Annotated in this window: 50 protein-coding genes (2 of these 50 cut by a window edge); 23 read left to right on the top strand and 27 right to left on the bottom strand. The window is 74.5% G+C overall.

Annotated features, from left to right (window positions below; all coding sequences use genetic code 11):
- The 3 genes from IEW90_RS12785 to IEW90_RS12795 all read left to right on the top strand — a co-directional run.
- Positions 1-51, top strand: the end of a protein-coding gene (locus tag IEW90_RS12785) for an IclR family transcriptional regulator (protein ID WP_188718655.1). 741 nt of this gene lie to the left of the window's left edge; 51 of the gene's 792 nt are visible here — the last part of the coding sequence; its start codon lies beyond the left edge, outside the window; it ends in the stop codon at positions 49-51.
- Positions 52-319: 268 nt separating this feature from the next.
- Entirely contained in the window at positions 320-814 is a 495-nt protein-coding gene (locus tag IEW90_RS12790) for an FBP domain-containing protein (RefSeq protein ID WP_188718656.1), read from the top strand.
- A 133-nt stretch (positions 815-947) separates the two neighbouring features.
- Positions 948-2,183 (top strand): Nramp family divalent metal transporter, encoded by a 1,236-nt coding sequence (locus IEW90_RS12795; RefSeq protein ID WP_188718657.1) that lies wholly within the window; start codon positions 948-950, stop codon positions 2,181-2,183.
- 84 nt (positions 2,184-2,267) lie between these two features.
- Here IEW90_RS12795 and IEW90_RS12800 read toward each other — a convergent pair whose 3' ends face one another.
- From IEW90_RS12800 to IEW90_RS12815, 4 genes are all read right to left on the bottom strand, one after another.
- A complete protein-coding gene (locus IEW90_RS12800; protein WP_373284779.1) occupies positions 2,268-3,239 on the bottom strand; it encodes a trypsin-like serine peptidase in 972 nt (323 codons plus the stop codon).
- Positions 3,240-3,377: 138 nt separating this feature from the next.
- Positions 3,378-4,706: a TIGR01777 family oxidoreductase gene (locus IEW90_RS12805; protein ID WP_188718658.1), complete on the bottom strand. Its 1,329-nt coding sequence runs from the start codon at positions 4,704-4,706 to the stop codon at positions 3,378-3,380.
- A gap of 44 nt (positions 4,707-4,750) precedes the next feature.
- Entirely contained in the window at positions 4,751-5,233 is a 483-nt protein-coding gene (locus IEW90_RS12810; protein ID WP_188718659.1) for an SRPBCC family protein, read from the bottom strand.
- 56 nt (positions 5,234-5,289) lie between these two features.
- Entirely contained in the window at positions 5,290-5,742 is a 453-nt protein-coding gene (locus IEW90_RS12815) for an SRPBCC family protein (protein ID WP_188718660.1), read from the bottom strand.
- A 126-nt stretch (positions 5,743-5,868) separates the two neighbouring features.
- On the opposite strand from IEW90_RS12815, the gene argG reads away from it, so the two are divergent.
- From argG to IEW90_RS12835, 4 genes are all read left to right on the top strand, one after another.
- Positions 5,869-7,290 carry an argininosuccinate synthase gene (argG, locus tag IEW90_RS12820; protein WP_188718661.1) on the top strand — a complete coding sequence of 474 codons (1,422 nt, stop codon included), beginning with the start codon at positions 5,869-5,871 and terminating at the stop codon, positions 7,288-7,290.
- Between the two features lie 278 nt (positions 7,291-7,568).
- The gene (locus IEW90_RS12825; protein ID WP_188718662.1) at positions 7,569-7,898 is read left to right on the top strand and encodes a YciI family protein; all 330 of its coding nucleotides are present in this window, start codon (positions 7,569-7,571) and stop codon (positions 7,896-7,898) included.
- 4 nt (positions 7,899-7,902) lie between these two features.
- Positions 7,903-9,180 carry an RNA polymerase sigma factor gene (locus tag IEW90_RS12830; RefSeq protein WP_188718663.1) on the top strand — a complete coding sequence of 426 codons (1,278 nt, stop codon included), beginning with the start codon at positions 7,903-7,905 and terminating at the stop codon, positions 9,178-9,180.
- The gene (locus IEW90_RS12835; RefSeq protein WP_188718664.1) at positions 9,177-10,001 is read left to right on the top strand and encodes an alpha/beta fold hydrolase; all 825 of its coding nucleotides are present in this window, start codon (positions 9,177-9,179) and stop codon (positions 9,999-10,001) included. Before IEW90_RS12830 ends, IEW90_RS12835 begins: the two co-directional genes overlap by 4 nt.
- Here the strand turns inward: IEW90_RS12835 and IEW90_RS12840 are convergent.
- From IEW90_RS12840 to IEW90_RS12850, 3 genes are read right to left on the bottom strand one after another with little or no spacing between them, the layout of a single operon-like run.
- Positions 9,989-10,690: a glycosyltransferase family 2 protein gene (locus IEW90_RS12840; protein ID WP_188718665.1), complete on the bottom strand. Its 702-nt coding sequence runs from the start codon at positions 10,688-10,690 to the stop codon at positions 9,989-9,991. The genes IEW90_RS12835 and IEW90_RS12840 overlap by 13 nt on opposite strands.
- A complete protein-coding gene (locus tag IEW90_RS12845) occupies positions 10,687-11,988 on the bottom strand; it encodes a bifunctional PIG-L family deacetylase/class I SAM-dependent methyltransferase (protein WP_229679670.1) in 1,302 nt (433 codons plus the stop codon). Before IEW90_RS12845 ends, IEW90_RS12840 begins: the two co-directional genes overlap by 4 nt.
- Complete coding sequence (locus tag IEW90_RS12850) at positions 11,985-12,974, bottom strand: acyl-CoA dehydrogenase family protein (RefSeq protein WP_188718667.1); 990 nt, start codon at positions 12,972-12,974, stop codon at positions 11,985-11,987. The genes IEW90_RS12845 and IEW90_RS12850 overlap by 4 nt, the downstream gene beginning before the upstream one ends.
- Before the next feature lie 53 nt (positions 12,975-13,027).
- Between IEW90_RS12850 and IEW90_RS12855 the strand changes: the two genes are divergently transcribed.
- Together IEW90_RS12855 and IEW90_RS12860 are read left to right on the top strand one after the other, a co-directional pair.
- Complete coding sequence (locus tag IEW90_RS12855; RefSeq protein WP_188718668.1) at positions 13,028-17,776, top strand: Lhr family helicase; 4,749 nt, start codon at positions 13,028-13,030, stop codon at positions 17,774-17,776.
- Positions 17,777-17,831: 55 nt separating this feature from the next.
- Positions 17,832-18,635 carry a DNA-formamidopyrimidine glycosylase family protein gene (locus IEW90_RS12860; protein WP_188718669.1) on the top strand — a complete coding sequence of 268 codons (804 nt, stop codon included), beginning with the start codon at positions 17,832-17,834 and terminating at the stop codon, positions 18,633-18,635.
- Positions 18,636-18,891: 256 nt separating this feature from the next.
- Here the strand turns inward: IEW90_RS12860 and IEW90_RS12865 are convergent, their stop codons facing one another.
- The 6 genes from IEW90_RS12865 to IEW90_RS12890 form a co-directional block, all read right to left on the bottom strand.
- Positions 18,892-19,539, bottom strand: a complete 648-nt coding sequence (locus IEW90_RS12865) for a TrmH family RNA methyltransferase (protein ID WP_188718670.1) — start codon at positions 19,537-19,539, stop codon at positions 18,892-18,894.
- A 23-nt stretch (positions 19,540-19,562) separates the two neighbouring features.
- Entirely contained in the window at positions 19,563-20,453 is an 891-nt protein-coding gene (locus IEW90_RS12870; protein WP_188718671.1) for a class C sortase, read from the bottom strand.
- Positions 20,454-20,533: 80 nt separating this feature from the next.
- A complete protein-coding gene (locus IEW90_RS12875; RefSeq protein ID WP_188718672.1) occupies positions 20,534-21,961 on the bottom strand; it encodes a SpaH/EbpB family LPXTG-anchored major pilin in 1,428 nt (475 codons plus the stop codon).
- 65 nt (positions 21,962-22,026) lie between these two features.
- Positions 22,027-25,176 (bottom strand): hypothetical protein, encoded by a 3,150-nt coding sequence (locus IEW90_RS12880; RefSeq protein ID WP_188718673.1) that lies wholly within the window; start codon positions 25,174-25,176, stop codon positions 22,027-22,029.
- A gap of 261 nt (positions 25,177-25,437) precedes the next feature.
- Entirely contained in the window at positions 25,438-26,370 is a 933-nt protein-coding gene (locus IEW90_RS12885; protein WP_188718674.1) for a class C sortase, read from the bottom strand.
- A 92-nt stretch (positions 26,371-26,462) separates the two neighbouring features.
- Entirely contained in the window at positions 26,463-30,839 is a 4,377-nt protein-coding gene (locus IEW90_RS12890) for a SpaH/EbpB family LPXTG-anchored major pilin (RefSeq protein ID WP_188718675.1), read from the bottom strand.
- A 244-nt stretch (positions 30,840-31,083) separates the two neighbouring features.
- Between IEW90_RS12890 and IEW90_RS12895 the strand changes: the two genes are divergently transcribed.
- Entirely contained in the window at positions 31,084-31,902 is an 819-nt protein-coding gene (locus IEW90_RS12895) for an HAD-IIA family hydrolase (protein WP_188718676.1), read from the top strand.
- Positions 31,903-32,049: 147 nt separating this feature from the next.
- Here the strand turns inward: IEW90_RS12895 and IEW90_RS12900 are convergent, their stop codons facing one another.
- Both IEW90_RS12900 and IEW90_RS12905 read right to left on the bottom strand, forming a co-directional pair.
- The gene (locus IEW90_RS12900) at positions 32,050-32,646 is read right to left on the bottom strand and encodes a hypothetical protein (RefSeq protein ID WP_188718677.1); all 597 of its coding nucleotides are present in this window, start codon (positions 32,644-32,646) and stop codon (positions 32,050-32,052) included.
- A gap of 22 nt (positions 32,647-32,668) precedes the next feature.
- The gene (locus IEW90_RS12905) at positions 32,669-33,067 is read right to left on the bottom strand and encodes a hypothetical protein (protein ID WP_188718678.1); all 399 of its coding nucleotides are present in this window, start codon (positions 33,065-33,067) and stop codon (positions 32,669-32,671) included.
- A gap of 59 nt (positions 33,068-33,126) precedes the next feature.
- Between IEW90_RS12905 and IEW90_RS12910 the strand changes: the two genes are divergently transcribed.
- Positions 33,127-33,507 carry a hypothetical protein gene (locus IEW90_RS12910; RefSeq protein WP_188718679.1) on the top strand — a complete coding sequence of 127 codons (381 nt, stop codon included), beginning with the start codon at positions 33,127-33,129 and terminating at the stop codon, positions 33,505-33,507.
- Here the strand turns inward: IEW90_RS12910 and IEW90_RS12915 are convergent.
- From IEW90_RS12915 to IEW90_RS12925, 3 genes are all read right to left on the bottom strand, one after another.
- Positions 33,504-34,427 (bottom strand): AEC family transporter, encoded by a 924-nt coding sequence (locus IEW90_RS12915; protein ID WP_188718680.1) that lies wholly within the window; start codon positions 34,425-34,427, stop codon positions 33,504-33,506. The genes IEW90_RS12910 and IEW90_RS12915 overlap by 4 nt on opposite strands.
- A gap of 155 nt (positions 34,428-34,582) precedes the next feature.
- On the bottom strand, positions 34,583-35,134 hold the full coding sequence (gene pyrE / locus IEW90_RS12920; RefSeq protein WP_188718681.1) for an orotate phosphoribosyltransferase: 552 nt from the start codon (positions 35,132-35,134) through the stop codon (positions 34,583-34,585).
- Positions 35,135-35,340: 206 nt separating this feature from the next.
- Positions 35,341-35,910, bottom strand: coding sequence for a DinB family protein (locus IEW90_RS12925; protein WP_188718682.1), 570 nt, complete (start codon positions 35,908-35,910; stop codon positions 35,341-35,343).
- Between the two features lie 82 nt (positions 35,911-35,992).
- On the opposite strand from IEW90_RS12925, the gene IEW90_RS12930 reads away from it, so the two are divergent.
- Positions 35,993-36,805, top strand: a complete 813-nt coding sequence (locus IEW90_RS12930) for an exodeoxyribonuclease III (protein WP_188718683.1) — start codon at positions 35,993-35,995, stop codon at positions 36,803-36,805.
- 43 nt (positions 36,806-36,848) lie between these two features.
- Complete coding sequence (locus tag IEW90_RS12935; RefSeq protein ID WP_188718684.1) at positions 36,849-37,187, top strand: hypothetical protein; 339 nt, start codon at positions 36,849-36,851, stop codon at positions 37,185-37,187.
- Here the strand turns inward: IEW90_RS12935 and IEW90_RS12940 are convergent.
- Positions 37,184-37,696 carry a hypothetical protein gene (locus IEW90_RS12940; RefSeq protein ID WP_188718685.1) on the bottom strand — a complete coding sequence of 171 codons (513 nt, stop codon included), beginning with the start codon at positions 37,694-37,696 and terminating at the stop codon, positions 37,184-37,186. The two genes, IEW90_RS12935 and IEW90_RS12940, sit on opposite strands and share 4 nt — an antisense overlap.
- A 284-nt stretch (positions 37,697-37,980) precedes the next feature.
- Here IEW90_RS12940 and IEW90_RS12945 point away from each other — a divergent pair, with 284 nt between their 5' ends.
- Positions 37,981-39,354 (top strand): DUF6421 family protein, encoded by a 1,374-nt coding sequence (locus tag IEW90_RS12945; protein WP_188718686.1) that lies wholly within the window; start codon positions 37,981-37,983, stop codon positions 39,352-39,354.
- A gap of 93 nt (positions 39,355-39,447) precedes the next feature.
- On the opposite strand, the gene IEW90_RS12950 is transcribed toward IEW90_RS12945, so the two are convergent.
- The gene (locus IEW90_RS12950) at positions 39,448-40,329 is read right to left on the bottom strand and encodes a manganese catalase (protein WP_188718687.1); all 882 of its coding nucleotides are present in this window, start codon (positions 40,327-40,329) and stop codon (positions 39,448-39,450) included.
- Positions 40,330-40,557: 228 nt separating this feature from the next.
- Between IEW90_RS12950 and IEW90_RS12955 the strand changes: the two genes are divergently transcribed.
- The 3 genes from IEW90_RS12955 (at position 40,558) to IEW90_RS12965 (ending at position 42,930) form a co-directional block, all read left to right on the top strand.
- Positions 40,558-41,829 carry a glycosyltransferase gene (locus tag IEW90_RS12955; RefSeq protein ID WP_188718688.1) on the top strand — a complete coding sequence of 424 codons (1,272 nt, stop codon included), beginning with the start codon at positions 40,558-40,560 and terminating at the stop codon, positions 41,827-41,829.
- 112 nt (positions 41,830-41,941) lie between these two features.
- Positions 41,942-42,583 carry an NAD(P)-dependent oxidoreductase gene (locus IEW90_RS12960; protein WP_188718689.1) on the top strand — a complete coding sequence of 214 codons (642 nt, stop codon included), beginning with the start codon at positions 41,942-41,944 and terminating at the stop codon, positions 42,581-42,583.
- Positions 42,584-42,726: 143 nt separating this feature from the next.
- Positions 42,727-42,930 (top strand): hypothetical protein, encoded by a 204-nt coding sequence (locus IEW90_RS12965; protein WP_188718690.1) that lies wholly within the window; start codon positions 42,727-42,729, stop codon positions 42,928-42,930.
- Between the two features lie 51 nt (positions 42,931-42,981).
- On the opposite strand, the gene IEW90_RS12970 is transcribed toward IEW90_RS12965, so the two are convergent.
- Entirely contained in the window at positions 42,982-43,656 is a 675-nt protein-coding gene (locus tag IEW90_RS12970) for a DNA alkylation repair protein (protein ID WP_268236837.1), read from the bottom strand.
- Between the two features lie 141 nt (positions 43,657-43,797).
- Between IEW90_RS12970 and IEW90_RS12975 the strand changes: the two genes are divergently transcribed.
- Both IEW90_RS12975 and IEW90_RS12980 read left to right on the top strand, forming a co-directional pair.
- Complete coding sequence (locus IEW90_RS12975; RefSeq protein ID WP_188718691.1) at positions 43,798-44,418, top strand: SDR family NAD(P)-dependent oxidoreductase; 621 nt, start codon at positions 43,798-43,800, stop codon at positions 44,416-44,418.
- Complete coding sequence (locus IEW90_RS12980) at positions 44,415-44,618, top strand: hypothetical protein (RefSeq protein WP_188718692.1); 204 nt, start codon at positions 44,415-44,417, stop codon at positions 44,616-44,618. Before IEW90_RS12975 ends, IEW90_RS12980 begins: the two co-directional genes overlap by 4 nt.
- Before the next feature lie 112 nt (positions 44,619-44,730).
- On the opposite strand, the gene IEW90_RS12985 is transcribed toward IEW90_RS12980, so the two are convergent.
- Positions 44,731-45,171, bottom strand: coding sequence for a nitroreductase family deazaflavin-dependent oxidoreductase (locus IEW90_RS12985; RefSeq protein ID WP_188718693.1), 441 nt, complete (start codon positions 45,169-45,171; stop codon positions 44,731-44,733).
- Positions 45,172-45,302: 131 nt separating this feature from the next.
- Positions 45,303-45,497 (bottom strand): hypothetical protein, encoded by a 195-nt coding sequence (locus IEW90_RS12990; RefSeq protein ID WP_188718694.1) that lies wholly within the window; start codon positions 45,495-45,497, stop codon positions 45,303-45,305.
- Positions 45,498-45,670: 173 nt separating this feature from the next.
- Between IEW90_RS12990 and IEW90_RS12995 the strand changes: the two genes are divergently transcribed.
- Positions 45,671-46,339: a VOC family protein gene (locus tag IEW90_RS12995; protein WP_188718695.1), complete on the top strand. Its 669-nt coding sequence runs from the start codon at positions 45,671-45,673 to the stop codon at positions 46,337-46,339.
- A gap of 187 nt (positions 46,340-46,526) precedes the next feature.
- On the opposite strand, the gene IEW90_RS13000 is transcribed toward IEW90_RS12995, so the two are convergent.
- Both IEW90_RS13000 and IEW90_RS13005 read right to left on the bottom strand, forming a co-directional pair.
- A complete protein-coding gene (locus IEW90_RS13000; protein ID WP_188718696.1) occupies positions 46,527-47,864 on the bottom strand; it encodes an MFS transporter in 1,338 nt (445 codons plus the stop codon).
- 212 nt (positions 47,865-48,076) lie between these two features.
- Entirely contained in the window at positions 48,077-49,291 is a 1,215-nt protein-coding gene (locus tag IEW90_RS13005; protein WP_188718697.1) for a helix-turn-helix domain-containing protein, read from the bottom strand.
- Positions 49,292-49,424: 133 nt separating this feature from the next.
- Here IEW90_RS13005 and IEW90_RS13010 point away from each other — a divergent pair, with 133 nt between their 5' ends.
- Positions 49,425-51,059, top strand: a complete 1,635-nt coding sequence (locus tag IEW90_RS13010) for an amidohydrolase (RefSeq protein ID WP_188718698.1) — start codon at positions 49,425-49,427, stop codon at positions 51,057-51,059.
- Between the two features lie 73 nt (positions 51,060-51,132).
- Entirely contained in the window at positions 51,133-52,389 is a 1,257-nt protein-coding gene (locus IEW90_RS13015) for a M20 family metallo-hydrolase (RefSeq protein WP_188718699.1), read from the top strand.
- Between the two features lie 113 nt (positions 52,390-52,502).
- Here IEW90_RS13015 and IEW90_RS13020 read toward each other — a convergent pair whose 3' ends face one another.
- Positions 52,503-54,992 carry a DEAD/DEAH box helicase gene (locus IEW90_RS13020; protein ID WP_188718700.1) on the bottom strand — a complete coding sequence of 830 codons (2,490 nt, stop codon included), beginning with the start codon at positions 54,990-54,992 and terminating at the stop codon, positions 52,503-52,505.
- A gap of 156 nt (positions 54,993-55,148) precedes the next feature.
- Positions 55,149-55,658 carry an HNH endonuclease gene (locus IEW90_RS13025; protein ID WP_188718701.1) on the bottom strand — a complete coding sequence of 170 codons (510 nt, stop codon included), beginning with the start codon at positions 55,656-55,658 and terminating at the stop codon, positions 55,149-55,151.
- 183 nt (positions 55,659-55,841) lie between these two features.
- Between IEW90_RS13025 and IEW90_RS13030 the strand changes: the two genes are divergently transcribed.
- Positions 55,842-56,178, top strand: partial view of a MerR family transcriptional regulator gene (locus tag IEW90_RS13030; RefSeq protein WP_188718702.1) — the beginning only. Its footprint extends 446 nt past the window's final position; only the first 337 of its 783 coding nucleotides appear in the window; it begins with the start codon at positions 55,842-55,844; its stop codon lies off the right edge, out of view.

Raw genomic sequence — 56,178 nt, forward strand, 5'->3', positions numbered from 1 at the left:
GCCGCCGACGCGATCTCGCGCGCGCTCGGCGCCCCGGAGCCGCGCCGCTGACACGCTCCTCGCCGCCCGCCGTACGCCCGGCCGCCCCCTCGAGGGCGGCCGGGCGTACGCTGTCGGGGTGAGCATCGGGATGAGGCCCTCGGGGCGCGAGGAGGTCGTCGGCGTCGTCGCCGACGGCAGGGCCTAGCCGCTCCCGGCACGCGCGCTCCGCGCCCCGCCGGCCAGCGGCACCGCGGTCGACCCCGACGAGGGTCCGCGCCGCCGTGCCTCCACCCATCCCTGCCGGGCGACCGCCCGGCATGACGAGAGGCGATCCCGCATGCTCCCCATCGACGAGAAGGCCCTCCGCGGCGCGTTCGTGAACGCCAGCCGCAAGGAGGTCGCCGACATGACCCTGCCCGCCTGGTTCGACCGCGCCGACTGGGACGCGCTCGACCTCCTCGGCTGGCGCGATCCCAGGATCGCGCGCCGCGGCTACGCGATCCTGCCCGACCTCGACGGCGAGCCCGTCGGCGTGCTGCTGCGCCAGGCGGAGGCGTCGCCGCGCAGCCGCGCGCAGTGCAACTGGTGCCAGGATGTGCGCCTGCCGAACGACGTCGTCTTCTGGAGCGCGAAGCGCGCCGGAGCCGCGGGCAGGAAGGGCGACACGGTCGGCACGCTCGTGTGCGAGTCGTTCCAGTGCTCCGCGAACGCGCGGAAGCCGCCGACGGCGCCGTACGACGGCTACGACGTGCTCGCCGCGCGCGACCGGCGCGTCGACGAGCTGCGGCTGCGCGTCGCCGGCTTCGCCGACGTGCTGCGGCACGGCCGCTGACCGGGCGCATCCGGTCGAGGGCCCGCGTCCTCCGTGCTCGCGCGGAGGACCGGGCCCTCCTCGCGTCCGATGTCTTTCGGGAACCCTCGACCGTAGGTTTCGGGATGCCGAAACCTGCCTGTATCGTCATCGCATGGCCACCGCCCCGACCGTCCTCGCCCGACCGCGCGCGGGCCTGCTCCTGCTCGGCCCCGCGCTCGTCGCGGGCGTCGCGTACCTCGACCCGGGCAACGTCGCCGCGAACGTCACCTCGGGCGCCCGCTACGGCTACCTCCTCGTGTGGGTGGTCGTCTGCGCCAACCTCGTGGCCTGGCTCATCCAGTACCTCTCGGCGAAGCTCGGCGTCGTCACCGGCAAGAGCCTCCCCGAGCTGCTCGGCGAGCGCTTCGGCTCGCGCGCCGGCCGCATCGCCTACTGGATCCAGGCCGAGGGCGTCGCGATGGCGACCGACCTCGCCGAGGTGATCGGCGGCGCCGTCGCCCTCTGGCTGCTGTTCGACATCCCGCTGCTCGCGGGCGGCCTCATCACGGGTGCGGTGTCGATGGTGCTGCTCTCGGTGCAGTCGCGGCGCGGGCCGCGCGCGTTCGAGCTCGTCATCATCGCGCTGCTCGCGGTCATCGTGCTCGGGTTCACCTGGGGCGTCGTGGTCGCGCCGCCCGACCCCGAGGGCCTCGTCGCCGGGCTCGTGCCGCGCTTCGAGGGCACCGACTCCGTGCTGCTGGCGGTGAGCGTGCTCGGCGCGACGATCATGCCGCACGCGATCTACGCCCACTCGAGCCTCGCGCGCGACCGCTTCCGCTCGCGCGAGGGCCTCTCGACCCCGACGCTGCTGCGCGCGACGCGCATCGACGTCTCGGTCGCGATGGTCATCGCGGGCGGCGTGAACCTCGCGATGATGCTGCTCGCTGCGGCGAACCTCGCGGGCGTCGAGGGCACCGACACGCTCGAGGGCGCGCACGCCGCTCTCGGCGAGGCGCTCGGCCCGATCGTCGCCACGATGTTCGCAGTCGGTCTGCTCGCCTCGGGCCTCGCGTCGACCTCGGTGGGCGCCTACGCCGGCGCCGAGATCATGCAGGGCCTCATCCACCGCCGCATCCCGCTGCTCGCCCGGCGCCTCGTCACGCTCGTGCCCGCGCTCGTCATCCTCGGCCTCGGCGTCGACCCGACGCTCGCGCTCGTGCTCAGCCAGGTGGTGCTGTCGTTCGGGATCCCCTTCGCGCTCATCCCGCTCGTGCGCCTCACCGCCGACCGCACGCTCATGGGCGAGCACGTGAACCGGCGGTGGACGACGATCGCGGGCGCCGCGGCGGCCGTCGCGCTCAGCGCGCTGAACGGGGTGCTGCTGTGGCTCGTGCTCACGGGCGCCTGAGAGCCGGAGTCCCGGCCGCCCGGCCGCCCGCGCACGGCACGGGGCCCGGCGCATCGCGCCGGGCCCCGCTCCGATCGGATGGGATCAGCTCTGTGCGGCCTGGTAGGCCGACTGGATGACCGAGCCCCAGTACGGGCCGAACATCGTGTTGCGCACGGTCGAGTAGCCGAAGCTGTTCACCGAGTTCTGGACGCCCGCCGCGCCCGAGCCGATGAACCAGGGGCCGCCCGACGAGCCGCCGGTCATGTCGCAGGGGATCCCCTGCGACTGCGTGCCGTAGGCGTCGTTGCGCGCCGTGCCCGAGCAGGTCTCGAGCGTCTGGCCGTCGAACGGGCGCGCCGCCGGGTAGCCGTATGCGGTGTACGAGAGCCCGCGCGCCTGGTTGAAGGCGACGCCCGAGGCGCCCACCGTGTCGCTGAGGGTCGCGCTCGAGCCGGCCGGGCTCGCGACCACGGCGAAGCCGGTGTCGTAGTCGATGTCGCCTCCGCTCACCCACTGGCTGGGCGCGTGGAGCTCGGTCGCGGTCCACACGCCGAACGGCGTGCTGCCGTTCTCGTAGGCGGGCGCGAAGACGAAGTTCGTCGCGAAGGCGCCGGGGCCCTCGTTGAGGCAGTGGCCCGCGGTCGAGACGGTGCGCTCGTTCGCCGAGACGACGGAGTTGCCGGAGCAGACGTAGTCGACGCCGCCGAGGGTGAAGAAGACCTTGCCGATGTGCGCGACGGGGGCCACGGAGACGGGCTGCGGCTTGGCGCTCGTCTGCGGCGCGCGGCCCGGCACGGTCGCGGGCGCGCCGGCGGCGACGTCCTGCGAGGCGCCGCGCGACTGGCCGGCGACGAGCCGGTCGGCGTCGACCGCCGCCTCCATGCGGTCGGAGGTCCAATAGGCGCTCGTGGCCGAGGCGGAGGCGCCGACCGTGTGCGTGACGGTCGACGACGCGGGCGCCGCGGTGGCCGCCTGCGCGCCGCCGAGCGCGAGCGCGCTCGCGGCGAGCGTCGCGGTCAGCCAGGCGAGGGGGCGGCGGGAGCGGCGGGCGCCCGGGGTCATGCTCTGGTGCATGGGTTCCTCATTCTCTCGAGTCGCATCGAACCTCAGGATCGGCTCAATGCGTGCTCAGAGTGAACCAAAGCGCACCGACATCGCGCGGTCGTTCTCCACAGCCGCGTGCGGCGGCCGCACGGGCTCCGGGCGGATCGGCTAGCGGCGCCCGAGCTGGTGCCGGAGCGACGCCTCGAGCGTCGGCCGGCGGAACCGGTGCCCCGCTCCCTCGAGCACGGCGGGCACGACGCGCTGGTCGGCGAGCGCCACCTCCCGCGTCCCCTCCTCGCCGAGCAGCAGCCGCGGCGCGAGCTCGGGCGTGGGGATGATCGCGGGGCGATGGAGCACGGCGCCGAGCGTGCCTGCGTACTCGCGCTGGCGCACAGGGGCCGGCGCGACGGCGTTGACGGGGCCGCGCATCGCCTCGTCGACGATCGCGCGGTGGTAGACGTCGACGAGGTCGTCGAGGTCGATCCACGACTGCCACTGCTCGCCGCCCGCGAGCGGTCCGCCGACCCCCGCCGCCCACAGCGGCCGGAAGAGCTGCAGGGTGCCGCCGCGCGGCGTCTGCACGATGCCGGTGCGCACCTGCACGGTGCGGACGCCGCCGGCCTCGGCCGGCCGGGTGGCGGCCTCCCAGTCGACGACCACCTCGGCGAGGAAGCCGTCGCCGGGCGCGGCGTCCTCGTCGAGGCGCTCGTCGCCGCGCGACGGCCCGTAGTAGCCGATCGCGGAGGCGCTCACGAGCGCGCGGACGCCGGAGGCAGCCGCGAGCTCGGCGAGCCTGCGGGTGGGCTCGACGCGGCTGCCGCGCACCTCGGCGCGGTGCTGCTCGTCGAAGCGGCCGAGGATCGAGGCGCCCGCGAGGTGCACGAGCACGTCGACGCCCTCGAGGAGCGCGGGGTCCGGCGACTCAGGGTCCCAGCGGCGCTCGCCCTCCCCCGGCTCGTGCCGCACGAGCCGCACGACCTCGTGGCCGCCGGTCGTGAGGAACGCCGACAGGGCGGTGCCGATCAGGCCCGACGCGCCGGTCATCGCGATGCGCAGCGGTCCGACGCCCGCGGCGAGGTGGCGGGACAGGTCGTCGGCGAGCTGGCGGTGCCGGTAGGTGAACATGGGCCGCAGCGCGCGGGAGCCGATGGGCGTGTCGACGCTGTCGATCGCGCGCGTCCGCTCGCCGTCGGCGACGAAGCGGTGCTCGTGGTGCCAGCGGACCGGCGCGAGCGCGAGCGAGGCGAGCCCCTCGGTGACGCGCTCGTCGACGAACGCCTCGCCCGGCCGGTAGCCGTCGGGGTCGTGCTGCGCGATCCAGCGCTGCCCGGCCGGCAGCGCGAGCTCGGCGCGGCCGTCGCGCAGCGACTCCGCCTCGCGCACGATGCGGCCCGGCAGCCACGGCGCCTGCAGGCGCGCGAAGGCTCCGGGCCGCTCGTGCCAGGCCCACACCTCCTCGACGGGGGCGGGGACGGTGCTCCAGTGCTCGATGCCCATGTGCCGACGCTACGCGCGGCGCCTGGGCGTCGACCCGGCTCCGCTCAGTGGCCGGTCGCGTCGGGCGAGCGGTCGATGTCGCCCTCCCAGCCCGAGCTCGCGGCCTGGTTCGACGGCGCCTCCTCGGCGATCTCCTTGAAGCGCTTGAGGTCGTTGCCGATCTGCAGGTCGTCGATCTGCAGGAGCGCGCCGAGCTTCTCGACGATGCCCTGCGGCTTCCAGTCGAGCTGCAGGTTGACGCGCGTCTCGTCGTCGCTCAGGCGGTGGAAGGTGACGACGCCCGCGTGGGTCTCGCCGTCGGTGCTCGCCCAGGCGACGCGCTCGTCCTGGTGCTGCTCGGTGATCGTCGCGTCGAACGAGCGGTCGACGCCGGCGATCGAGACCTCCCAGTGGAGGTCCTTGTCGTTCTGCTGCGTGATCGAGTCGACGCCGCTCATGAACTTCGGGAAGTCCTCGAACCGGGTCCAGAGCGCGTAGACGGCGCTGATGGGGGCCTTGACGTCGATGCTGTCGGTGAGCTGGGGCATGGGTGTGCTCCTTCGGTCTCGTGATCGGCGTGCTGGGCCGGTGCTGGTCGTGGACGCTACGCGGCGACCGGGGTCGCATCCTGGGTGACAGGTGCGTGCGCGCTCTCGATGAGCCGCTTGAGCCGCTGCAGGTCGCAGCGGACGGTGAGCTCGTCGAGCTCGACGCCCGCCGGCTCGTCGGGGCGGAGCGGGCGCGGCATCCACGACAGGCGCACGGTCATCCGCGTGCCGCCGTCGTCGGTCTCCTCGAGGTCGACGAGGCCGTGGTGGGTGATCGCGTCGCAGCTCGTCCAGAGCAGGCGGCGGTCGGGGATGCGCTCGAGCAGCACCGCGTAGAACACGGGATCGATGCCCGCGATGTCGACGCGCCAGCGCATCCGCTCGAGCGTCTCGGCGTGCACCGAGCGCACGCCGGTGAGGAACTCCGAGATGCGCGCGACGTCGTCCCAGCGGCGGAACACCTCGCACGGCGGGGCTGCGATCTCGATCGTCTCGTCGACCTGCAGCATCGCTCTTCCTCCGCATCCACGGGGTCAGGGCGCCCCGTCCTTGCACTCTCGCATGGGGATCTTTGGGGGACAACCGGCGCGCTCCCAGGTTCGGCTGGGATCGCGCGCGCTCGTAGGATTGAGGCCATGCCCAAGGTCCTCTCCTCCCTGCCCGTCGGCGAGCGCGTCGGCATCGCCTTCTCGGGCGGCCTCGACACGTCGTGCGCCGTCGCCTGGATGCGCCACAACGGCGCCGTGCCCTTCACCTACACGGCCGACATCGGGCAGTACGACGAGCCGGACATCGACGCCGTGCCCGGCCGCGCCTCCGAGTACGGCGCCGAGGCCGCGCGCCTCGTCGACGCGAAGGCCGCCCTCGTCGAGGAGGGCCTCGTCGCCCTCGCGACCGGCGCGTTCCACATCCGCTCCGGCGGCCGCACCTACTTCAACACGACGCCGCTCGGCCGCGCTGTCACGGGCATGATGCTCGTGCGCGCCATGAAGGAGGACGGCGTCGAGATCTGGGGCGACGGCTCCACCTACAAGGGCAACGACATCGAGCGGTTCTACCGCTACGGCCTCATGGCGAACCCCTCGCTGCGCATCTACAAGCCGTGGCTCGACGCGCGCTTCGTCGAGGAGCTCGGCGGCCGCAAGGAGATGTCGGAGTGGCTGGTCGCCCACGGCTACCCGTACCGCGACGCGACCGAGAAGGCCTACTCGACCGACGCGAACATCTGGGGCGCGACGCACGAGGCGAAGACGCTCGAGCACCTCGACGAGTCGATGGAGATCGTGCAGCCCATCATGGGCGTCGCCCACTGGGACCAGTCGGTCGAGATCCCCACCGAGGACGTCGCGATCCGCTTCGAGGCCGGCCGGCCCGTCGCGATCGACGGCGAGGAGTTCGCCGACGCCGTGACGCTCGTGCAGACCGCGAACGCCATCGGCGGCCGCCACGGCCTCGGCATGAGCGACCAGATCGAGAACCGCATCATCGAGGCGAAGAGCCGCGGCATCTACGAGGCGCCGGGCATGGCACTGCTGCACATCGCGTACGAGCGACTGCTCAACGCGATCCACAACGAGGACACGGTGGCGACGTACCACGAGCAGGGCCGCCGCCTCGGCCGCCTCATGTACGAGGGCCGCTGGCTCGACCCGCAGTCGCTCATGCTGCGCGAGTCGATCCAGCGCTGGGTGGGCTCGGCCGTCACCGGCGAGGTCGTGCTGCGCCTGCGCCGCGGCGAGGACTACACGATCGTCGACACGCGCGGCGAGGGCTTCTCGTACCACCCCGACAAGCTGTCGATGGAGCGCGTCGGCGACGCCGCCTTCGGCCCCGAGGACCGCATCGGCCAGCTCACGATGCGCAACCTCGACATCGCCGACTCGCGCTCGCGCCTCGAGTCGTACGCCGCCGCAGGCCTCATCGAGGGCGAGACGAAGGCGCTGCTCGGCGCGCTCGAGCAGGGCGAGGCGAACGCCATCGTCGCCGCTCCCGTCGACGACCCCGAGGCGCTCGAGCAGTGGAACGACCGCGCCGCGATGGACCTCGGCACCGACTGATCGGCGCCGCGCTCTGCAGCGCTCGAGGGCCCGGCCGCGCTGTGCGCCCGGGCCCTCGCCGCTCTTGCGCCGGTCGAGCCGCTCCGCCGCCGAAGGCGGCTGAGCGAGTCGAGACCACAGCGTGGCGGGCGCTCCGCCGCGCGAGTGGTCTCGAGACGCGCGCGGCCTGCGGCCGCCCGTTCCTCGATCAGCGGGGATGGAACCAGGGCAGAGGTGTCCTCCCCCGCCTCCCCCATCCGTCATGGGGTTGACTGCATGACACCGATCGAGGAGGACCCATGCGCTACGTGCTGTTCATCTGCACCGATCCGGAGGGCGAGCCGTACGACGCCGCGACCGACGACCCGCAGGCCTGGTGGGAGCCGCTGCAGGCATCCGGCCAGTACGTGATCGGCGACCGGCTGCGGCCGGTCGAGGACGCGACGACCGTGCGGGTGCGCGCCGGTGAGCGGATCATCACCGACGGGCCGTTCACCGAGAGCCGCGAGTGGATCGCGGGCTTCGACGTGGTCGAGGCCGACGACCTGGATGCGGCGATCGAGATCGCGGCCGGCCACCCGATGGCCCGCTTCGGCCGCATCGAGGTGCGGCCGGTGTGGCCGCTCTGACCGGATGACCGCGCCGACCGAGCGGGGCGCGGCGGCGGCCGTGGCCGCCGTCGTCGCCGACGACCACCCCCGCGTCATGGCCGCCGTCGTCGGCACGCTCGGCGACTGGTCGATCGCCGAGGACGCCGTGCAGGACGCGCTCGAGCGCGCGCTGGCGCGCTGGCCCGCCGACGGCGTCCCCGACAGCCCCGCGGCGTGGATCACGACGGTCGCGCGCCGCCGCGGCATCGACCTGCTGCGCAGCCGCGCCGCCGCGGACCGCGCCGCCGAGCGGCTGGCGCACGAGCCCGCCGCGGAGCCGGACGACGCATCCGGAGCCTCCGGCTTCCCCCACGACGACGAGCGGCTCGCCCTGCTCCACACCGCCTGCCACCCCGCGATCGCGGCGGACGCGCGGGCGGCGCTCGCGCTGCGCGCCGTGCTCGGCGTGCCGGTGGAGCGCATCGCGCGGCTGTTCGGCGTGGGCGAGGACGCGATGCAGAAGCGGCTCGTGCGGGCGCGCGCGAAGATCCGCAACGCGGGCATCCCCTATCGGGTGCCCGGGCCGGCGGAGCTGCCGGGGCGCAGCGAGGGCGTGCGGCAGGTGCTCTACGGCCTCTTCGCGATCGGCTACGCGGCGCCCGCCGACGCGGATGCGCGGGCCGCGGCCTCCGAGGCGATCCGGCTCGCGCGGCTGCTCCGCGAGCTCACGCCCGAGCGCACGCACGAACGGGTGGAGGCAGACGGGCTGCTCGCGCTGATGCTGCTCCAGCACGCGCGCCGCGACGCGCGCGTGCGCGCCGACGGGTCGGCGGTGCCGCTGCCCGAGCAGGACCGCGACCGCTGGGACCGTGCGCTCGCCCGCGAGGGGCTGGCGCTCGTCGATGCGGCGCTCGCGCTCGCCGCATCCTCGGGGCTCGCCGGTGGGCGGCACCTCGTGCACGCCGCGATCGCCGCTGAGCACGTGCGCCCCGAGCTCGCGGCGCGCATCGACCACGGCCGCGTCGTCGAGCTCTACCGGGTGCTCGAGCGCCTCGACGGCTCGCCGTTCGTCGTGCTGAACCGCGCGATCGCGCAGGCGAACGACGGCGATGCCGAGGGCGGGCTCGCGGCGCTCGACGAGGTGGCGGATGCGCTGGAGCGCCACCACCTGCTGCACGCGGCGCGCGGCGACCTGCTGCGGCGGGTCGGGCGCGACGCGGAGGCGGCCGAGGCGCTGCGCCGCGGGGCGGGGCTCGCGCCGACGGACGCGGAGCGGCGCGCGCTCGTCGAGGCCGCTGCCGCGGCGGAGGCGGGGCGATGAGGATCCTGGAGACGGCGCTGCCCGAGGTCGTCGTGCACGCATCCGCGCCCGCCGAGGCGCTCGACCGGGTGGTGCTCTGGCATCCGGGATCGCCGCACACGGGCGCCGTGCTCGAGCCGGTGCGGGAGGCCGCCGCGGCGGTCGGCCGCGACGTCGTGTCGGTCGCGCGGCCGGGCTACGGCGGCGCGGCGCGGCAGCGCGGTCGCAGCGTCGCCGACGGCGCCACCGGTGCGGTGCGGGTGCTCGAGCTGCTCGGCCTGCGCGACGTCGTGGTGGCCGGGTACTCGGGCGGCGGGCCGCACGCGCTCGCGACGGCGGCGGCGGCGCCGGAGCGGACCGCCGCGCTGCTGCTCCTCGCCTCGGTCGCGCCGCACGGCGATGCGGGCTGGTTCGACGGCATGGTCGATCCGTCGTCGCTGCGCGCCGCGAAGGCCGGCGCGGCTGCGCGCGAGGCGCACCCCGAGCGCTTCGACCCGGACACGTTCGTCGCCCGCGACTGGGCGGCGCTCGACGGCGCGTGGCGCGCGCTCGGCGCGGATGCGCAGGCGGGCGGCGAGACAGGCCCGCTCGGGCTGGTGGACGACGACCTGGCGTTCGTGCAGCCGTGGGGGGTCCGCACGCCGACGGCGGTGCGCGCACGCATCGCGCACGGCAGCGATGACCGCGTTGTCCCGCCCCGGCACGCGCGGCTGCTCGCCGCGATGCTCCCCGGCGCGGAGGTCGTCGAGCACGGCGGCGACGGGCATGTCTCGGTGCTCGAGCACCTTGCCGAGCACCTCGCCGCCCTCGAGCGGCCGCCGCTCGGGCTTCAGCCGGCCTGACGGTCCGCGAGCGCCGCGAGGTAGCCCGCGAAGCCGCCCGCGGTGCGACCGCGGAGGCGGCCCGAGGTGCGCACCCTGGGGCGCGGGACCGCATCCACGCGGGCGCCGGACGCCCGCAGGCGTGCCACGAGGTCGACGTCCTCGTGCAGCTGGAGGGGCGCGAAGCCGCCGGCGCGGGCGAGCGCGTCGGCCCGCACGCCGAGGTTCGCCCCGTGGACGGACGACCCGGGAGCGAGGTGGTCGTGCTGCGCGTGCCATGCGGCGAGCACGGGCGGCGCCAGGTGCGCCGGGTCGGGCTCGACGGCGCCGACGACGAGCGCGGCGTCATCCTCGGCGGCCGCGAGGTGGTCGAGCAGCCAGGTGACGGGCACGGCGCTGTCGCCGTCGGTCGTCGCGATCCAGGTGGTGGCGGCGTCGCGCGGATCGGTCCCGTGGTCGACGCCCGCCTGCCTCGCGGCGCCGACCGCCGCGGCGGCGATCTCGACGACCTCCGCGCCGGCGGCCCCCGCGATGCGCGCGGTCGCGTCGGTGCAGGCGTCCGCCACGACGACCACTCGCACGAGGACGTCCCGACGCTCGGCGCGGAGCGCGGCGCGGGCGGCGCGGATGCTCTCGACGCACGCGCCGATGGTGGCCTCCTCGTCGCGGGCCGGGACGACGACGAGGATCCGGCCGATCCTGCTCGTCACGCGGGCACCAGCACGTCGAGCAGGAAGCGCTCGTCCTCGTGCGCGACGACGCGGCGGAGACCCGGCACGGCCGCGGCGGCGGCATGCACCTCGGCGGCGGACGCGCGGAGATCGGCGCCCTCGCCGCGCCAGTGGCAGAGCACGAGGTGCGCGCCTCGGTCGCGGGCCTGGACGACGAGCCCGCGGAGCTCCGCGGGCTCGAGGTAGGAGCCGAGCTCGCTGAGCACGACGAGGTCGGGATCGCCCACGGGCAGGCCGTCGGCCGCGGCGCGGTGCTCGACCCAGGCATTCGGCAGCCCCGCGAGCGTGCGGCGCGCCTCGGCGAGCCCCGGCAGCGACGCGTCGACGCCGAGCGCCCGCTCGCAGCGCTCCGCGAGCTGCGCCGTGAGGGCGGCGGTCCCGCAGCCGACCTCGACCGCGAAGCGGTAGCGCTCCTGCGGCAACGCGGCCAGCACCGCGGCGCGCTTGCGGCGCTCGTACCAGGACGTGCGCGTGGCCCACGGGTCGCCCTCGGCGAGGTAGCGGTCGTCGAACGGCATCGCCGCGGCAGCCGGCGCGAGCAGCACGTGCTCGTCGCCGGCGAAGCGCTCGAGCATCGTGGGGCTGAGCACCGCGCGGTCGGCGGGATGCGGCGAGAGCGGCGCGACCTGCGAAGCGTGGGCCGCGAGCGCCGCCGCCTTCTCGGCGCGCGCGGCCTCGTCGAGCGGCACGCGCCGCACCGGCAGGCCGTCGAGCAGCCCGGGCGCGCCCCACAGCCACGCCCAGATGGGCGTCCAGGCGCACGGCACACCGCGCTCGCGCGCGAGCCCGGCGGCGACGTCGCCGACCGCCTCGTGGTCCGGATGGCCGTCGCGCGCCCACGGCGCCACGACGAGCGCGTCGTCGGGCAGCGCCGCCACGTGCGGCGCGATCGCGTCGACGAGCGCGCGCCGCCGCGCCACGAGGTCGCCGTCGGGCAGGCCCAGGCGGTGGATGCGCGCACCGACGCCGGCGAGCGCCGCGGCGTGCTCCGCCCGGCGCACCGCCGCGAGCCGCTCCGGCGGCAGGGTCGGGGATCCGGGGTGCGAGCCCTCCCCGTCGGTCGCGACGACGACGTCGATCGGGATGCCCGCATCCCGCGCGCGCAGCATCGAGCCGAACGCGCCGAGCACCTCGTCGTCGGGATGCGCGGCGACGACGAGCAGCGCGGTGGGCCGCAGCTCGAGCTCGGGCGCGGCGCGGATCGCGTCGCTGGCGAGCCAGTCTGCGTGCGCGGTGCCGGGGTCGGCGCCGTCGAAGCGCGGCGGGCGGCCGGTCACCACGCGCGGCCGCCGGCCGCGGCGACGAGCGCGCCGAGCGAGGCCTGGTCGCGCTCGGCGTGATGCTGCCGGACGTAGAGCTGCAGGTCGGCCACGCGGCGAGCGTGCTCGGCCTCGAGCGCGAGCGGGGCGGGCCCGAGCGCGCGGCCGACGCGCGAGACGACCTCCTCGACCGCGCGCGCGACGATGCCGCGCGTGCGGAGCGCGAGCAGGCCCGGGTCGTCGACGATGCCCGCGTCGATGCGCCTCGCGGCGTCGGCGAGCGCGAGGCGCGACGCGGTGAGCGCCTCGTCGACCGCGCCGAGGTGCGCGAGCCGCAGGGGCGCGTCGCCCGCGTGCGTCGCCAGGCGACGGGCCACTCCGACCGCGCCGCCGTGCCAGCACGCGGCGACCCCGATGCCGCCCCACGCGAAGCCCGGCCGTCGCAGGTACCAGCCTGGCTCGCGCACCGCTCGGGCGGCGGCGCCGGCGAAGCGCACCGGCCCGGAGGGGATGCCGGCGAGCCCCCGCGCGTGCCAGGCGTCGTCGGCCGGCTCGACGCCCGGCTGCCGCAGGTCGACGTCCACGAGCACCCGCTCCTCGCCCTGCCATGCGGAGACGAGCGCCCGGTCGAGGCTGCCCGCGAGCGAGCACCAGGGCTTCTCCCCCTCGAGCCGCCCCTCCCGCAGCTCGAGACGCACGCCCGGCCCCTCGGCGGCGAAGACGCCGTAGGCGCCGGGCCCCGGAGCATCGCCCGCCTCCGCGAGGATCGCGACCGCATCGAGGTGCGGCTCGATCGCCCGCGCCACCTCGAGGTCGTGCGCGCCGAGCGCCGCGAGGGCTTCCAACCGCTCGGCGGTGCGGCCGGAGGCCGGCAGCGGGATCGCCGCGGCGATCGCCGGAGCCGCCTCGAGCGCGGCGCCGACATCGGCGGGGAGGTCGGGCAGACGGGCGCCGCGGCCGTCGTCGATCGTGACGTCGACGGGCGCGATCCGGGGCACAGCCATGTCCCCCATCCTGTCGCGGCGGTCCCCCAAGGGCGCTGTGCTTCACTGACCGGATGGGAGGGGTGCCGGAGGGCGGTGCGCTCGAGCAGTTCTCCCCCGCGACCCGCGCGTGGTTCGCGGGGGCGTTCGACGCTCCGACGCCCGCGCAGGACGCGGCGTGGACCTCCATCGCGCGCGGCGACCACACCCTCGTCGTCGCCCCCACCGGATCCGGCAAGACCCTCGCCGCGTTCCTGTGGTCGATCGACATGCTCCACCGCGAGGGCGCCGAGGCGGCCGCCTCGGGCGCCGAGCGGGAGCCGGGCGTGCGCGTGCTCTACGTCTCGCCGCTCAAGGCGCTCGCCGTCGACGTCGACCGCAACCTCCGCGCTCCGCTCGCGGGCATCGCCGCGCGCGCCCGCGCCGAGGGCGACGAGCCGCCGCCCGTGCGCATCGGCCTCCGCACCGGCGACACCCCGCAGGAGGAGCGCCGCCAGCAGGTCAAGAGCCCGCCCGAGATCCTCATCACCACCCCCGAGTCGCTCTTCCTGCTGCTCACGAGCCGCGCGCGCGAGACGCTCCGCACCGTCGAGACCGTCATCGTCGACGAGGTGCACGCCGTCGTGCCCACGAAGCGCGGCTCGCACCTGGCCGTGAGCCTCGAGCGGCTCGACGACCTGCTGCCGAAGCCCGCGCAGCGCATCGGCCTCTCGGCCACCGTCAACCCGATCGAGGAGGTCGCCTCCTTCCTCGGCGGGCCCGCGCCGGTGACGACGGTCGCGCCGCCGAGCGACAAGCGCATCGAGCTCACGATCACCGTGCCGGTCGACGACATGACCGACCTCCGCGGCCCCGCGCGCGAGGAGGCGGCGCCGAGCGGCAGCGCCTTCGGCAGCACGCAGCCGGACACCCCCTCCATCTGGCCGCACATCGAGCGCGAGGTGCTCGAGCTCGTCGACCGCCACCGCTCGACGATCGTGTTCGTGAACGCGCGGCGCGCTGCCGAGCGGCTCACCGCGCGGCTCAACGAGCTGGACGCGGAGCGGCTCGACGAGGCGGAGGCGGAGGGGGTGGATGCGGCTGCGGGGTCTCGAGACGCGGGCGCCTCCGGCGCCCGCTCCTCGACCAGCGGAGGGGGCGCGCGCCCCTCGACCGGCGGGACGGACGGCGGCACGCGCGTCATCCTCCGCGACGTCGCGGAGCACATCCGCCTCCGCCTCGCCGAGCGGCAGGCCGCGCGCGAGCACGGCGGCGAGGACGCCGAGGCGCCGCCGCTCGCGCGCGCCCACCACGGCTCGGTCTCGAAGGAGCAGCGGGCCGAGATCGAGGATCAGCTGAAGTCGGGCGTGCTGCGCTGCGTCGTCGCCACCTCGAGCCTCGAGCTCGGCATCGACATGGGCGAGGTCGACCTCGTCGTGCAGGTGGAGGCGCCGCCGAGCACCGCGAGCGGCCTGCAGCGCGTCGGCCGCGCCGGCCACAACGTGGGCGACGCCTCGCGCGGCGTCCTCATCCCCAAGCACCGGGCCGACCTGCTGCACGCGACCGTCGTCGCCGACCGGATGGCGCGCGGGCAGCTCGAGCCGATCCGCGGCCCCCGGCATCCCCTCGATGTGCTGGCCCAGCAGACCGTCGCGGCGGCCGCGATGGACGAGCTCGTCGTCGACGAGTGGTTCCAGGCGGTGCGGCGCTCTGCGCCGTTCGCCACGCTCCCCCGCAGCGCCTTCGACGCCACGCTCGACCTCGTCTCGGGCGTCTACCCGAGCGACGAGTTCGCCGAGCTGCGTCCCCGCGTCGTCTACGACCGCGAGGCCGGCACGATCACGGGCCGCCCGAGCGCGCAGCGGGTCGCGGTCTCGTCCGGCGGCACGATCCCCGACCGCGGCCTCTTCGGCGTCTTCCTCGCCGGGCAGGAGGGCAAGCCCGGCGCGCGCGTGGGCGAGCTCGACGAGGAGATGGTCTTCGAGTCGCGCGCGGGCGACGTCTTCGCGCTCGGCGCGACGAGCTGGCGCGTCGTCGACATCACCCACGACCGCGTGCTCGTCGTGCCCGCCTTCGGCGAGCCCGGCAAGCTGCCCTTCTGGCACGGCGACGCCGAGGGGCGCCCGGCCGACCTCGGCGCCTCCATCGGCCGCGCCACCGCCGCGCTCGCCGCCGGCGAGGGCATCGAGCTGCCGCACCACGACGAGCGCGCCCGCCGCAACCTCGACGCCTACGTCCGCGACCAGCTGACCGCCACGGGCGCCGTGCCGACCGACCAGCAGATCGTCGTCGAGCGCTCGCGCGACGAGCTCGGCGACTGGCGGCTCGTGGTGCTCTCGCCGTGGGGCCGCCGCGTGCACGCGCCGTGGGCGCTCGCGATCGACCGGCGGCTGCGCGAGGACCGCGACCTCGGCGCGGCCGCGATGGCCTCCGACGACGGGATCGTCATCCGCATCCCCGACTCCGACGCCGAGCCGCCCGGCGCCGACCTCATCCGCTTCGAGCCCGAGGAGCTCGAGCGGATCGTCGAGGCCGAGGCGGGCGGCACGGCGCTGTTCGCGAGCCGCTTCCGCGAGTGCGCGGCCCGGGCGCTGCTGCTGCCGAAGCGCGACCCCGCGCGGCGCGCGCCGCTGTGGCAGCAGCGGCAGCGGGCGGCGCAGCTGCTCGACGTCGCGAAGCGCTACCCCGACTTCCCGATCGTGCTCGAGGCGCTCCGCGAGGTGCTGCAGGACGCCTACGACCTGCCGGCGCTGCGCGACCTCGCCGAGCGGCTGCAGCACGGCGCCATCCGCGTCGTGGAGGTCGAGACGCCGTCGCCGTCGCCGTTCGCGCACCACCTGCTGTTCGGCTACGTCGGGCAGTTCCTCTACGAGGGGGATGCGCCGCTCGCGGAGCGGCGCGCGGCGGCGCTGACGCTCGACCCGGCGCTGCTCGCCGACGTGCTCGGGCAGGCGGCGCTGCGCGAGCTGCTCGACCCCGAGGTCGTCGCCCGCACCGAGCTCGAGCTGCAGCGGCTCGCGCCCGACCGCCGCGCGCGCGGCGTCGAGGGCGCCGCCGACCTGCTGCGGCTGCTCGGCCCGCTCACGGCGGCCGAGCTCGGCGCGCGGCTCGAGGCGCCGGCGGCGAAGGACGGGGATGCGCATGCGGATGCGCCGCTCGGCGAGGCGGGCGCCGCGGCCATCGCCGCCGAGCTCGTCGACGCGCGCCGCGCCGTGCGCCTCCGCATCGGCGACGAGGAGCGCATCGCCGCGATCGAGGACCTCGGCCGCCTCCGCGACGCGCTCGGCGTGCCGCCGCCGCCGGGCGTGCCCTCCGCCTACCTCGAGGCGGTCGCCGACCCGATCGGCGACGTCGTCTCGCGGCACGCGCGCACGAACGGCCCGTTCACGGTCGAGGAGGCGTCGGCCCGGCTGACGCTGCCGGTCGCGGTCGTGCGCACGGCGCTGCGCGCGCTCGAGCGGCAGGGCCGCGTGCTCGCGGGCGCCTACCGGGCCGGCGGCACGGGCGAGGAGTGGATCGACGCGCAGGTGCTCTCGCGCCTCAAGCGCCGCTCGCTGCAGGCGCTCCGCAGCGACGTCGAGCCCGTCGACCACGCCGTGTTCGCCGATCATCTGCTCGCCCACCAGCACGTCACGCGTCCGCTCCGCGGCACCGACGGCGTGCTCGAGGCGCTCGACGGCCTCGACGGGGTGCCGCTGCCGCTCAGCGCGCTCGAGACGCTCATCCTCCCCTCCCGCGTGCGCGACTACCGCCCGTCGATGCTCGACGAGCTCACCGCCACGGGCCTCATCACCTGGACCGGCGCCGGCGCGCTCACCGGCAAGGACGGCCGCATCGTCCTGCGCCCCGCCGACACCGTGGCGCAGCGCCGCGACACCGACCACGAGGATCCGGACGCGCGGGCGCTGCTCGAGGCGCTCGCCGGCGGCGGCGCGCTATTCGCGAAGCAGCTGAGCGACGAGCTCGCGATGGACCTCGCGAAGCTGTCGGAGGTGCTGTGGCCGCTCGTGTGGGCCGGCCGGGTCACGAACGACACGATCGCGCCGCTGCGCGCGCACCTGCTGGGGGTGCGCTCGCGGCCCGCGCCCGCGCCGAGCCGCCGCTCCGCGCCCGTGAGCCGGCGCCGCATCGGCACCGCGCGCCCCATCCGCTCCGAGGCCCTGCCGACCCTCGGCGGCCGGTGGCTGCTCGCCTCCGCGCCCGCCGGCTCCCCCACCGAGCGCGCGGCGCAGGTCGCGGATGCGCTGCTCGCGCGCTACGGCGTCGTCACGCGCGGGAGCGTGCAGGCCGAGGACGTGCCGGGCGGCTTCCACGGCGTCTACCAGGTGCTGAAGGCGTTCGAGGAGGCCGGCCACACGCGCCGCGGCTACTTCGTCGACGGGCTCGGCGCCGCCCAGTTCGCCGACACGCCCGTGGTCGACGCGCTGCGCGCGCGGCAGTCGGCGGCGCAGGGCCGCGAGGCGGGCGACGGCGCGGCGTCGGACGCGGTGGCGACGGTCGCCGCGGTCGACCCCGCGAACCCGTTCGGCGCCTCCCTCCCCTGGCCCGAGGCGCGCGGCGACCGCAAGCCCGCCCGCCGCGTGGGTGCGCTGACGACCATCGTCGGCGGCCGCGCCGTGCTGCACCTGGAGCGGGGCGGCAAGGCGCTCATCACCTTCGCCGACGACGAGCCGACGCTCGTGCGCGCGCTCGAGAGCCTCACGGACGCGGTGGCACGGCTCGGCGGACGCCGCCGCGTCGTCGAGGAGGTCGACGGCCGCTCCTCGCTCGACCACGAGGTCGCGTCGCTGCTCGAGTCCGGCGGGCTGCGGCGCACGCCGCGCGGCTTCCGGATCGGGCCGTGAGCGCGGCTCGGGGCGCGCTGGCCGTCCGCGCCCTGCCGGGGACGGTGATCCGCTGATGCCCGAGGGCGACACCATCCACCGCGCCGCCGTGAACCTCGGGGCCGCGCTCGTCGGCCGCACCATCGTGCGCAGCGACTTCCGCGTGCCGCGACTGGCGACCTCCGACCTCGCGGGCGAGCCGATCGACGAGGTGCTGAGCGTCGGCAAGCACCTGCTCATGCGCTGCGGCCGCTGGACCATCCACTCGCACGCCGGCATGGATGGCCTCTGGCACATCCTGCGCCCTGGCGAGCGCGCGCCCGTCGCCGCCCACACGATCCGCGTCGTGCTCGAGGCGGAGGGGGGCGACGGCCCGCGCGTGCAGGTGGTGGGCTCGAGCCTGCCGGTGCTCGAGCTGCTGCCGCGCGAGCGCGACGGCGAGGCCGTGGCGCACCTCGGGCCCGACCTGCTCGCGCCCACGTGGGGCGACGCGGATGCCGCGGAGGCCGCGCGGCGCCTGCGCGCTACGGGCGCGCCCGTCGGGGTGGCGCTGCTCGACCAGACCGCGATGGCGGGCGTCGGCAACGTCTACCGGGGCGAGCTGTGCTTCCTGCGCGGCGTGCACCCGGCGACGCCGATCGAGCGGGTGGAGGTCGAGCCGCTCGTCGCGCTCGCGCGGCGGCTGCTCGTGGCGAACCGCGACCGCACCGAGCGCACGTTCACCGGGGATGCGCGGCGCGGCCGCCGCACCTGGGTGTACGGCCGCGGCGGGCAGCCGTGCCTGCGGTGCGGCACGCGCATCCGGGATGCGCAGCTCGGCCTCGAGGACGGCATGCTGCGGCAGGTGCAGTGGTGCCCGCGCTGCCAGCCGGAGCCGTAGGGCATCCCGCTGGTCGAGGAGCTGCCGGCGCAGCCGGCCGCGTCTCGAGACCACCCGCGCGGCGAACCGCCCTCCATGCTGTGGTTTCGACACGCTCAGCGCGCTGCGCGCGCGGAGCGGCTCAACCAGGGGGTGCCCCCTCCGCTGGTCGAGGAGCTGCCGGCGCAGCCGGCCGCGTCTCGAGACCACCCGCGCGGCGAACCGCCCTCCATGCTGTGGTTTCGACACGCTCAGCGCGCTGCGCGCGCGGAGCGGCTCAACCAGCGGGTGGAGCGGGCGGGACGTCCGGCGCATGCACCCGCACCCACTCGTGCATCACGATCGCCGCCGCAGCCGCGGCGTTGATCGAGCGGGTCGAGCCGAACTGGCGGATCGCCACGTGCGCATCCGCCGCCTCGATCGCAGCTTCCGTGAGCCCCGGCCCCTCCTGGCCGAACAGCAGCACGCACCGCTCGGGCAGCGGCGCCGCATCGACCGGCACGGAGCCGGCGGTGTTGTCGACCGCGACGATCGGCAGCCCCTCCGACCGCGCCCACACGACGAGCCCCTCCACGTCCTCGTGGTGCTCGATGCGCTGGTAGCGGTCGGTCACCATGGCACCGCGCCGGTTCCAGCGACGGCGGCCCACGATGTGCACGGCGGATGCGGCGAACGCGTTGGCGGTGCGCACGATCGAGCCGATGTTGAGGTCGTGCTGCCAGTTCTCGATCGCGACGTGGAACGGGTGCCGTCGCGGCTCGAGGTCGGCGACGATCGCCTCCATCGACCAGTAGCGGTACCTGTCGACGACGTTGCGGCGGTCGCCGTCGGCGAGCAGCTCCGGGTCCCACCGGTCGCCCTCGGGCCACGCGCCCTGCCAGGGGCCGACGCCGACCTCGAGCTGCGGTTCGTCGTCGGTCGGCACCGCTCCAGGCTAGGGCCGGGCGCTCAGCGTCGCGGCGCCGGCGGCCGAGCCGAGAGGCTGCGGTAGCCGGACGCGGCGGCCCAGCCGAGCGCGAGCGCCACGGCCCACCACGGCGGGCCGGGGATGTCGGGCATCGCCGCGCCGGCCTCCCCGTCGACGAGGGGTGTCGGGATGCGCTCGCCCGTGACGATGATGCGGTGGCTGTTGATGCCGAGCGGGGTGCACGTGACGAGGCTCACGAGGTCGGCGCCGGGCTCCGGCATGAGGAGGTCGGTGTTGCCGGGATCGATCACCTGCACGTCGCGGACGCGGTAGGTGAGCACGTCGCCGTACACGTCGACCTCGAAGGTGTCGCCGACGACGAGGCGGTCGAGGTCGCTGAAGAGCACCGACTCGGGCAGCCCTCGGTGCCCGGTGAGCACCGCGTGGGTGCCCGTGCCGCCGACCGGGAGCGAGGATCCCAGCAGGTGGCCGATCCCTCGGAGCAGGGTCGCCTCGTCGGTGCCGTGGTAGATCGGCAGGTCGACGGCGATGGAGGGGATCCGCACGCGCGCCATGACGTCGGCGGGGCCGAGGTCGAGCTGCTCCTCGTAGGCGGCGACGATCGCCCGCTGCTCGCTGAGGGGCGTGCGGCCGTGGGGGTCGATGAGCGCTCCGCCCGCGAGCGTCGCGTTGTAGGCGCGGGCCGCGGCGAGCTCCTGCTCCCGGCCTGCGGGGCCGAGGTCGGTCATCACGGCGTCGTAGTCGTCGACGCGGGCCGTCTGCTCGGCCTGCGAGAACCAGCCGGCCGCCGACGGGTAGGCGAGCACCGAGGCGCCGGCCATCGTGAGGACGGCGACGGCGAGCGACAGCGCTCCGCCGCGGTGTCGCGGCTGTGCGCGTCGTCGGGCGGGCCGGTCGAGGACTGCGCTCATGGTCTGCTCCTGATGCTCGTGACCGCGGGAGGGGCCCCGCGGCGGCGAGGGGTCTCGCCGCCGCGGGGCGTGGTGGGGGGTCAGTCCTGCGGCTGGGCCGAGCGCCGGCGCAGGAGGGCGAAGCCCAGCGCGAGCGCCACGAGGCCGAAGCCGCCGAGCATGAACGCCGTCTGGCCGGCGCCGCCGGTGACGGGCAGCGAGTACGGCGGCACCTGCGCGTTCACGACGGGCGCCATCTCGACCTCGGCGGTCGCGCCGACGGGCACCTCCACCGTCCAGGTGGCGGTGGTCGGCAGCATGTAGCCGGCGGGCGCCTGGAGCTCGATCACCGTGTACTCCGCGTCGCCGGCGGCGGTGGTGCGGAGGCCGGAGATCGTCACGAGGCCGTGCTCGTCGCTCGTGAAGGTCTCGGCGCCGCCGACCGCGACGACGTCGCCGCTGCTGTCGCGCACCTCGAAGATCGCGCCCTGCAGCGCGTTGCCCTCGTCGTCGACCTTCATGAACTCGACCGAGCCCCAGTGGTCGACCGCGGGGGCGGAGGTGACCGCGACGCCGTTGATGCGGACGACCGCCGTGTTCTCGATCGAGCCGTCGCCGAGCTCGCCGTTCGCGCCGACGACCGTCGTGACGGTCGCGACGACCGGTGCGCCGGGGTTGGCCTCGAGGGCGGCGATGCCGTCCGCGCCGAACGTGAGGGTGACGAGGCCGCTGGGTCCGCCGGAGACCGCGAAGTCCGTGATCTCGACGCCGGCCACGGTCACCGTGGCCGCGCCGCTCGCCGCGAGCGTGAGGCGCGGGTCGAGCGTGTCCTCGATCGCGTAGCTCTCGATCTCGGTGCCCTGGACGCGGATGGGCGCGGGGGTCGTGATCGTCCAGGCGACGGTGCTGCCGAAGCCCTGCTGGTCGAAGGCGGCGGCCGACTTCGTGATGCTGCTCACCGCGTTCTTCGGGTAGACGTGCACGTCGTAGTTCCAGGTGCCGTCGGTGCGGGGCTGCGGGACGACGACGAGGAACGGCTTCGACCGGATGACGACGTTCGCGTCGGCCGGCGTGCTCAGCTCGGTGACGAGGTAGACGCCGAGCGGCACGTCCTGCTCGGCGATGCCGCCGCCGGCGGTGGTGACGGTCCAGGCGTCGACGCCCTCGTCCTCGCCGAGCACGTAGTCGGCGCTGCCGACGACGTCGTCGGCGGTGAGGCTGCTGAGCGAGGTCCACGTCTCGGAGTCGGAGACGTCGATGTTCGTGACCTGCTGGATGGCGAACTCCACCCCGTCGATGGGGGCGCCGGAGGGCCCCGGGTCGAGCTCGTCGCCCGAGCCGACCTCGCCGGGAGGCGTGGTCTGCGTGTGCTTGTGGATGACGATCGACGCCGGCGCATCCGGGTCGATGTTCCCGGTCCCGGTCGCGGAGGCTGGCAGGGCCCCGCCGAGGGCGGTGAGGGTGGCGAGCGCGGCGGCTCCGAGGCCGGCGGCGATGCGTGCCGTCAGACCCTTCTTCGTGGTTGCCATGGCGGCACTTCCTTTCGGTGATGCAGGGTGTTGCGGGTTCGAGGTGGACATCAGGGTTCGTGTGGTCATGCGAGCCGCCGGTCGCGGCGCACGACGCGGATCCGCATGGCCAGGGCCGCGGTCGCGAGGACGAGCAGGGCGAGGCCGCCGAGCAGGTAGGCGTCGGCACCGATGCCGCCGGTGAGCGGCAGCGCGAGCGCGGGCGGCGCCGCGTTGACGAAGCGGTAGGTGACGGTCTGGCCGACGGCGGGTGCGGCGATCTCGGCCGTCGTCACGTCGACCCAGGTGCCGCCGTCGAGCCGCTGGAGCCGCAGCTGCAGGTAGGCGTAGGCGCTGGCCTCCGTCAGCGCGTAGGCGGCGCCCGGCCGCACCGCGAAGGTGTTCGTCGGCGCCGCCGCCTCGGCGCCGGTCACCGTCGTGGGCGCGAGGCCCAGCGAGGCGTCCGAGGGCGTGGCGGTGAGTGCGAAGTCGCCGGGCTCGAGCGTGCCGGGCATCGACGCGTCGATGTGCTTGAGCAGCACGAGCCGGGCGGTGCCGTGGAGGATCGTGCAGGTCACGCGCGTCCCGGCGGCGACCGGCACCGAGACTCCGGAGACGGCGACCGCCGCGCCGGCCTGGTCGACGCAGCTCCAGGCTCCGCCGACGTGCGTCGCGGGCCCGCCGGAGGCGGCGAGCGCGTAGGTCGCGGCGCTCACGTCCCGGGCGACGCCCGAGGTGAAGGAGACCGGGCTGCCGCCGGCGGGGGCGGCCGAGAGGCTCCAGGCCGCCGGGTCGGCGCCGTCGGCCTGGTTCACGAGCATGAGGCGGGTCGGCTGCTGCCGGTTGACGAAGGAGCACTCGATGCGGGTGCCCGGCGCGACGCCCGTCAGCGCGGTCCCGGCCGCGCTCGTGAACGCCTGCGCGAACGGCGCCGACGCGATGGGCCGCACGATGCACGCGCCCTCCTGGAACGCATAGCCCGCCTGCTGCGTTTCCGAGACCGAGATCGTCGCGCGTGCCGACGGCGACCCGAAGGCGAGCGGCCAGGTCGCGCTGCCGGCGGGGCTCGAGGGCGTCGTCTGCGTCGTCCTGGTCGTCGCGCCCGCCGGGGTGACGGTGCCGCTGGTGGCGGTCACGCCGGTCGTGACCGACCAGCCCACGCCCGGCGTCCGGGCGGCGCCCCCCGCATCCTCGACCACCTTGCGGATGACGACCGAACCGGTGAGCGGGGAGTTGCGGATGGTGCAGGTGACGCTGCGGCCGGCGGTCGCGATCGTCACGCGCCCCGTGCCGGCCGTCGCCGTGTCGACCGCGACGGTCGCGCCGTCCTGGTCGATGCACGTGAAGCTCGTGGCGTAGCTCGCTCCGTTCGCGTTCGAGAAGGTCTCCGAGAAGCTGTAGGTGCCGCCGACGAGCGCGGCGACCGGGCCCGCCTGCACCGGCTGGACGCCGGTCCCGCCGCCGCTCGTCGTGGCCTCGTCGAGCAGCGCGCCGCCGGGCGTGCGCGCGCCGATCGTGAACTGGTCGGTCGCGCCGGCGCGGGCCACGACGTCCTTGACGACCGTGAGCGTCGAGGGCGCCTGGCAGCTGGCGAGGTCGGTGCTCGACAGGCCGGTCGCGGCGTTCCCGGCATCGAAGCCCTGCGTCGCCGGGTTGTAGGTGCGGACGGTCGTGGCACTGCCGAGGTAGAGCCGGCCGTCCGCGTTGAAGGCCGCGCCGACGATCCCGCCGAGGCCCGTGGTGGCGGGGGTGACGCTCGCGACGGCGAGCGTGCCGCCGGACGCCGAGGCGAGGGCCGCGGCGGCGATCGTGTAGACACGCGTGATGCCGCCGCCGGAGGTGGTCATCGCGACGTAGAGGTTGCCGGCCGCGTCGAAGGCGAGGTCGCCCGTGGCCTGCTGGCTGCTCTCGAGGGTGGCGAAGGTGCCCACCGCGCGCACGCCCTGCCCCGGGGCGAAGCGGTAGAGCGACACGTTCTGCGAGCCGCCGTTGCCGAACGCCGAGAAGTAGTAGCTGCCGTCCGCCAGGCTGACGGCGCCGGTGGTGAAGCGGGCCGCGTCGAGGCTGACGTCGTTCGAGACCGGCGTCCGCTGCCAGCCCTGGCTCACCGAGTAGTGGTGGAAGGCGCTGATGCCCGAGGCCGTCGCCGACGAGCGCTCGATCAGGAAGGCGGAGGTGCCGCCGGGACCGATGCCGAGGCCGTTCGCCTCGGTGTTGCTGCCGATGCTCGGCACGGTGCCGAACGCCTGGCTCGTCGACGCGCCGCCGCCGGTCGGCGTGACGCGGGTGATGACGCCGGTCGCGGAGAGCGAGTAGAAGGAACCGGGAGCGCAGGAGAGCGAGGCGTTCGACGTGGTGGTGAAGGTGCCGAGGTCGGCGGCCTGCGCCGTCACGTTCGCGGAGCGCCAGCTCGTGTCGGTCCAAGAGCGCCCCGCGGGCGCCAGCACGGGACGCACTCGGTATTCGTGCTGCTCGGTCCCGGTGTCCGCGACGACCGCGATCGTCCCGGCCTGCGAGACCTGCAGCTCGCCGGTGTCGGCGTCGAGGTCGCCGGGGCTCGCGCATCCGGTCGTGCAGTCCGCGACCGTGGCGCTCGCGCTCCAGGCCGACCAGTCGGTCCACCACGTCTCGCCGCCGAGCGCGGTGCCGGCGCGCGAGCGGTGCTGCAGCTCGAAGGTCGAGCCCGCCGCCGCCGGGGAGACGAGCCAGTGCAGCGAGGGCGCGGGCACGGGCTCCGGAGCGCCGACGGCGAGCGGCGCCGCGATCGGCTCCTCCTCCGCTGCGAGGTCCGTGGATGCCGTCGTCTCGCGAGCGGCGGTGCGCGGGGCCTCGGGCGCCCGGGCCGGCTCGGGTGCGGAGGGCTCCGTCGGGGCCGCGGTCTCGGTCGGGGCCGGCACGGGCGCCGGGGCGGGTGCGGAGGGCTCCGTCGGGGCCGCGGCCTCCGCCGGGGCCGGCGCGGGCGCCGGATCGGCCGTCGGACCTGGGAGCGGGGTCGGTGTCGGCCCGCTGACCGGCGCGGCCCCGGCCGGCGCCGGCGCGGGCGTCGGCTCGGGCGTCGGCTCGCCGGTCGGCGCGAGCGCCGCGGCGGTGGCCGGGTCGCTCGGGAGCGGCTCCTCGGAGGCGCTCGCCGCGCTCGGCGCGAGCAGCGTCAGCGCGACCGAGCACACGATCGCCGCGGCGACCGGGCCGAGGGCCGATCGAGCGGGGCGGCGACTCGAGGACGTGCGTGATCGCATGGCGTGACACCTTCCGAGCAGGCTGGGGCGGAGCCGGTTCGGTGCGGTCAGGCGCTCCATCGCGGGCCCCGCTGGGGGTTGCCTGCAACGTAATGAGCGCCCCTCAGGCTGCTTCCTCGCGGAGCCCGAGCGGAGCCTCAGCGAAGACGAAGCACGTTATGGAACGCTGTTCGCCGACCGCGGCGCATCCCAAGGACGGCGTCGGGCCGACGGGGCGCGGCCCAGCGGGCGGCGGCCGGCGAGCGCGCCGCGCGCGCCGCTTCAGACGAAGATGTGGTCGCTGTGCGTCGTGCCGGCGCCGGTCGTCGCAGCAGGCGCGACGGGCTTCGCGGCGAGCGAGCGATAGCCGGCCGCGAGGCCCCATCCCGCCGAGAGGGCGACCGCCCACCACGGCGGCGTAGGGAGGTCGGGCATGGCGGCCGGCCCCTCCGCGGGGGTGGGGACGCGTTCGCCGGTGACGATGATCCGGTGGCTGTTGATGCCGAGCGGCGTGCAGGTGACGAGGCTCACGAGATCGGCGCCGGCCTCGGGCATGAGCACGTCGGTGTCGCCGGGCTCGATGACCTGCACGTCGCGGACGCGATAGGTCAGGATCTCGCCGTAGACGTCGACCTCGAAGGCCTCGCCGACCTCCACCTGGTCGAGGTCGGTGAAGAGGGTGGACTCCGGCAGGCCGCGGTGGCCGGTGAGCACGCTGTGCGTGCCCTCGCCGCCGACCGGCAGCGCCGAGCCGAGCAGGTGGCCGATGCCGCGGCGCAGGGTGGCCTCGTCGGTGCCGTGGTAGATCGGCAGGTCGACGGCGATGGAGGGGATGCGCACGCGCGCCATCACGTCCGCGGGGCCGAGGTCGAGCTGCTCCTCGTAGGCGGCGACGATCGCCCGCTGCTCGCTGAGCGGGGTGCGGCCGTACGGGTCGATGAGGGCGCCGCCGTGGATGGTGCCGTTGTAGGCGCGGGCCGCGGCGAGCTCCTGCTCGCGGCCCTCGGGGCCGAGGTCGTCCATGACGTCGGCGTACGCGTCGACGCGGCTGAGCTGCTCGAGCCGCGAGAACCAGCTCGCTGCGGTCGGGTACAGGAGCACGGCGATGCCGGCCATCGCCATGAGCGCGACGACGAAGGTGGAGCGCGGGGCGCGGCGGCGCGTGCGGGCGGGAGCCGGCGGCTGCGGCTGCGTCGCTGCGGCGAGCGTGGGCACGTCGGCTCCTGCCTGCTGCTGGTGGTGGTCGGTGGATGCGGTGCGGCCCCGGGGCGGAGGTGCTGTCTCCGCCCCGGGGCCGCGTCTGGGTGTCAGGCCTGCTGCTCGGCCTTGCGGCGACGCACGAGGGCGAAGCCGACGGCGAGCAGGACGAGGCCCGCACCGCCGAGCATGAACATCAGCTGGCCGTCGCCACCCGTGACGGGGAGCGCGTAGGCCGGGACCTGGGCGTTGACGACGGTCAGCTCGACCGCGGGGTTGGTGCCCACCGGCACGGCGATGTCCCACTCGGTCGTGGTGCCGAGCGCATAGCCGGCGGGGGGAGCGACCTCGCGGATCGTGTATGCGTACGAGCCGTCGACGTTGGTGCGGAGTCCGGCGATGATCACGCGGCCGTCCGGGCCGCTGCGGAACTCCGTCTCGCCGTCGATCGCCACGACCCTGCCGTCGGCGTCGCGAACCTCGAAGGTCGCACCCTGCAGCGCCGCGCCCTGGTCGTCGTTCTTCTGGATCTCGATGCCGCCGAAGTAGGCGGACGCGATCTGCGCCTGGATCGTCGCGTCGTTGACGGTGAGCGCCGCGGAGTTCTGGATCGTGCCGTTGCCGAACGAGTCGACGGTGGTGTCGAACTGGACGAGCACGCGCTGGTCGGGGTTGGCGACCAGCGCCGCGAGGCCGGCGTCGTTGAACACGATGGTCGGGACGTCGTCGACGAGCTCGACCGTGTAGTGCGTGTCCCGCTCGAGCGCCGTGGCCCCGACCTGGACGCGCACAGCAGCAGCGTCGGTCGGGTCGAAGGAGAGTCGCTCGTCGATGTCGAGGGCGATCTCGAAGTCGCGCAGCTTGTTGCCCTGGGAGGGCACGGGGACGGCGATGTCGAGATCCCACGTCAGCGTGGAGCCGAGTCCCTGCTGCTTGATGTCCTCGACGTCGAGGACGATGTCCGAGACGGTGTTCTTCGGGAAGACGTTGACGTGGTAGTTCCAGGTGCTGGTCGCCTCGACCGGCTGGGGCACGACGACGAGGAACGGCTTCGCGTGCATCACGACACCAGCCGACGCAGGAGCGGAGACCTCCTCCACGAGGTAGACGCCAGTGGGGACGTCCTGACGGACGGTGCCGAGCTGGCCCGTCGTCACTCGCCACGAGTCGGTCCCCGCGGTGCTCCCGAGGGTGTGGACGGAGCCAGGGGCCGTCACGTCGTCAGCGTCCAGGCTGGGCAGGCCGAGCCACACGTCCGGGTCCTCGAGGTCGAGGCTCGTCACGCGGCGGATGTCGAAGACCACGCCCTCGATCGGGTCGCCCGCCACGGGGTCGAGCGCCGAGCCGGTGCCTTCGTCGCCCGGCGCGCCGGTCTGCTCGTGCTTGTGGATGGTGATCGACGCGGGCGCGTCGGCGTCGAAGTTCGCCGGAGCGGGCGCGGCGGAGGCGGGCGCCGCGCCGCCGAGGGCGACGAGCGACGCGAGCGCCAGCGCGCCGGCGCCGGCGGCGATGCGCGCCGCGCGGCTCTTCGTGATGGTTGCCATGGTGGCGGTTCCTTCCTGGGATGCAGAGGGGTTGGGGATGGTCGTTCGGGTCATGGGGAGCCGGCGGCGCAGCGCGCGCGCGACGAGCGCGCCGATGGCGAGCACGAGCAGGCCGAGGCCGCCGAGCTGGTAGGTGTCCGCGCCGATGCCGCCGGTGATCGGCAGCACGAACGGGAGGGGCGAGAGGGCGACGAAGCGGTAGATGCCGGTCTGGCCCGCGTCCACGCGGACCGTCGAGCCCTCGAAGGTGGACCAGCCGGCCGGCTCCAGCGATCCGTCGGCCGTGCGCCGCCCATCGTGGACCTCGAGCCTGAGCGGCACATGCGCCGTCTCCGAGGACGAGCTCAGGTCGTAGGCGTGCCCGGGTCGCACGAGGATGGGCGAAGCGCTCGCCTCGGTCTCCGTGCCCGCGCGGACCTCGCGCTGCAGCCCGTCGAGCGGCTCAGGGTCGGCGTCGAGCTCGAAGTCCTCCGCGGTGACGGCGGCGGACCCCTCGACGTGCTGGAGCAGCACGAGGCGCGCGGTGGCGTGCTCGACGGTGCACGTGACAGCGGTGCCGAGGCGGACGGAGACGGTCGACGCCTCGACGGTCTGACGCACTCCCGTGCCGTCGATGCAGGTCCAGCCCTGTGACGCCCAGCGAGCGTCGCCGCCCGAGCTGCCGAGCAGGTACGGCGCCGTTGCGGTCACCTTGGCGGACGCCCCCGAGGCACCACGCGGGCCGGGAAGGGTGCCCTGGGGGCCATCGGCAGCGACCGCCCATGCCTGCGCCGGTCGCTCGTCGCCGAGCGTGCGCTCGACCAGCGTGAGGCGGGTGTCGCAGGTGACGGTGGTCACGAGCTCGATCCGGGTGTCGGCGCCCGACAGGGTGACTGCGACCCCCTGCTGCGGGAGGGCGCGCACCGCGCCGCCGGTCGTGGCCGTCGTCCCGACCACGGTGCACGCGGTGCCTGCTGCGACCGTGCTGGCATCGCGGACCGTCGTCGTCGCGCCTCGCAGGAATCCGTCCCTCGCCTCGCCGTAGGCGATGGTCGTCGGCGTGCCCGACGAGGACGAGCCCAGCTGCGCGCTGGAGCTGAGCGGCCCCGGCTGCTGTCCGTGCTCGTAGCGGACGCCGTCCACGATCCACGCCTTGACGACGGAGGCGCGGACCGCGACGGGCGACGCGGTCTCGACGGCGGCAGCGATGACATCCGAGGTGGAGCTGCCCGGTGCTCGCCCGCTGCCGGACGCGGTGTTCACGAGCGCCTGTCCACGACGCGAGTCGGTCACCACCACGGCATAGCGGAGCGTGACGCTCGCTCCCGGCGCGAGCGCGGATGCCCCGGTCCATCGGAGGATGCGATCCGCTCCGGGCACGGTGATCGTGCCGCCCGCAGGAGCGACCGATGCGGAACCGGCCACGAAGGTCGCGCCGTCGAGCACGCGGCTCAGGTCGTCCTGGATGGCGGGCGACGACAAGGGCAGCCGTCCGGAGTTGGTCAGCGTCACGGTGTAGCCCAGCCGGGAACCGGGCGTGATCGCGGTGGCCGCCGCCTGGTCGGTCGTCTTCGTCGCCGTCAGCGCGGCTGTGGCGACCGCCACCCGGTGGTCCTCGACCTCTCCCGCCAGCGTCGCGCCGGTCGGCAGCAGCGGCGTGCCCGGAGCGGCGATCCGCACACGGAGGAAGGTGGGGCTCGACGTCGTCGACGGCTGGACGTCCGCGGGGATGCGGAACCTGATCGTCGCGGAGCCCGAGACGCAGGAGCCGGTGCTCGACGCCTCGTCCTCGGCGAAGGTGCCGTCGCGGTCGAAGTCGAGCCATCCGCGGACGTCGCCAGGACCGACGCAGGTGACCGCGACGGTCTCCTCGGTGCCGGCCACCGCTCGCAGATCGACCTGCTGCGCGGTCACGCTCGACCCCGTCGGACCGCGGAACGTGAAGACGGCGTCCTCGTCGTCGACGCCCGTCGCGTCGTCAGCGGTCCCGTCGGAACCGTTGGGGTAGGCGACGTCGGCGTCGACGAGCGCGCCCAGACGCGGACCGACCAAGGTCAAGGAGGCGCGCGTCAGGCCGGCGGCGGAGGAGACGGAGTCGCATCGCCTCGCGTCGCCGTTGCACCGAGGCTCCCACCGGGGCTGCTCGATCACCCCGCCAGACCACTGAGCTGCGAGGTGTGCCGAGGCCCGTCCGTACGACGCAGGCGCGTCGCCATGGTCGATCGGGAGCACCACGCCGATCGCTATCGCCGTGAGACCGCTGCCGCTCATGCGCACCGCGCTCAAGCTGGCGTCGCCCTGCGCTGCGACCACCGCCGCGGGGCCGCCGTCGCCGCACGCGCTTCCGGTCATGCGGAGCAGGCCGGGACTCCCGTACGGACGCGTGAGGGTCACATCTTGTGCGCAGTTCGCAGCTCGGTAGAAGTCCACGAGCCGCCAGTCGCCGCTCGGCGCGGTCGCTTCGATCGACTCGCTCGCACTGCCGTCGAACTGCTCGGCGTCGGCGAGGACCAGGCTCTGGATGGGAACCGACGCCCCGTCCTGGCGCGCGGTGCACGACACGTTGAAGCTCGCCGAGGATCCGGCATTCCGGAGCTGGAGGCCGACCGGCATGGAGTTGGCGCCCCCCGTGCCCGTCGACGCGTAGAGCTGGTTGATGCCCGACGCGCTCCACGCCCAGCCCGGCGCGGTGGCCTGCAGCTGTCCGGAGAGCCCGCCCATGGCGCAGCGCACATCGAGACCGTCCTGGCCGCCGGTCGCCACGGCGTTGTTGCCGACCGAGGCCATGTGGCTGCCCCAGCTCACCCACTCGATCGACGCTCGCTCGCGGCCGACTCCGGAGTCTGCGCGCACCGCCTCGGCACTCGAAGCGCCGAACGGCAGCACCGGCAGGACCAGCCCCAGCGCGACGCCAAGCGCCAGCGCCACGGCGGTGGCGCTCAGACGGCGGGGAGCAGGCGTCATGGAGGCGACCTCTTCGGGTTGGGAGCCGCGGAGGGGCGCTCGGCGCACGCCTCCGGTGGAATGCCTCCGACGCTATTGAGCACGTCTCAGCAACCGCGGTCGCAATAACTGAACGAAGTCTCAGTTTCTGAGGACCGAAACACAGTTCGGCTAGAGCGTCGTTCAAAACTGAAGCGAACCTGCGTTCGCGATGTCGCCGCGGACTCGTCACACCGCGGCAACCTGTGCCGCGTAGCCTGAGGCCATGCGCACGCGTCAGGACATCGAATGCTGGCTCACCGACATGGACGGCGTGCTCGTCCACGAGAACAGCCCCCTCCCCGGAGCCAAGGAGCTGCTGCAGCAGTGGCAGGACCGCGGCACCGAGTTCCTCGTGCTCACGAACAACTCGATCTTCACGCCGCGCGACCTCGCCGCGCGCCTGCGCGCATCCGGCCTCGACGTGCCCGAGGAGCGCATCTGGACGAGCGCGCTCGCGACCGCCGACTTCCTGCACGACCAGATGCCCGGCGGCTCCGCCTACGTGATCGGCGAGGCCGGCATCATCACGGCCCTCCACGAGGCGGGCTTCACGATGACCGAGCACGACCCCGACTTCGTCGTCATCGGCGAGACCCGCTCGTACTCGTTCGAGGCGATCACGAAGGCGATCCGCCTCATCGCCGGCGGCGCGCGCTTCATCTCGACGAACCCGGATGCGACGGGCCCGAGCGCCGACGGCATCCTGCCCGCGACCGGCGCGATCAACGCCCTCATCACCAAGGCGACGGGCCGCGTGCCCTACATCGTCGGCAAGCCCAACCCGATGATGTTCCGCTCGGCGCTCAACAAGATCGGCGCGCACTCCGAGGTCACGGGCATGATCGGCGACCGGATGGACACCGACATCATCGCCGGCATGGAGGCGGGCCTCCACACCGTGCTCGTCATGACGGGCATCTCCGACCCGTCGCTCGTGGAGACCTACCCGTTCCGGCCGGACGAGATCCTGCACGGCGTGCACGAGCTGGTCGCGGCGACGCCGGCCGAGTCGGAGCTCGAGTCGCCCCGCGCCGACGTCTGATCCTCCCGCCCACTGATCTCAACCGGGCCAGTGGTCGGCCGAGGGGATCATCACCTCGGCCGACCACTGAACCGGTCGAGATGCTCGCTGCCTGGTCTCAACCGGGCTATTGGTACGGCAGACCAGGAGGCGCGGGGCGGGAGGCGATCAGCCGGCGGCGAGCAGGCGCAGCGTCTGCGCGCCGAAGGCGCCGCCCAGCAGCGCGGCCGCGAGCGCCGCGAGCGCGACCAGCCGGTCGACCGAGCGGTGCGGCACCTCGCGGGCGTCGATGCCGTCGAGCCGGATCCACCCGAAGAGCGCCGCCCTCCCCCGCCGCACCGCGCCGATCGCGAGCAGCAGCGCGAGGATCGCGCACACGCCCGAGACGAGCAGCCACGCGGGCGACAGCAGCGCCCCCTCGGCCGACGAGAACGGCGCCGCGGCGATCGCCCCGAGCCCTACCGACAGCACCCACCAGGTGACGGGAGGCCCGAACCCGCGGGCCGCGAAGAGCGACAGCACCGGTGCGCCGAAGAGCGCCACGACGCCGAGCAGCAGCCCGCCCCAGCCGCTCACTTGGCAGACCGCGTCGGAGGTCGTGCAGGCGCCCTCGTCGAACGAGATGAGGATGCCCGCCGCGCTCGAGGCGGCCGCGGCGCCGAAGCCGACGGCGCCCCACGCGAGCAGCATCCCGAGCCATGACGACGCGATCGAGCCGCCTGCGATGACGGGCGGCACGCGGTAGAGGCGGTCGGTCCAGGGCACCCGACCACGCTACGCCCGCGGGTCACATCGCATCGCGGATGGCCCAGGCCAGCGACATCGTGGCGAACCATGCGATCGACATGCCTCCGGCGCCGAGCGCGACTCCGATTCGCACCCGCCCGTCCTCCTTGCGACTCAAGGCCACGAGCGCGAGCACGACGGCGACGGGCGCCGTCGACAGGGTGCCCATCGAGATGATCGTCGTCCACGCCTCCATCACCGGGGTCATCCGGGTCGGATCCCAGTCGACGAACGCGCCAGGAACGCCGGAGAGCCGCAAGACGTAGAACCCGGCGTGGAGGAGCGCGACGCACAGCGCGGCAGTCGCGATGACGGGCCGCACGCGCGGCGGCACGGCGACCTCGGCGTCGTCCCCCGCCTCCTCCGGCTGCACGAACACCGGGCCGTCGTACTGGGTCATGCCCGCAGGCTATGAGGGATGCTCCGCTCAGCGTGCAGGCGCGCGGCTAGCCTGGCCGCATGATCCCCGCCGACTGGATCCCCCACCGCCGCGCCGACCGCGAGCTGGTCGGCTACCTGCGCGAGGCGGGCGACGGCTTCCAGGCGATGGACCTCTTCGGCCGGCCGCTCGGCGAGCCGGCCGACTGGCTGGAGGCGGAGGAGGCGCTCGAGGCGCACGGCCTCGCGTGGCTCATGGAGCCGTTCCTGCTCGATGTCGACGGACGCGACGTGCGCGTGCGGGTGGTGGAGGCGACGCCGCAGCGGATCCGCGTGAAGCGCGACGACTTCGGCGACATCGGCGCCGAGCAGGCGTTCTGGGAGGTGCCGGTGCCCGAGACGGGTCGCCTGCGGCCTGCGCCGCCGCTCACCGAGTGGCCGGGCCCCGGCGCCGCCCGCTAGGGCTTCAGGAGCGCAGCGATCACGAGCATCACGGGCAGCGACAGCACCGTGGTGAGCAGCACGATGTCGCGCGAGATGACGGTCGCCCGGTCGTAGCGGAGCGCGTACTGGTAGATGTTCTGCGCGGTCGGCAGCGCGCCCATGATCGTGCACGCGTAGACGAGCTGGTCGTCCAGCTGGAAGACGAAGCGCGCGAGCACGAACACGAACGCCGGCAGCACGAGCGACTTCAGCGCCACCGCCAGTGCGATCTCCTTGCGGCCGGTCCCCGGCTGCAGCGGCCGGTCGCCGCGCAGCGAGATGCCGAACGCGAGGAGCATGAGCGGCACCGCGGCCCCGCCCAGGATCTCGAGCGGCGCGAGCACCGGCTGCGGCACCTGGATGTCGAGGGCCGAGACGATCGCGCCGAGCGCGCCGCCGATGAGCATCGGGTTGCGGAAGGGCTGGGTGAGGATGCCGACGAGCGAGGCTCTGCCGGCCGTCATGATGTCGAGGCTCGCGAGCAGCAGCGGCGCGAGCACGAGCAGCTGCAGCAGCAGCATCGGGCCCACGAACTGCGCGTCGCCGATGACGTAGATCGCCACGGGCAGGCCGATGTTGTTGACGTTGCTGTAGCCGGAGGCGGTGCCTGCGAGCGCGATCCGGGCCGGATCCTTCGTGAACCAGATGCGCGCGACGACCGCGTAGACGACGAAGACCCCGAGGAAGCCGAGCGCCGCCACCGCGAGCACGCCCGAGAACAGCAGCCTCACGTCGGCCTCGGCGAGCACGGTGAACAGCAGCGCGGGGCTCGCGGCGAAGAACGAGGTCTTGTTGAGGACGAGGCGGCCGTCCTGGTTGACCACGCCGAGCCGCGCGAGCAGCCAGCCGACGAAGATGACGAAGCCGATGATCGCGAAGCCGATCAGCACACCGCCCATGGCACCTCCGGTCGTTCGCCCGCCTCATCAGTTCTGCAGACAAGTCTGACAGGTCGAGCGCGCCGGCCCGCGCGCCCTGCCCTCGCATCCGCGCCCCCCGCGAACGCGAGGAGGAGCGAGGATGCGCAGCGGTAGGCCGCGCCCTCAGGCGGCAACTACTGGGCCGCGAGGCCGAGGTCGTCGAGGGTGATCGCGGCGCGGTACTCGACGCCGGCCGCCTCGATCGCGGCCTGCGCGCCGGTCGCGCGGTCGACGATCACGGCGACGGCCACGACCTCCGCGCCGACCTTGCGGAGCGCCTCGATGGCCTTGATCGGGCTGCCGCCGGTGGTGGAGGTGTCCTCGAGCACGACGACGCGCTTGCCGGCGAGGTCGGGGCCCTCGATCTGGCGGCCGCGGCCGTGGTCCTTCGGCTCCTTGCGCACGACGAACGCGTCGACTGCGAGGTCGCGCGCGAGCCCTCGGTGCAGCACGGCGTTGGCGAGCGGGTCGGCGCCCATCGTGAGGCCGCCGACCGCGGCGACGTCGGGGATGTCGGCGATGAGGTCGAGCAGCACGTCGCCGATGAGCGGCGCGGCTCGGTGGTCGAGCGAGAGCTTGCGCAGGTCGATGTAGTACGACGCCCGCTTCCCCGAGGTGAGGACGAAGTCGCCGTGGAAGACGGCCTCGTCGCGGATGAGCTGGATGAGCTGGTCGCGCGCGGTCACGGCTCCAGGCTAGAGGCTGACGGGTGCGGCGCTGGCGGTGGGTGGTCTCGAGACGCGAGCGGCCTGCGGCCGCGCGATCCTCGACCAGCGCGCTGGAGCTGAAAGCGGAGGCGCTCTCGCGCCTCCGCCGCGACGCCAGCGCCGACGGCCGTCCCGGCCGTCGGTTCTCGTGCCGACGAGAGCGCTCCTCGACCCGGCGGAGCGCCTCAGGGCCGCGGGTCGCGCCCCGTCCAGGCGGCGAAGCGCTCCGAACGCGTCGCGTCATCGGGCGGCTCGACCGGCGCCGCGAAGATGCCGGGACGACGGATCGTCTCCTCGTTCGCGCGCTCGCGGAACTGCTCCATCCACTCGAGCAGCTCGAGCGGGAAGTCGAGGTTCTCGGCCAGGCCCACGCGGGCGCTGCCCCAGCGGACGTCCCACGCGTGCAGCGCCATGTCGAGCGTCGCGAGCGGCAGCGCGTGGAAGGCGTCGTCGCCCGCATCCACGGCGGCGTTGCGCAGGCGCGCGGCGAGCTGCTCCCACGCGTCGACGGCGTCGAGGTCGGCGACCTCGGCCATCACGCTGTCGTGCTCGGCGGTGAGCTGGCCCGCGCCCTCCGCGAACCCGAGCAGCGCGGCGCCGGCGTGCTCCTGCTGCACGCCCGTGACGTGCCGCACCACGTCGGCGATCGACCAGTCGGCGCACGCGGACTCGAGCCCCAAGTTGTCGGCGCCCGCCCTCGCCTCGGCCGAGAAGAGATCGAGGGCGACCAGGAAGCGTTCGCGCGCAGAGCTCATCCGGACATCCTGCCCCCGGCGCCTGTGCGCCGCCCCATCGGGATGCGCGGTGCGCGTGGCCCGCCGCCCGTAGGCTCGGGGCATGCGCATCGCCACCTGGAACGTGAACTCCGTGCGCGCCCGCACGGCCCGCATCGTCGACTGGCTGGAGCGCAGCGACGTCGACGTGCTCGCCATGCAGGAGATCAAGTGCAAGACCGAGCAGTTCCCGTACGAGGCGTTCGAGGCGGCCGGCTACGAGGTGCAGGCGCACGGCCACAACCAGTGGAACGGCGTCGCGATCGCCTCGCGCCTGCCGATGACGGACGTCGTGCGCGACCTGCCGGGGCAGCCGGGCTACGCGAACACGGGTGACCCCGTCGTCGAGGCGCGCGCGATGGGCGCGACCGTCGAGGGCGTGCGCCTGTGGAGCCTCTACGTGCCGAACGGCCGGGAGCTCGAGCACGCGCACTACGGCTACAAGCTCGACTGGCTGCGCGTGCTCGCCGACCTCACGGCCACCTGGCGTGGCCAGCCGCTCGCGCTCATGGGCGACTTCAACATCGCGCCGCTCGACGAGGACGTGTGGGATATCGCCGCGTTCGACGGCGCCACGCACGTCTCACCGCCCGAGCGCGCCGCCTTCCAGGCGCTGCTCGACGCGGGCCTCGTCGACGTCGTGCGCGACCGCGCCCCCGGCTTCACCTACTGGGACTACAAGGCGGGCCGCTGGAACAAGGGCGAGGGCATGCGCATCGACTTCGTGCTCGGCACGCCGGAGCTCGCCGACCTCGTCGCGAAGGCCTCGATCGACCGCATGGAGCGCTCGGGCGACGCCCCCTCCGACCACGTGCCGGTCATCGTCGACCTCGACCTCGACACCGAGCTCGACGACGACCGCCCGATGATCTTCTGAGCCCGTCCCGTGACCTGGACGACGCAGTGACCTGGACGAAGCAGTGACCTGGGACGAGGAGGAGCTCGAGCCTCGGCGCGAGTGGACGCGGGAGTCGCGGCTGCGCCTCGCCGCCTGGATCCTCGTGTTCGGCAACCTGCTCGGCATCCTCATGCTCGCGCCCGTCGGCGACGGCGGCCTGCAGCAGGCGGCGGATGCGTCAGGCGCCGACGACGGCCCGGCCCGGCAGCTCTACTGGATCGGCATCCTCGTGGCGACGCTCGTGGGCAACGGCGTCGGCGCGGCGGCCGCGGCGATGCGGCAGGGCTGGGCGATCGTGCCGCCGCTGCTCGCGCTCGCGGCGTGCTGGACGATCTTCGCCATCGCGGCCTCGATGGTCTAGCCGGCGGCCTCCGCCCCGTGCGCTGCCGCGCCGCGCGCCGCCGCCGCGCGCCGGTCGTGCGCGACCTGCGCCGCGATCACGACGACGCCCGCGCACGCCGCGAGGATGCAGCTCGAGAGCGCGATGCCCGTGGCCTGCACCGGCACCTGCAGCACGATGAGCGGCACCGCGAGCGCGAAGGCGACGATCGCCACGACGATGGCGGAGAGCGCGGACCACGTGCCCTCGACCCTGCGCCGCGAGGCGGCGCGGGCGAGCACGAGCGCCGTCCACACCAGCGCGGGCGCCGCGGTCGTCTGGGCCCACAGGAGCCAGAACTGCTCCACCTGCACGGCGCTCGGCCACGCCCAGAACGCGGTCTCGGAGATGACCGGGTCGATGACCCAGGCCAGGACGGCGGTGGCGGCCACGTGGAGCGAGACCGCCGCGGCGGCCCGGATGGCCGTGACGGCGACGGGACGGGCGGCGGCGGGCGCCGCGACGGACGAGGGGAGGGCGATGTCGCTCACGCGCTCACGGTACGTCTCGCCTCCGGCTCGGCGCCAGGGTGCACTTCGCGGACTGCGCTGGCCCTGCGCCGGACCTGAGGCGGAGCACGCCAGGAGGCCCCACGCAACGGAGTTGCGGCCGACGGCCGCATCGAGCGCACCCGCTGGAACGGGCAGGAGACGCGGGGCGGAACGCACGATACGTGCGCGGAAGTCTCCATACGCTGGTTTCACGCGCAGATCCCGCCCGCCGTGGCGGGATCGCGGCACGTCCGCCCCACTCCCCCGAACCCGAGGAGGCTCCCATGACGATGACCCAGGCCACCGCCGCCGACCTCCGCCAGCACCCCGCCTGGCTCCGCATCAAGGCCGCCGCCACCGCGCTCCAGCCGCTGCAGTCGAAGAGCGGCGCCGTCGAGGACGCCGCGCACCACGACGCCGCCCGCGGCCACGTCGCCGACATCGTCGCCGGCATCCGCGAGTTCGCGCCGGAGTTCCCGCACGACGCGGAGTACCTCGCGCAGGCCGCCGCCGACTTCGAGCGCTGGGCCGCCGAGGGCCTGGGCGAGCCCGACTTCTTCGACGCGCTGCAGCGCTTCCAGCCGCAGCAGCACCGCGTCGACGGCCTCCGCCACCTCGTCATCTTCCCGATGTACACGCAGAACGGCTCGCCCGACCGCAAGGTCGAGGCCGTGCTCGTCGAGGTCATCTGGCCCGACTTCATCGCCGACCTCGAGGCCGGCGACTACGGCAACGCGCTCTTCGTGCCGCTGCGCTTCATCGACTTCACCGCCGGCTACGACACCAACTCCGCCGTGCTCTTCCCCGAGACGGTCGCGATGCGCGAGATCCCCTCGTTCACGTGGGGTGCGATCTTCCAGGACCGCGAGGCCGCGCGCTTCCGCCGCGTCGTCGAGGCCGCGTGCGAGGTGACGAAGCTCGAGCTGCCCGCCGACGCTGCCGAGATGCTCGCCGACCAGCGCCTGGCTGAGGAGACCTTCGTCATGTGGGATCTCATCCACGACCGCACCCACATGCGCGGCGACCTGCCGTTCGACCCGTTCATGATCAAGCAGCGGATGCCGTTCTTCCTCTACTCGCTCGAGGAGCTGCGCTGCGACCTCACCGCGTTCCGCGAGTCGGTCGCGATCGAGCGCCGCATCGCCGCCGACGAGCACGCCTCCGACGCCGACCGCGACCTCGCGAAGCACGCGAAGCTCGTGCAGTACGCGGTGATCTTCGACCGCATCTTCCGCTTCTCGATCACCGGCAGCCGCACCCGCAACTACGACGGCCTCGGCGGCCAGCTGCTGTTCGCGTGGCTGCACCAGCACCGGGTGCTGCACTGGACCGACACGCAGCTCGCCTTCGACTGGGACGAGGTGCCGGACGTCGTGAACAAGCTGGGCGAGGCGATCGAGCACCTCTACTGGCGCTCGATCGACCGTCCGAAGGTCGCGCACTGGCTCGCCGCGTACGAGCTCGTCTCGTCGGTCGTCGAGCCGCACCCGGCATCCGCGTGGAAGGCGGGCGAGCTGCCGCTCGACGGCACGCCCCGCCAGCTCACCGACCTGGTGATGGACGACGAGTTCCCGCTCTCGATGTTCTACGAGGCGTTCGAGAAGAAGATGCGCGACGTCATCGCCTCGACGAAGGGCATCACGGCCGAGTCCGTCTGAGCCGCGGCGCGCGACAGGTGCGCATCCACCGACGGGGTGCTGACATGCCAGCACCCCGTCGGTCGTGCCGAACCTGTCGGCGCGGCGGAGGCGCTACTCCTGGTGCAGCTTGTCCTGCACCTCACCGGCGATCTTCTCCATCGTGTTCGACTTCGGCGTCGTGCCGTACCAGCGCGCATCCGGCACCGTCGGCGGCGGCATCGGCACGCCGGGCTCCGGCTCGGCGCGGTAGCTGAACTCGCCCTTGCCGTCGGGCGTCGGTCCGCTCGCCCAGCGGCCCTCCCCCGCCGCGGCGCCGTCGCTGAAGTTGACGTACTCGTACGACACGTCGCGATCCTCCTTCCGGAGCGGGAAGTTGCTGGGCACCGGGAAGTCCTCGTGGCCCTCCTCCCGCAGCTCGGCCGCTGCCGCCATCCACATGTTCTGGTGCATGGTGTCGCGCGCGAGCAGGAACGACAGCAGGTCGCGGATGCCCTGATCGTCGGTCATGTGGAAGAGCCGGGCCACCTGGACCCGGCCCTGCATCTCGGCGTTCGCGTTCGCCGCGAAGTCGGCGAGCAGGTTGCCGCTCGCGGTGATGTAGCTGCCCGACCACGGGTTGCCCATCGAGTCGACGGGGCGCGCGCCGGCACCCGCGACGATGCCCTGCTGGATGTCGGTGCCGCCGACGACCGCGGCGACGGTCGGATCCGCCTGGACGGCCTCGTCGGTGACGCCGAGCGGCGCCTTCTCGAGCAGCTGCGCGATCATCGTCGCGAGCATCTCGACGTGGCCCATCTCCTCGGCGCCGATGCCGAAGACGAGGTCGCGGTACTTGCCCGGCATGTGCATGTTCCAGGCCTGGAACTGGTACTGCATGGCGACGGTGATCTCGCCGTACTGTCCGCCGAGCACCTCCTGCAGCTTGCGGGCGTAGACCGCATCGGGCTTGTCGGGCACTGCCTTGTGCTGCAGCTCCTGCTTGTGGAAGTACATCAGGATCCCTCCGGATGGTGCCGAGGGCCCGGTCGGCCCCAGACCGTGCGCGGGACGCTACGGACGCGGTTCGGGGTACGTCAACGGAATCGCCGAGGCGGCTTGCTGTGAATCTGGGGTACAGAATCCGGGGGACAGATGTGCGCGGCCGGGCGGCATCCGGAACATCCCGGGGTACGGGATCATCGGCTCCCCCTCTAGGGTGACCCCAGGGGAGAAGGGCGACGCATGGCCACCATCGCGGCGTACACCGGTCCGAGCGCCGGGCACGTCATGCCGATGGTGGGCGTGCTCGTGGCGCTCCGCGCCCGCGGGCACCGCATCCGACTGCGCACCACCCGCGCGATGCTGCCCCGGATGCGGGCCCTCGGGCTCCAGGCCGACGCGATCGACCCTCGCATCGAGCGGCTCGAGCTCGACGACTGGCAGTCGCGGTCCCTGCGCGACGACCTCCACAGCATCATGAGCACCTTCCTCGAGCGCGGCGAGCTCGAGGGGCCGGACCTGCGGTCGCTGCTCGACGCGTCCCGGCCCGACCTCGTGATGACCGACATCAACTGCTGGGGCGCGGCGGCGGTCGCGGAGGCGTCGGGCCTGCCGTGGGTCGCGTGCTCCCCCTACGCGCCCTTCGTGCGCTCGGCAGGGCTGCCGCCGTACGGGCCGGGCTTCGCGCCAGGCGACGGCCCGATCGCCCGGGCGCGCGACGCCCTGTTCGACCGGCTCGTGCTGCGGCCCGCCGAGGCGCGCGCGCTCCGCGAGCGCAACGCGCTGCGGGCGCGCGTCGCCGGGCTGCCGCCGGCCGCCTCGAACGACGACCTCGTGCGCAGCGCGCCGCTCACCCTCGTCGCGAGCGCCGAGCCGCTCGAGTACCGGCACGTCGACTGGGAGCCGGACCTCCAGCTCGTCGGCGACATCGCGTGGGAGCCGCCCGAGCCGATGCCGCGGTCGCTGCGCGGGATCGAGGGGCCGATCGTCGTCGTGACGACCTCGGCCGAGCTGCAGCTCGACGACCAGATCGTGCGGACGGCGCTCGAGGCGCTGCACGACGAGCCCGTCACCGTGGTCGCGACGATGCCCGCCGGCGTCGACCCGCGGCTCGAGGTGCCGCCGAACGCGCGGGTGGTGGAGTTCGCGCCGCACGGGCCGCTGCTCGACCGCGCGATGTGCGCGATCACCTACGGCGGCACGGGGGTCACCGTGAAGGCGCTCTCGCGCGCCGTGCCGGTGGTCGTGGTCCCGTGGGGACGCGACCAGTTCGAGGTGGCCGCGCGCGTCGAGCACGCGGGCGCGGGGGTGCGCGTGCACCGGAGGCGGCTCACCCCCGCGGCGCTGCGCGCGGCCGTCCGGGAGGCGAGCGGCATGCGATCCGGGGCCCAGGCGGCGGCCGAGGGGCTGCGCGCGGCCGGTGGAGCCGCCCGAGCCGCCGACCTCGTCGAGGCGCGGCTGCCCGGCGACGAGGACCCCACCGGGCCGGCTCGGGCCGACGACCACGCCCGCTGAGCGCTGAGCCCGCGCGTCGACGCCGACCGCGGCGGCCTGGGCGGATCCGGAATGCCCGCGCCGCGCATCCGGTTGCCCACCTCCGTACTGCTCCACGACGAGAGGGAAGAGCATGGCCAGGATCACGGTGCTGGGCGCGACGGGCTTCGCGGGCGGATGGATCGCGAAGGAGGCGGCGGCGCGCGGGCACGAGCTCACGCTGCTCTCGCGCTCCGCGCCCCAGGACGCGCCGGCCGGCGCCCGGGTGCTGCAGGGCTCCGCGCTCGACGGCGACGTGCTCGCGCAGGCCATCGACGGCGCCGACGTGGTCGTGGGCGCGCTCTCGCCGCGCGGCGACATGGCGGGCAAGGTGCTCGGCGTCTACACCGAGGTCGCCGAGCGGCTCGCCGGCACCGACGCGCGGTTCCTCGTGGTCGGCGGCTTTGGCTCGCTCAAGGGCGAGGACGGCGTGCGCATCGTCGAGACGCCCGCGTTCGAGCCGGCCTACAAGCCGGAGTCGGAGGAGCTGCTCGCCGCGTACGAGGCGCTCGCGGCGACGCCCGACCTCGACTGGACGTACATCAGCCCGGCCGGCGAGTTCGGCGGCTACATCGAGGACCAGACGCGCCGCGGCGCGTACCGCACGGGCGGCGAGCAGGCGTTCTTCGACGCCGACGGCCGCACGGCGATCTCAGGTCCGGACTTCGGCCTGGCGGTCGTCGACGAGATCGAGGCCGCGGCGCACGTGCGCGAGCACATCTCGTTCGCGTACTGACGGTTCGCGGCCCCACCCGCGGGTCGAGGAGCGCGGGCGGCGCCTCCGGCGCCGTCCGTCTCTACCGGCGGGAGGAGCCTCCGCCCGGCTCGACCCGCTGCGTACCCAGCCCGCATCGGGGCACAGATGGCACCGTGGTCGTCATGACCGACACCGACCCCGACTTCGAGCGCTTCCTCGACCGCGGCTTCCGCGTCCCCCTCGACGGCACCGAGGAGGAGGCCGTCGCATCCGTCCTCGAGCAGCTGAACGGCGCGGGCGGCCCCGTCGCCGCCGAGAGCGAGGTGCTGCGGTTCGTGCAGGCAGCGCGAGCCGGCGCGGCACAGCACGACGACGCCGACGGCTGAGCCTCGGGCACCGCACGCCTCCGGTGGAGCGGAGGCTCGCGTGCTGGGGACCTACCCCTGCCGCCGCACCATCTCTGCGATCCATGCCGGCGCGTACGGCGAGGTGCAGTTCGGCGGGGTGGGGTAGTCCTCCAGAACCCGCAGCCGCTCCCCGATCGCGATCGCGCGCGCCCTGAGCTCGGGATGCACGATGCCGATCTGCGCGAGGCACGTGTTCATCTCCCACTGGAGCCGGCCCAGCGCATCCGCCATCTCCGCCTCGATGGTGTCGAGCAGGCCGGGCAGGTCGAGCCCCTCGGGCGACTTCACGACCCGGTGGCTCGTCAGCGCCCAGCCTGCCGCGGCGACGACGGGGTCGGCGTCGCCGAGCCACGCGAGCCGCAGCGCCTCGGCATGGGAGCTCTGCTTCACGACGTAGTTCGTGAGCCAGTCGAGCACCTTCGGAGCGCGCGCCTCGCGCAGCATCGCGTCGAGCTCCGCCTCGTCGAAGGCCTTCGGCCGCGCGACGAGCAGCGCGAGCAGCCGAGCGTCGGTGCGGCCCGTGGCCCAGAGCTCGAGGGCGAGCGGATGCTGCTGCTTCAGCCGCTTGGCGATCGCGCGCAGCTTCGAGAGGTTGGCGCCGTGGTCGTCGCCGTGCCGCTCGTTGACGGCCCGCATCCGCGGATCCTCGATGGACGCGAGCTCGTCGAGCAGCTCCGCCGCGGTGGTCTCGGTGGTGGTGGGCACGGCGCCTCCTCGCTCCTGCGCCGAGGGTAGCCCGCCGCGCCGACGCGCGTTCCCTCCCGCAACCGGCTCCGCGCATCCGGCCTTCAGTCAGCCCGCCGCGCCCCGTCGCGCCGCCCAGGCGACGACGGCAGGATGGAGCCCATGCGCATCCTCATCGCCGGCGCCACGAGCGCCCTCGGCACCGCCACCGCCACCGCGCTGCTGGATGCGGGGCACCACGTGATCGTCGTCGGGTCAGACGCCGACCGGCTCGGCCTCGTCGACGCGAGCGAGCGGTTCGTGTGCGACCTCACGGATGCGGCGGCCGTCGACGCGCTCGCGGCCGAGGTGGGCGAGCTCGACGCGCTCGTGCACCTCGTGGGCGGCTGGCGCGGCGGCGGCGGGCTCGCGGGACAGACCGACGAGGACTGGGCGTGGCTCGAGCCGCGCGTCGTCGGCACGCTGCGCCACACGACGCGGGCGTTCGCCGACGCGATCGGCCGGTCGGAGGCGGGCGCGATCGTGGCGATCTCGACCACCGGCCTCGAGCGGCCCACCGCCGGCAACGCCAGCTACGTGGCGCTGAAGGCGGCCGCGGAGGCGTGGCTCGCCGCGGTGGGGCACGCGCTGCGCGAGACGCCGGCCCGCATCGTCGTGAAGCGCGTGAAGGCGCTCATCACGGCGCAGCAGCGGGCCGCCGAGCCGGAGCGCGCGTTCCCGGGCGCGACCGACGTCGACGAGCTCGCGGCCGAGATCGCCAGCGATCTGGGGGCGCGGCCGTGAGCGGCCAGTGGCGCCCCTCGCCGCACCCGTTCTGGTGGCTGCTCGCCGCGATCATCGCACTGGTCTTCCTCCTGACCGGCACGGTGCTCCCGCGGACGATCTCGGCCACGCTCTTCGTCATCGCCGCGTTCGGCTGGTTCCGCTCGGGCTCGGTCGAGGCGCCCCGCGAGGGCGGCGGCGCGGACGCGCGCGAGGGCTGACCGCGCGAGAGCGCCATCCGCGCCGACCCCGTGAGCCTCCGCCCGATCTCAACGGGTCTGCGCGCAGCATCCCGCCCCATGCGGGGCCGTGCTGCGCGCAGAGCCGTCGGGATCAGTGCGCGCGCTCGAGCACGAAGACCGGGATGAGGCGGTCGGTCTTCTCCTGGTAGTCGGCGTAGGGCGGGTAGGCCTCGACCGACCGGGCCCACCAGGCGTCGCGCTCGGGACCGTCGGGCAGCTCGCGCGCGATGTAGTCGTGCTTGTGGCCGACGTCGTGGAGCTCGACGTGCGGATGCTTGCGCATGTTCCAGTACCAGACGGGGTGCTCGGGGGCGCCGCCCTTCGACGCGACGACGGCGTAGTCGCCGTCGTGCTCGACGCGCATGAGCGCGGTCTTCCGCAGCTTGCCGCTGCGGGCGCCGACCGTCGTCAGGACGATGATCGGCATGCCGTTCATGTCGTTGGCCTCGGCGCCGTTCGTCGCCTCGAACCGCTCCGCCTGCTCGCGCGCCCATGCGGACGTGCTCGGTGCGTACTCTCCCTGCAGCGGCATCTCATGCTCCTTCGCGTCGATCTCAACCGGTTCTGTGGTCGTCCAAGGGCACTATCCCCTCCGCCGACCACTGACCCGGTTGAGAACGCTCGGGCGGAGGTCGGTGTTCCGCGGCGCGCCGCGGCGGGGCGTCAGCCCTTGCGGAAGTGCGCGCGGATGCGGTCGGCCTGCGCGGGCGTCAGGTGCCACTCCGTGCCGATCTCGTGGCCCTCGAAGGGGCCCTGGCCGTCGGCGGGGTTCCGCAGGAAGCCGCGGATCTGCTTGCCCTTGCGGTCCATCCCGAGCTCGCGCGAGAGCTCGACGGGCGTGATCGTGGCGTCGTCCATGCTCCGAGGCTACGCGGCGTCCGGCTTCCGCCGCGCCGCGAGCGTCACGCCGCCACCTCGGATCTCAACGGCTCTGCGCGCACGACGACCCCGGATCCGGGGGCATGCTGCGCACGGAGCCGTTGAGATGCCGGGGCGCGGCGAGGATGCTGGAGGCCGAGCAGAGGAGCGGCATGGACGCGAGCACGGGCGACGAGCGGATCTCGGGGGCGGACTTCCACCGCGCATCCGGGGTCGAGGATTGGCGGATCGTCGCCACCGGCCCGCAGGCGGTGTTCCTGGCGACGTCGCTCGAGCACGCGACATCGCTCGTCGCGCCGATCGTCGCCGCCGCGGCGAGCGCGGGCGTGCTGCCCGACGTCGACGTGCGCCCGGAGGCGGTGGTGGTGAGCGTGCCGGACCGCGACTTCCAGGGCATCCCGGCAGGTGCGCCGGCGTTCGCAGCCGAGGTGTCGCGCGCCGCGGCCGAGCGCGGCCTCGCTGCGGATCCGTCGCGCGTGCAGGCGATCCAGCTCTACGTCGCGCAGCACAGCGGGGCCGACGTGCGGCCGTTCTTCCTCGCGGCGCTCGGCTACGAGCCGCTCGGCGACGGCGACGCCGTCGACCCGCTGCGCCGCGGCCCGCAGCTGGCCATGAACCCGATCTCCGGCGACGCCGCCGGCCGCGGCCGCACGCACCTCGACGTCTTCGTGCCCGCCGACCAGCGCCAGGTGCGCGTCGACGCGGCGCTCGCCGCACAGGGCCGCCTCGCCGACGACTCGCGCGCCCCGATGTGGTCGACCCTCGCCTCCCCCGACAACCACGGCGTCGACATCGCCGGCTGGCCGGACGCGCGCGACTGACCCGCCGGCCTCCGCCTCCCCTGGTCTCAACCGGCTCAGTGGTCGGGCATCGAGCTGAGGTCGATGCCCTATCGATAGCCGGGTTGAGACCAGGCGGCGGTGCGCGAGCGAGCGGCGGGCGAGCCCGGCTGCCGACCGCACGAGGGCCGACCCGCGACAGCGGACCGGCCCTCGTGGCGGACGTGCGTCAGGCGCTCTGCACGATCTCCTTGTCGCGCACCCGCAGGCGCTCGCCGAAGAAGCCGCCGGCGGCCGTGATGAGCGAGACGATCGCGAGGATCACCACGGCGGGCCACGACACGGGCTCCTCGTTCAGGCTGATGAGCCAGGTGGCGACGAAGGGCAGGAAGCCCGACAGCGCGCCGGCGATGTTGTAGCCGAGCGAGACGCCGCTGTAGCGCAGCTCGGGCGGGAAGAGCTCGGTGAGCAGCGCCCCCGTGACGGCGTAGGTGATGGTGAGCAGCGCGATGCCGGCGGTCACCGCGAACGTGATGGCGAGGGGCGAGCCGGTGTCGATGAGCCAGAACAGCGGCGCCGCGGCGACGGCCGTGAGGATGCCGCCCCAGAACGTCACGCGGCCCGGACCCATCCGCTCGGCCAGGCGACCGCAGAGCAGGATCACGACGATCTGCGCGCCGGCGGCGATGAGCGTCGCGTTCACCGCGACCTGGCGGTCGACGCCCAGCGTGTTCGCCGCGTAGCTCACCACGAAGGTGTTCATGACGTAGAAGCCGCCGACGCCGAGGAAGGCCGCCGCGACCGCGACGATGAGCCGACCCCAGGCCTTCGTGAAGACCTGCAGCGCGGGCACCTTCGCGCGCTGGTCGAGGCGCACGAGGTCCTCGAAGATCGGCGACTCCTCGACCTTGAGGCGGATCCAGAGCGCGATCGCGAGCAGCGGGAAGGCCGCGAGGAAGGGGAGGCGCCACGCCCACGCGTCGAAGTCGGCGGGCGGGAACAGCAGCACGAGGGCGATCGCGCCCGACGACATGAGCGTGCCGACGGGGGAGCCCACCTGCACGAGCGCCGCGTAGCGGGCGCGCTGCGACACCGGCGCGTGCTCGATGGCGATCGTCGTCGCGCCGCCCCACTCGCCGCCGACCGCGAGGCCCTGCAGGAGGCGCAGCGTCACGAGCAGCGCGGGGGCGAGGAGGCCGATGTCGGCGTAGGTCGGCAGGAGGCCGATGACGCCGGTCGCGATGCCGATGAGCACGATCGTGAGCACGAGCGTGGGGCGGCGGCCCATCCGGTCGCCGAGCACGCCGAAGATGAACGCGCCGATGGGGCGGGCGGCGAAGCCGACGCCGAAGGTCGCGAGCGATGCGAGCACGGCGGCGCTCGGATCGAGCTCGGTGAAGAAGAGCCGGTTGAACACGAGCGCGGCGGCTGTGCCGAACAGGAAGTAGTCGTACCACTCGAGCGCGGTGCCGACGAAGGCGGCGCCGGCGATGCGGCGCACGTCCTTGGGGCTGACGACGATCTCGTCGGCCGGGGGCGCCGTGGCGGCGCCGTCTGCCTGGGTCATGGGTTCTCCTCCTCGAGGCCCTGCGCCGTGCGGGACGCCGGGTCGCGGTGCTGGGATGCGGTGCGAGGGCGACGTCCGCGCGCTGCGGGCCGCCTGCCGGCGATCGCCTCGGCCTCCGCCGGCGTCCTGCCATCGTCGCGGCTGGCGCGGAGGCGCTCAATGGCGGGGCGACGCGCGTTCGAACCGCTGGATTGTGCAGTCGCCCAGGCGCCTCAGGGGTCGGCGGGCGAGTCGCTCGCCCGTGACGCGAGCAGGACGTGCGCGAGGGCGGCCTCGACGGGCACCTGCACATCGAGCCCGGTCCGGTCACGGAAGGCCGCCAGCCGGTTCAGCACCGTGTTCCGGTGGCAGAACACCCGCTTCGCGACGGCGTGGACGGAGCCGGTGTCGAGGTACGCCCGCACCGTGGCGAGGATCGAGGCGCGCTGGTAGCCGGTGAGCTCGTCGAGCGGTGCGAGGCGCTGCTCGACGAAGCCGGGCACGAGCTCGCCGAGATGGTGCGCGGCGACGGCGGGCCACAGCTCGTCGAGCCCGGCGAGCGCCGAGCCCGCGGGCGCAGCGTCGAGCAGCGCGAGGGCCGCCCGCGCGCCCTCCGCCACCCCGCGGAGCCCCTCGAGCCTCCGGAGCAGGACGCCCGGCAGCTCGGCGAGCTCGGCGGGGAGCGGCTCGTCGTCGCGCACCCAGAACACGCAGTACGCGTCGCCGTGGCTGTGCCCGAAGACGGCGCCGGACGCGAGCCGCGCGGCCGCGGCGCGCTGCACGAGCTCGATGCGCTCGACGGGCACGGCGATGAGGTCGAACTCGGCGTCCGCCGCGACGCCGAGCCCCTGCGCGATCGCGTCGACCGTCGCGGGCCGCGGCGGATCGCCGCTCAGCAGTCGCGCGAGGTGCCGCTCCGTGGCGAGCCGCGCGTCGCGCTGCATCGCGGCGCGCTCGCGCAGGAACGACTGCTGCACCTCGTCGACGTACTGCTCGACGACCGTGAGCACCCACTCCACCTGGTCGACGAGCTCGGCGCGCTGCTCCTCGCCGGCGAGCCGCTGCAGCCAGCGCCACAGCACCCGGAAGTCCAGCCGCACCGCCTCGAGCAGCGCGTCGAGCGGCACGCCCTGGCGCGCCCGGCGCACGCCGAGCGAGGTCGCGAGCGCCGCGTCGTCGGCCGTCGTCGCGGTGCTGTCCATCCCCGCCGTCGGCGTGGTGCGGCACGAGCCGGCCGCAGGCACGGCGCCGCCCATGCGGGCGACGAGCATCCGCAGCGTGGCGACGGCGGTGTCTCGGAGGTCGTCCTGGCTCACGGCGTCGCGGTCGTAGAGGGCGCGGGCGCCGAGCTCGGCCATGAAGTCGTCGACCACGGCATCCATCTCGGCGTCGAGCCGCGCGACGAGCTCGCGCCAGCCGGCATCCTGCGGCGCGCGTGCGTCGATCACGGGGCTCCCTCCCGCACCGCGGCCGTCCGCTGTGCGCGTGCACAGCCTAGGGCCCCGTTTCCGTGTCGTGCTCGCATTGTCGCTGGCGACCTGCCCAGTTTCAATGGGAGCACGCCAGACGAGGAGGGCCGACGTGCGCATCGACGCGATCATCGAGGACGCCCGGGTGCGCACGCTCGACCCCGCGCGGCCGACCGCCAGCCGCATCGGCATCTGGGCCGGCCGCATCGTCGGCCTCGACGAGGAGCTCGACGGCGCGCGCGCCGACGTCGTGCTCGACGCGGGCGGCGCCACCGTGCTCCCCGGCTTCAACGACGCCCACGCCCACAGCGTGTGGTTCGGGCAGACGCTCGCCGAGGTCGACCTCGCCGCCGAGCGCACGCCCGACGGCGTCTACGACCGGATCCGCGAGGCGTCCGGGCGCTCGGCCGACGGCGAGTGGATCATCGCCTCCGGCTTCAACCCGCTCGGGCTCGACGGCCGCGTCGACCGCGACGCCCTCGACCGCGCGAGCGACGGCCGGCCCGTGTGGATCAAGCACGCCTCCGGCCACGCCGCGACGCTCAGCGGGGCGGCGCTGCGCCGCATCGGCGTCGACGACGGCCCGCGAGAGGACCCGCTCGGCGGGGTCATCGTGCGCGACGAGCGCGGGCGCCCCACGGGGCTGCTCGAGGAGAACGCGATGCGGCTCGTGCAGGACGTGCTGCTCCCCGACCCGCTCGTGCGGATCGAGGAGGCGCTCGGCCTCGCCACGGCGCAGTACGCCCGCGAGGGCCTCACCTCGGTGACCGACGCGGGCATCGCCGGCGGCTGGATCGGCCACAGCCCGCGCGAGTTCGCCGCCTACCAGCGCGCCCACGAGCGCGGGCTGCTCCGCACGCGCATGCAGGCGATGGTGACGCTCGACGCCCTCGTCGACCTCGACGGCCACGACGACGACCCCCGCGCCGTCGGCCTCACCGCGGGCATCCGCTCGGGCGTGGGCGACGACCGGCTGCAGCTCGGCCCCGTCAAGGTGTTCACCGACGGCTCGCTGCTCGGCTCGACCGCCGCGATGAGCGAGGACTACGAGCACGACCACGGCAACCACGGCTACCTGCTCGGCGACCCCGACGAGATGCGGCGGCGGGTGCTGCGCGCCGCCGCCGGCGGGTGGGCGCTCGCGCTGCACGCGATCGGCGACGCCGCCGTCGAGTACGCGCTCGACGTCATCGACGAGGCGCAGGCCGCGCACGGCCGCGCCGCGATGCCGAGCCGCATCGAGCACGGGGGCGTCGTGCGCCCGGAGCAGCTCGAGCGGATGGCGGCGCTCGGCGTCTCGCTCGTGCCGCAGCCGCGGTTCATCGACGAGTTCGGCGACGGGATGGCCGCGAAGCTCGGCGCCGAGCGCACGGGCCGCTCCTACCCGGCCGCGAGCGTGCTGCGCGCCGGCGCCGTGCTCGCCGGCAGCTCGGACCGCCCGGTCGCGCCCGGCGAGCCGCTGCGCGTGATCCAGTCGTTCGTCGAGCGCCGCACCGAGACGGGGGCGCAGTACGGGCCCGACGAGCGCCTCTCGGTGACCGAGGCCATTCGCGCCTGCACCGTCGGCGCCGCCGAGGCGACCGGCTGGGCCGGCCGGAAGGGCGTCCTCGCCCGCGGCGCGCTCGCCGACCTCGTGGTGCTCGGCGACGACCCGCACGCCGTGGCGACCGACCGGATCGGCGCGATCGACGTCGTCGCCACGTACGTCGGCGGCGACCCCACGCACGGCGGCCTCGACGCCCGCTGACCGATCGACCGCCGCCGCGCTGCGGCGGCCCACGACCATCGGCCGCTCGCGCGGCCCATGCCAAGGAGGGCACATGGACACCGACTTCCTCGAGGACTTCGCCGCGATGTCGACGCACGGCGCGACGCCCGGCGGCGGCGTCGAGCGCGAGGCGGGCACACCCGAGGACCACGCCGTGCGCGCGTGGTTCCGCGGCTGGCTCGAGGAGGCGGGCTTCGCCGTGCGCCACGACGCGATCTCGAACCAGTACGGGCTCGTCGAGCTCGTGCCCGGCGCCCCCTACGTGCTCGTCGGCTCGCACCTCGACTCCCAGCCGCTCGCCGGCCGCTTCGACGGCGCCTACGGCGTGCTCGCCGCGGCGCACGCCGCGCGCGAGGTCGTGCGCCGCGTCCGCGCGGGCGAGCTGACCGCCGCCTGCAACCTCGCCGTCGTCAACTGGTTCAACGAGGAGGGCAGCCGCTTCACGCCGAGCATGATGGGCTCGTCGGTGCTCACCGGCTCGCTGCCCCTCGAGACCGCCCTCGCCGCGACCGACCGGGCGGGCGCATCCGTCGCCGACGCGATCGCCACCCCGGGCGACGCGCTCGACCTGGCGGTGCCGCCGGTGGCCGCGTACGCCGAGATCCACATCGAGCAGGGCCGCGGGCTCGAGGAGTCCGGCACGACCATCGGGCTCGTCGACCGCACGTGGGCGGCGAGCAAGTACCGCATCGTCGTGCACGGCGAGCAGAGCCACACGGGCTCGACGATCATGGCCGACCGCAAGGACGCGCTCTTCGGCGCCGCGCTCCTCATCGTCGCCGCGCGCGAGCTCACCGAGGAGCTGCCCGAGGGGCTCCTGCACTCCTCGGTCTCCGAGCTCGAGCTCGCCCCGAACTCCCCCGTGACGATCGCCCGCCGGGTGGAGATCAACCTCGACCTCCGCTCGCCCGACGAGGCGGTGCTCGCGCGCGCGAACGCGCTGCTCGAGGAGCGCATCGCGCAGGTCGAGCAGCGCGCCCGCGTGCGCGTGGAGCGGCGGCTCACGCACCAGTGGGGGCTGCTGTCGTACCAGCCGGAGGGCGTCGAGCTCGCGCGGTCGGCGGCGGCCGCGCTCGGGCTCACGCACGCGCCGACCATGACGGTCGCCGGCCACGACTCCACGAACATGAAGGACGTCGCGCCGACCGTGATGCTCTTCGTGCCGAGCATCCAGGGCATCTCGCACAACGAGGGCGAGGCGACCAGCGACTCGGATGCGCTCGCCGGCGTCGCGCTCATGACCGAGGTGACGGCGCGGCTCGTGGCCGGTGAGCTCGGCGCCGACGCGGCGTTCGTGCCGGGCCTGTAGCGCCCCGCCCCGCTGTTCCTGGTCTCAACCGGCTCAGTGGTCGGCCGAGGGGATGATCCGCTTGCCCTGCCAATGGCCCGGTTGAGACTGGACAGAGCCAGCGCGAAGCCGGGCTAAAGCCGGCCGACGCGCGTCACGCGCACGACGGCCGCACCGGCCTCCGCCGAGGCGGCGAGGTCGATCGTCGCCCAGATGCGCCAGTCGTGGTCGCCCGCCGGGTCGGCGAGGATCTGCTGCGCCTCCCAGACCTCCGCGCCCTCGTCGACCACGAGCATCCGGCTGCTGCGCGCATCCGCCCCCGTGCCGATCGCGCCGTGCTCGTCGAAGTAGGCGTCGAGCGCCTCGCCCCACGCATCCGCCCCGAAGCCCGACGGCCCGTCGAGCTCGCCGAGGTCGTCGGCGCGGTCGAGCGCCGCGAGCTGCACGCGCCGGAACAGCTCGTTGCGCACGAGGATGCGGAAGGCGCGCGGGTTCGCGACCACCGACGGCGGGGGCGGCGGCGCCACCGGCGCCTCGCCCGGAGCCGTGGGATGCAGCAGCTCCTCCCACTCGTCGAGCAGGCTCGAGTCGACCTGCCGCACGACCTCGCCGAGCCACTCGATGAGGTCGAGCAGGTCCTCGCTCTTCGCCTCCTCCGGCACCGTCTGGCGGATCGCGCGGTACGCGTCCGACAGGTACCGCAGCACGAGCCCCTCGGAGCGCGAGAGCCCGTAGTGCTGCACGTAGTCGGCGAAGGTCATCGCCCGCTCCCACATGTCGCGCACGACCGTCTTCGGCGAGAGGGCGAAGTCCGAGACCCACGGCTGCGACTGCGCGAACACCGCGAGCGCCGCGGTGAGCAGCTCGTCGAGCGGCTTCGGATGCGTGATGCCCTCGAGGAGCTCCATGCGCTCCTCGTACTCGATGCCCTCGGCCTTCATCGCCGCGACCGCCTCGCCGCGGGCGAGGAACTGCTGCTGCGAGAGGATGGGCCGCGGATCGTCGAGGGTGGCCTCGATGATCGAGACCACGTCGAGCGCGTGCGTCGGCGAGGCGGGCTCGAGCATGTCGATCGCGGCGAGCGCGAACGGCGAGAGCGGCTGGTTGAGCGCGAAGTTGGGCTGCAGGTCGACGGTGAGGCGGATGCGCGGCTCGTCGTCGTGCACCTCGACCACCCCGGCGGCGCGGAGGGTCGTGAAGATCGCGAGCGCGCGTCGCTCGAGCGCGAGGTGGTCGCGCCAGGTGCCGTGGGAGGCGCGGATGAGGTCGCGCATGTCGGCGAAGGCGTCGCCGCCGCGGCCGATGACGTTGAGCAGCATCGAGTGGCTCACCTGCATCTGCGGCTGCAGCGGCTCCGGCTCGGCGTCGATGAGCTTCTCGAACGAGGGCTTGCCCCAGGAGACGAAGCCGTCGGGCGCCTTCTTCTTCACGAGCTTGCGGCGCTTCTTCGGGTCGTCGCCGGCCTTCGCGAGCTGCTTCGCGTTCTCGGCCTCGTGCTCGGGCGCCTGCGCGACGACGGTGCCGGCGGTGTCGTAGCCGGCGCGGCCCGCGCGGCCCGCGATCTGGTGGAACTCGCGCGCCGTGAGGTGTCGCATCCGCTGCCCGTCGAACTTCGTGAGGCCGGTGAGCAGCACGGTGCGGATGGGCACGTTGATGCCGACACCGAGCGTGTCGGTGCCGCAGATGACGCGCAGGAGGCCCTGCTGCGCGAGCTGCTCGACGAGCCGGCGGTACTTCGGGAGCATGCCGGCGTGGTGCACGCCGATGCCGGCGCGCACGAGCCGCGAGAGCGTCTGGCCGAAGCGGGTGGTGAAGCGGAAGTCTCCGATCGCCTCGGCGATGCGGTCGCGCTGCTCGCGGCTGACGATCTTCACCGAGCTGAGCGCCTGCGCCCGCTCGAGCGCGGCCGCCTGGGCGAAGTGGACGATGTAGACCGGCGCGCGCTGGGTGGCGAGCAGCTCCTCGATCGTCTCGTGCACGGGCGTCATCGCGTACTCGTACGCGAGCGGCACAGGGCGCCCGACGCCGGTGACGCGCGCGGTGGGGCGGCCGGTCAGCTCGCTGAGGTCGTCGGCGATGCGCGTCACGTCGCCGAGCGTGGCCGACATGAGCACGAACTGGGCCTTCGGGAGCGTGAGGAGCGGCACCTGCCACGCCCAGCCCCGCTGCGGGTCGGCGTAGAAGTGGAACTCGTCCATGACCACCTGGCCGACGTCGGCCTCCGCGCCCTTGCGGAGCGCGAGGTTGGCGAGGATCTCGGCGGTGCAGCAGATGATCGGGGCGTCGGCATTGACGCTCGAGTCGCCCGTCACCATGCCGACCTGCTCGGCGCCGAAGATGTCGACGAGCTGGAAGAACTTCTCGCTCACGAGCGCCTTGATGGGCGCGGTGTAGAAGCTGCGGTGCCCCTGCGCGAGCGCGGCGAAGTGGGCCCCGACGGCGACGAGCGACTTCCCCGTGCCGGTGGGGGTCGAGAGGATGAGGTTGCTGCCGCTCACGATCTCGATGAGCGCCTCCTCCTGGGCCGGGTAGAGGCTGAGGCCGCGCTCCTCGGACCAGGCGGCGAACGCGTCGAACGCGGCGTCGGGGTCCCAGGGCTTGGGGGCGTGGTCGAGGAGGGGCATCCCGTCGATCCTCCCGCACTGCGGCTGGCTCTGCTCGCGTCCGCCCCACCAGGAGCAGGGCGCTGCTCCGGATCTCAACCGGCTCTGCGGTCGCTCGAGGGGATTATCGCTTCGGCCGACCACTGAGCCGGTTGAGATCCGCGCAGATGCGGCAGGTCAGCGGGTGGCGGGGCGGCGACGCTCGCGGGCCGCGCGCTCCTCGTCGGTCATGACGGCCCGCACCTCGACCGGGATGCCGGCCGGGAAGTAGCTGCGGCGACGGCGCTCGAGCGTGACGACGTACCACCACGGCGGCGTCCACGCGCTCTTGTTGCGGTTGTGGCCGCGGCACAGCGCCTGCCCGTTGCTCGTGACCGTCGGGCCGCCCTTCGACCAGGGATAGACGTAGTCGACATCCGTCGCGGGCTCGTCGCAGCGACCCCACGCGAGGAAGGCGGAACCTTCGCAACGGCCGCCCGCGCGGTGGAGGACGGCGGCGCGCGGCGCGTACTTGAACCCGCGCCAGGGGTCGCGCTTCGCACTGCGCGGCCCGCGGCCCGGGATCGGCGCGTTGACGACGATCAGCAGGATCATGATGACGAGCGCCGGCACGAACAGCTGCGGAGTCGCCGAGACTGCGCGCCACACGGTGCCGAGCGTCGCGAGCACCATCTCCATCGCGTCCATCGCCGCCTCCCCAGGCCGTGAACCAGAGCGATGCTCAGGTTACCGCCCGAAGCCGCTCTGTTCGGATCTCAACCGGTCCTGTGGTCGCTCGAGGGGATTATCGCTTCGGCCGACCACTGAGCCGGTTGAGATCCGCGGGGACGCGGGCAGGGGGCGCGCAGGCGGCGCGGCTAGCGTCGGGGCATGCCCTGGAGCACGCGCGAGCTGGCCGAGCTCGCCGGCACGACCGTGAACACCGTCCGGCACTACCACCAGCTGCAGCTGCTCCCGGAGCCAGAGCGGCGCGTCAACGGCTACAAGCAGTACGGCGTCGGCCATCTCGTGCAGCTGCTGCGCATCCGCCGCCTCGTCGACCTGGGCGTGCCGCTCGGCCAGATCGAGGCGCTCAGCACCGGCGGGGCGGAGGCGCCGGATGCGCTGCGGGCCGTCGACGACGACCTCGCGCAGCGCATCGAGCACCTGCAGCAGGCGCGCGAGGACATCCGCGCGATCCTCGACGGCAGCGCGCCCGCCGACGGCC

Source organism: Agrococcus terreus (assembly GCF_014645235.1).
Classification (GTDB): Bacteria; Actinomycetota; Actinomycetes; order Actinomycetales; family Microbacteriaceae; genus Agrococcus; species Agrococcus terreus.

Coding starts and splice junctions, on each gene's coding strand:
- IEW90_RS12790 (WP_188718656.1), top strand. CDS start 320: ATGCTCCCCATCGACGAGAAGGCCCTCCGCGGCGCGTTCGTGAACGCC.
- IEW90_RS12960 (WP_188718689.1), top strand. CDS start 41,942: ATGGCCAGGATCACGGTGCTGGGCGCGACGGGCTTCGCGGGCGGATGG.
- IEW90_RS12895 (WP_188718676.1), top strand. CDS start 31,084: ATGCGCACGCGTCAGGACATCGAATGCTGGCTCACCGACATGGACGGC.
- IEW90_RS13025 (WP_188718701.1), bottom strand. CDS start 55,658: ATGGACGCGATGGAGATGGTGCTCGCGACGCTCGGCACCGTGTGGCGC.
- IEW90_RS12830 (WP_188718663.1), top strand. CDS start 7,903: ATGACCGCGCCGACCGAGCGGGGCGCGGCGGCGGCCGTGGCCGCCGTC.
- IEW90_RS12945 (WP_188718686.1), top strand. CDS start 37,981: ATGACGATGACCCAGGCCACCGCCGCCGACCTCCGCCAGCACCCCGCC.
- IEW90_RS12890 (WP_188718675.1), bottom strand. CDS start 30,839: ATGACGCCTGCTCCCCGCCGTCTGAGCGCCACCGCCGTGGCGCTGGCG.
- IEW90_RS12860 (WP_188718669.1), top strand. CDS start 17,832: ATGCCCGAGGGCGACACCATCCACCGCGCCGCCGTGAACCTCGGGGCC.
- IEW90_RS12815 (WP_188718660.1), bottom strand. CDS start 5,742: ATGCTGCAGGTCGACGAGACGATCGAGATCGCAGCCCCGCCGTGCGAG.
- IEW90_RS12910 (WP_188718679.1), top strand. CDS start 33,127: ATGATCCCCGCCGACTGGATCCCCCACCGCCGCGCCGACCGCGAGCTG.
- IEW90_RS12835 (WP_188718664.1), top strand. CDS start 9,177: ATGAGGATCCTGGAGACGGCGCTGCCCGAGGTCGTCGTGCACGCATCC.
- IEW90_RS12905 (WP_188718678.1), bottom strand. CDS start 33,067: ATGACCCAGTACGACGGCCCGGTGTTCGTGCAGCCGGAGGAGGCGGGG.
- IEW90_RS12800 (WP_373284779.1), bottom strand. CDS start 3,239: ATGCACCAGAGCATGACCCCGGGCGCCCGCCGCTCCCGCCGCCCCCTC.
- IEW90_RS12950 (WP_188718687.1), bottom strand. CDS start 40,329: ATGTACTTCCACAAGCAGGAGCTGCAGCACAAGGCAGTGCCCGACAAG.
- IEW90_RS12875 (WP_188718672.1), bottom strand. CDS start 21,961: ATGGCAACCACGAAGAAGGGTCTGACGGCACGCATCGCCGCCGGCCTC.
- IEW90_RS12995 (WP_188718695.1), top strand. CDS start 45,671: ATGGACGCGAGCACGGGCGACGAGCGGATCTCGGGGGCGGACTTCCAC.
- IEW90_RS12975 (WP_188718691.1), top strand. CDS start 43,798: ATGCGCATCCTCATCGCCGGCGCCACGAGCGCCCTCGGCACCGCCACC.
- IEW90_RS12855 (WP_188718668.1), top strand. CDS start 13,028: ATGGGAGGGGTGCCGGAGGGCGGTGCGCTCGAGCAGTTCTCCCCCGCG.
- IEW90_RS12810 (WP_188718659.1), bottom strand. CDS start 5,233: ATGCCCCAGCTCACCGACAGCATCGACGTCAAGGCCCCCATCAGCGCC.
- IEW90_RS12990 (WP_188718694.1), bottom strand. CDS start 45,497: ATGGACGACGCCACGATCACGCCCGTCGAGCTCTCGCGCGAGCTCGGG.
- IEW90_RS12825 (WP_188718662.1), top strand. CDS start 7,569: ATGCGCTACGTGCTGTTCATCTGCACCGATCCGGAGGGCGAGCCGTAC.
- IEW90_RS12955 (WP_188718688.1), top strand. CDS start 40,558: ATGGCCACCATCGCGGCGTACACCGGTCCGAGCGCCGGGCACGTCATG.
- IEW90_RS12880 (WP_188718673.1), bottom strand. CDS start 25,176: ATGCGATCACGCACGTCCTCGAGTCGCCGCCCCGCTCGATCGGCCCTC.
- IEW90_RS12870 (WP_188718671.1), bottom strand. CDS start 20,453: ATGAGCGCAGTCCTCGACCGGCCCGCCCGACGACGCGCACAGCCGCGA.
- IEW90_RS12795 (WP_188718657.1), top strand. CDS start 948: ATGGCCACCGCCCCGACCGTCCTCGCCCGACCGCGCGCGGGCCTGCTC.
- IEW90_RS13015 (WP_188718699.1), top strand. CDS start 51,133: ATGGACACCGACTTCCTCGAGGACTTCGCCGCGATGTCGACGCACGGC.
- argG (WP_188718661.1), top strand. CDS start 5,869: ATGCCCAAGGTCCTCTCCTCCCTGCCCGTCGGCGAGCGCGTCGGCATC.
- IEW90_RS13000 (WP_188718696.1), bottom strand. CDS start 47,864: ATGACCCAGGCAGACGGCGCCGCCACGGCGCCCCCGGCCGACGAGATC.
- IEW90_RS13020 (WP_188718700.1), bottom strand. CDS start 54,992: ATGCCCCTCCTCGACCACGCCCCCAAGCCCTGGGACCCCGACGCCGCG.
- IEW90_RS12915 (WP_188718680.1), bottom strand. CDS start 34,427: ATGGGCGGTGTGCTGATCGGCTTCGCGATCATCGGCTTCGTCATCTTC.
- IEW90_RS12925 (WP_188718682.1), bottom strand. CDS start 35,910: ATGAGCTCTGCGCGCGAACGCTTCCTGGTCGCCCTCGATCTCTTCTCG.
- IEW90_RS12985 (WP_188718693.1), bottom strand. CDS start 45,171: ATGCCGCTGCAGGGAGAGTACGCACCGAGCACGTCCGCATGGGCGCGC.
- IEW90_RS12930 (WP_188718683.1), top strand. CDS start 35,993: ATGCGCATCGCCACCTGGAACGTGAACTCCGTGCGCGCCCGCACGGCC.
- IEW90_RS12965 (WP_188718690.1), top strand. CDS start 42,727: ATGACCGACACCGACCCCGACTTCGAGCGCTTCCTCGACCGCGGCTTC.
- IEW90_RS12805 (WP_188718658.1), bottom strand. CDS start 4,706: ATGGGCATCGAGCACTGGAGCACCGTCCCCGCCCCCGTCGAGGAGGTG.
- IEW90_RS12850 (WP_188718667.1), bottom strand. CDS start 12,974: ATGGCTGTGCCCCGGATCGCGCCCGTCGACGTCACGATCGACGACGGC.